We start from the raw sequence: 57671 nt of genomic DNA on the forward strand, positions 1-57671 counted from the left end.
TCAACCGTTAATTTCAAAAACATCGAAATTAACCGCGAAGCCCCTGCAGTCATATAGAAAAGCCGCTTGCGAACGTTTTCTTCTATATAGCTACACAACCCCCAAGTCGCGCAGCAAGGCCATCGCCTCACCATCAATCCCCAAAAGCTCATGCAATACTTGCGCTGTATGCTCTCCCAATAAAGGAGGTGCCCTTTTGTATTCGACTGGCGTTTCCGATAACCGAATCGGGCTGGCGACCTGCGGAACGCGACCACCCAGCGCATGCGGGATCTCTATAGCCAGCCCCCGCGCAACAACCTGTGGATCCGCGAACACCTGAGCAAGGTTATTGACCGGCCCGCACGGCACCCCGGCTGCCTCCAGCTCATCAATCCACTGGGCAGTGGTCTTGAATACCGTAGCCTGGCGAATCAGCGGAATCAGTTCGGCACGATGCGCCACACGCAGCGTGTTCGTCAGGAAGCGTGGATCAACCGCCCATTGCGGCTGCCCCGCCACCTCGGCAAATTTCCTGAACTGACTGTCATTACCTACTGTAAGGATCAGGTCGCCATCGGCAGTGGGAAAGTCCTGATACGGCACTATGTTGGGATGAGCATTTCCCAAGCGCCTGGGCGCGACGCCGGTAGTCAGGTAGTTCATGGCCTGATTGGCCAGGCAGGAAACCTGTACATCGAGCAGTGCCATATCGATGTACTGACCGATATCGCTCTGCTCACGATGAGCCAGGGCAGCGAGAATGGCAGTCGTCGAATACAGACCCGTGAGAATGTCGGTGAGCGCCACGCCGACCTTGACCGGACCAGCACCCTCCTCGCCCTCCGGCAGACCGGTAAGGCTCATCAGACCACCCAGCGCCTGAATCATGAAATCGTAGCCCGGACGCCTCGCGTAAGGCCCGCTTTGCCCGAAGCCCGTAATGGAGCAATAGATCAGCCGGGGATTGACCGCCTTCAGCGACTCGTAATCCAGACCGTAAGCTGCCAGCCCGTCAACCTTGAAGTTTTCAATCACGATGTCGGACTTCGCCGCCAGCTCGCGCACCAACCTTTGCCCTTCAGGGCGCGTAAAGTCGATCGTGACTGACTGCTTGTTACGATTGGCCGACAGATAGTAAGCAGCCTCGGTGGTGTTCTGGCCGGCCGCGTCGCGAAGAAACGGCGGGCCCCACGAGCGCGTGTCATCGCCACATCCCGGTCGCTCCACCTTTATGACGTCAGCCCCGAGGTCGGCAAGTATCTGACCGGCCCAAGGCCCGGCCAGGACTCTCGATAAATCGAGCACCCGGATATGCGAAAGCGCCCCCATGATCAGCCCTCCTTAATAGAAAGCCTGAATGCCGGTCTGCGCACGCCCCAGAATCAATGCATGCACGTCATGCGTGCCTTCGTACGTGTTCACCACCTCCAGGTTGACCAGATGCCTGGCGATGCCGAACTCGTCCGAGATGCCGTTGCCGCCCAGCATGTCGCGAGCCATGCGCGCTATATCCAGCGATTTGCCGCAGGAGTTGCGCTTCATGATCGAAGTAATCTCTACGGCAGCCGTGCCATCATCCTTCATACGCCCCAGGCGCAGACAGCCTTGCAAGGCCAGAGTGATTTCAGTCTGCATGTCCGCGAGTTTTTTCTGAATCAATTGATTGGCGGCCAATGGACGACCGAACTGCTGACGGTCGAGGGTGTATTGCCGTGCGGTGTGCCAGCAGAACTCCGCAGCGCCCAGAGCTCCCCAGGAAATGCCATAACGCGCCGAGTTGAGACAGGTGAAGGGGCCTTTCAAACCGCGCACATCGGGAAAGATGTTCTCTTCAGGCACGAACACGTTATCCATGACAATCTCGCCAGTGATCGATGCGCGCAAACCGACCTTGCCATGAATGGCCGGGGCGCTCAGGCCCGCCCAGCCTTTTTCAAGAACGAACCCGCGAATATCATCGGCATCGTCCTTGGCCCACACCACAAACACATCTGCGATCGGGCTGTTGGTGATCCACATCTTGCTGCCGCTCAGACGATAACCACCCTCCACGCTCCTGGCACGGGTAATCATCGCTCCAGGATCGGAACCATGGTTGGGCTCGGTCAGGCCGAAGCAGCCGATCCATTCGCCCGAGGCCAGTCTGGGCAGATATTTTTCTTTCTGAGCCTGCGTACCAAATTCATTGATAGGCACCATGACCAACGACGACTGCACGCTCATCATTGAGCGGTAGCCCGAATCGATGCGCTCGACTTCACGAGCGATCAATCCATAACAGACGTAGTTCAGGCCGCTACCGCCGAACTCTTCGGGGATCGTTGCCCCCAGCAGACCCACTTCGCCCATCTCGCGAAAAATAGCCGGATCGGTTTTCTCGTGACGGAACGCTTCCAGCACGCGCGGGGCCAGCTTGCTCTGGGCGAACTGCTCGGCAGTATCACGGACCATGCGCTCTTCTTCAGTAAGCTGTTGATCCAGCAGCAATGGGTCAATCCAGTTAAAGCTCGCCTTACCGCTCATACCTGTTCCTCATGTTCAGCTGAAAAATCCTGTAACGATCCTAGCTCTGGTCCAGACCCACGACAAACGAGGTTTTATCAAGTCGGCGTGATAATTTCTCACTCCGAACCAGTAAAAATCGCTATCAGACGAAAACATCAGTGAGCAGAGAGTACATGCGACGAAAAATACCCAGCACCACCGCGCTGGTAAGTTTCGAGGCCGCTGCGCGGCACGAGAGCTTTACCAAGGCCGCTCACGAGCTCTCTCTGACACAAGGTGCCGTATGCCGACAGATCGGCGGGCTGGAAGAGTTCCTCGGCGTCGAGCTGTTCCGACGTTCTCGACGGGGCGTGAAGCTCACAGAGGCCGGCCTTTCCTACAGCCGCCGTGTTGCCCTGCAACTGGACGCGGTCGAGCGCGACACGCTTTCCATCATGGCACCACAGGGTGCCAACGCAATCGAACTGGCCGTGGTGCCTACTTTCGGCACTCAATGGCTGTTGCCGCGCCTGAAGGATTTCCAGCGCAGACACCCCGATGTCACGGTTCACCTGACCAACCGTACACGCCCCTTCCTGTTCGCCGATACCGACTTTGACGCTGCTATCTATTTCGGCGACGCAGACTGGTCCGGCACCCAGTCGCACAGGCTGATGAGCGAGAACTCAATGCCCGTCTGCAGCCCATCGCTCCTAGAGGGCCAGGACAGCCTGAGTGCAAGCGCGCTGGCCGAGCGGCCACTGCTTCAACAGACCACCCGACCCTATGCATGGCGGCAATGGTTCAACGCGCAGGACATGGATGTCGCTCGCGACATGACAGGGCCTCGCTATGAGCTGTTTTCGATGCTGGCGCAGGCGGCCATGCACGATATGGGTGTAGCGCTGATCCCGCCCTTTCTTATTCAGCGCGAACTGCAGGAAAAACGCCTGGTGATTGCCAATACGCGTTCGCTGCCCGGCGGCAAGGCTTACCACCTGATGATTCCCGAGCGCAAAGTGGAGTCGGCGTCATTGAGTGCATTCCGGGACTGGCTGGTCGGGCAGGCCAGGGATTACCAGCTGCCGCAGAATCTGGACTGATCGCTATTCTCTCGTAGTGCTTATCGACAAGCACCTACAGATATAACCTTATGTCGTTTTAAGACAACTCTCTGTGCATTGCAAAAAATCAGGTTATGCCCCTATGTTTGCAGGTGATTTGACCTGATTCGCTCGATTTTTCACGAGTACAGGAGAAAAAGTTTTATCACCTGATTTTTATACGGAATATCGCCACAGCCCCCGCAGGCAAAGAGCTCTGAAGAATGACTGCGACAATAGGTCACAGTATGACTTGTAGTTCATCTATAGTTTCGTTACAGAATGTATTGAAGCCCGCCGACTTCGTCTGCAAAATGCCCCGCCCCTCCTTGAAAGGGGCGTGCTGATTGGCCATGCCAGACGCACCAGCCGTAGTGCACAGGCCTACATACGAACGATAAAAAATCGCGCAGGAGATTTGTCGTGCACATTGGTGTTCCTCTCGAAACGCAAGCGGGCGAAACCCGGGTGGCTGCCACTCCGGAAACCATCAAGAAGCTGATCAGTCAGGGTCACAGGGTGACGGTGCAAAGCGGCGCAGGCATTCATGCCAGTGTTCCGGACAGCGCTTATGAAGCTGCAGGCGCCATCATCGGCAATGCTGACGAAGTGTATGCGGGCGATCTGATCCTCAAGGTCGTCGCACCGGACGACAATGAGCTGAACCTGATCAAGAGCGGTTCGGTGGTCATCGGCATGCTCAACCCCTTCAATAACGAACTTATCGGCAAGATGGCGGCGCGTGGTGTTACTGCATTCGCCCTGGAAGCCGCACCGCGTACGTCCCGCGCGCAGAGCCTTGATGTGTTGTCTTCGCAAGCCAACATTGCAGGCTATAAAGCCGTGCTGCTTGCCGCACATCACTACCCGCGCTTCATGCCCATGCTGATGACCGCTGCCGGCACCGTGAAGGCGGCACGAGTGCTCATCCTCGGCGCAGGTGTTGCGGGTCTGCAGGCCATTGCCACCGCCAAGCGTCTGGGTGCCGTGGTAGAGGCGTCGGACGTACGTCCGGCCGTGAAGGAGCAGATCGAGTCGCTGGGTGCCAAATTCATCGATGTGCCTTACGAGACCGACGAAGAGCGCGAATGCGCCGAAGGCGTTGGCGGTTATGCACGGCCCATGCCTGCCAGCTGGATGCAACGCCAGGCTGCAGCCGTTCATGAGCGCGCCAGGCAGGCGGACATCGTCATCACCACTGCTTTGATTCCAGGCCGCAAGGCACCGGTGCTGCTCAGCGCTGAAACCGTGGCACAGATGAAGCCCGGCTCGGTGGTGATCGACCTGGCTGCCGCACAAGGCGGCAACTGCCCGCTGACCGTGGCCGATCAAGTTGTTGTCGAGCACGGCGTGACCATTGTCGGCCACACCAATCTTCCTGCCTTGGTCGCAGCCGATGCTTCTGCACTCTACGCCCGCAACCTGCTGGACTTCATGAAGCTGCTGTTCGACAAGGACGGCACATTCTCGATCAACCTCGAAGACGACATTGTCACCGCGTGCCTGATGTGCCGCGACGGGCACGTCGTGCGCAAGAACGGCTGAGGACACACCAATGGAAGAGCTGATTTCCCCCGGCATCTACAACCTGATCATTTTTGTGCTGGCAATCTATGTCGGCTACCACGTGGTCTGGAACGTCACGCCTGCGTTGCATACACCACTCATGGCAGTAACCAACGCCATCTCCGCCATCGTCATCGTTGGCGCCATGCTCGCCGCTGCGCTGACCGTAACGCCGCTGGGCAAGACGATGGGCACCCTGGCTGTCGCGCTGGCGGCGGTGAATGTGTTTGGCGGATTCCTGGTTACCCGACGGATGCTGGAGATGTTCAGGAAAAAGGCCCCCAAGGCAAAGGATGAGGCGCCGAAGTCATGAGCATGAATCTGGTAACCCTGCTGTACCTGATCGCATCGATCTGCTTTATCCAGGCACTCAAAGGCTTGTCGCACCCGACCACCTCGCGCCGCGGCAATCTGTTCGGCATGCTCGGCATGGGCCTGGCGGTCGTCACCACAATCGGCCTGGTATTCAAGCTGGCGGCGCTTTCTACCGCTGAAGGCACGCATGCGGGCATTGGTTACATTGTGGTTGGCCTGTTGGTGGGAGGGACCGCCGGGTCAATCATGGCCAAGCGTGTCGAAATGACCAAAATGCCGGAACTGGTTGCGTTCATGCACAGCATGATCGGCCTGGCAGCAGTGTTTATCGCCATCGCCGCCGTCGTCGAGCCTCAGTCACTGGGCATCGTTCGCAACCTCGGTGATGCCATTCCGGCGGGTAACCGTCTGGAGTTATTCCTTGGCGCAGCAATCGGTGCGATCACCTTCTCTGGCTCGGTGATCGCCTTCGGCAAACTGTCGGGCAAATACAAATTCCGGTTGTTTCAGGGCGCACCGGTACAGTTTGCCGGTCAGCACAAGCTCAACCTGGCACTTGGCCTGACGACGCTGTTCTTTGGCCTGACCTTCATGTTCACCGGCAGCCTCACGGCCTTTGCAATCATGCTCGCGCTGGCGTTCGTGATTGGCGTATTGCTGATCATCCCGATCGGTGGTGCCGACATGCCGGTAGTGGTCTCGATGCTTAACAGCTATTCGGGCTGGGCGGCGGCTGGTATCGGCTTTTCGCTGAACAACTCGATGCTGATCATTGCAGGCTCGCTGGTAGGCTCTTCGGGCGCGATCCTGTCTTACATCATGTGCAAGGCGATGAACCGCTCGTTCTTCAACGTGATCGGCGGCGGCTTCGGTGGCGCAACGGATTCCGCAGGGCCTGCCGGCAACAAGGAGGCCCGCCCCGTCAAGTCAGGCTCGGCAGACGATGCAACCTTCCTGCTGACCAACGCCGACACTGTGATCATCGTGCCGGGTTACGGTCTGGCCGTCGCCCGCGCGCAGCACGCGCTCAAGGAACTGACGGAAAAGCTGGTCCACCGTGGCGTTACCGTGAAGTACGCCATCCACCCGGTCGCCGGGCGCATGCCGGGGCACATGAACGTGCTGCTGGCCGAGGCCGAGGTGCCTTACGATCAAGTGTTCGAGATGGACGATATCAATTCCGAGTTCGGTCAGGCGGACGTGGTGCTGGTGCTGGGTGCCAACGACGTGGTCAACCCGGCCGCCAAGAACGATCCGAAATCCCCCATCGCCGGCATGCCGATTCTGGAGGCGTTCAAGGCCAAGACCATCATCGTCAACAAACGCTCGATGGCCAGTGGTTATGCAGGTCTGGACAACGAGCTGTTCTATCTGGATAAAACCATGATGGTGTTCGGAGATGCCAAAAAGGTGATCGAGGACATGGTGAAGGCAGTCGAAAACGCCTAGCCTGACCCTGCCTCACGAAAGCCCCGGCTCGCTTGGCGACCGGGGCTTTTTACATTTCGCGTAACAGTGTTTTACGCTGAAACCCGCCAATTAGAGCGCTCAAATGCGACCTTGGTAGCAGGACGAAGCCCGTCCGACGCTCTAGACTTGTCGCTCGCTTCTATCTACGAGACAGACCCATGTACCGTGACCGTATCCGCCTGCCCTCCCTGATGAGCAAGGTTATGAGCGCAGCCGACGCTGCCGCCCTGATTGAAGACGGCATGACCGTCGGCATGAGTGGCTTCACCCGCGCAGGCGAAGCCAAGGCCGTACCTCATGCGCTGGCCGAGCGCGCCAAAGTGACTCCACTGCAAATCAGCCTGATGACCGGAGCCAGTCTGGGCAACGATCTGGACAAGCAGCTGACCGAGTCCGGCGTACTGTCGCGGCGCATGCCCTTTCAGGTCGACAGCACGCTGCGCAAGGCGATCAACAACGGTACGGTGATGTTCATCGACCAGCACCTGTCCGACACGGTCGAACTGCTGCGCAATCGGCAGATCAAGGCTGTGGACCTGGCGGTGATCGAGTGCGTTGCGATTACCGAAGAAGGCCATCTGGTCCTCAGCACCTCCGTGGGCAACTCGGCCAGCTTCGCCATTCTGGCCAAACAGGTCATTGTCGAGATCAACCTGTCCCAGCCGCTGGAGCTGGAAGGTCTGCATGACATCTATATACCCAGCTACAGACCGACGCGCCTGCCGATTCCGGTGCTGGAGGCAGACTCGCGCATCGGCAGCCATGCAGTGAAGATCGATCCGGCGAAGATAGTCGGCATCGTTATCAGCAACCAGCCTGACTCGCCTTCCACAGTCACGCCACCTGATGCGGATACTCAAGCCATCGCCAATCATCTGGTGGATTTCTTCAAAAAGGAGGTTCGCGAAGACCGTCTGACCGACAAGCTGATGCCGCTGCAGGCGGGCATCGGCAACATCGCCAATGCCGTGATGCATGGCCTGCTGGCGTCGCCTTTCACGGACCTGACCATGTACTCCGAGGTACTGCAGGACTCGACGTTCGACCTGTTCGACGCAGGCAAACTGACCTTTGCCTCGGGCAGCTCCATGACGTTGTCGGCAGCCAAACACGCCGAGGTCTTCGCCGACTTCAATCGCTACAAATCCAGACTGGTGCTGCGCCCTCAGGAAATTTCCAATCACCCCGAGGTGATACGCCGCCTGGGTATCATCGGCATCAACACGGCGCTGGAGTTCGACCTGTACGGCAACGTCAATTCCACCCACATCTGCGGGACGCGAATGATGAACGGCATCGGCGGCTCGGGGGATTTTTCGCGCAATGCGCACCTTGCGATATTCGTCACCAAGTCGATTGCCAAAGGCGGTGCAATCTCCAGCGTTGTGCCTATGGTCAGCCATGTCGATCACACCGAACACGATGTCGACATCCTGGTGACCGAGCAGGGCCTGGCGGATCTGCGCGGCCTCGCACCTCGCGAACGCGCGCGAGTGATCATCGATAACTGCGTACACCCGGACTATCGCAACGCGTTGAACACTTATTTCAGTGCCGCCTGTGCGCTGGGTGGGCATACACCGCATATCCTTCGGGAAGCACTGAGTTGGCACATCAACCTGGAAGAAACCGGGCGCATGCTGCCGGGCTGAACAGGACAGTTGGAAGTGAACAAGACATCTTACGGGTCACTTCCAACCCCTACCTGGCTGCTTCCTGAAAAACTGTACTGCTGTACCGGTCATAAAATCGCCTTAAAACACCGGAATCACCATAATCGACCACAAAATGCACCTATATGGTGCCTACCGGTACAGTTGCCCCATTTATGAACAAAACAGTGCCCGATCACAGTTAACTGAACCCTCACAATACAAGTGAACTGTGTCTATGGAAGCTGTACGCGTACGAGGAAAATGGGCACCAGTCAAGCAACTCACTTATCCCGCCACAAGCGGAAGGAAGTCACACCATGGAACGTACAATCAGTTCCGATCTGTTCAGCGAAAGCACTGTTACCACCGCAAAAGCTTCTTTGCCTCTGCGCGTATTCGCCAACCTGATGCTCTGGCAGCGTCGCCTGTCCAGCCGCCATCAACTGGCTCGTCTGGATGCACGCCTGCTGGCTGACGCCGGTATCAGCGAATCCCAGCGTTACGAAGAGCTGAGCAAGCCGTTCTGGCGCTAAACCAGCGCTCGCTGGTCCAGGCCTGCAGGTCTCTCGCCAGCACACCGAATTGCTTCATACAAAACCCGTCTCGGGCAACCGAGACGGGTTTTGTCGTTTTCGGGTCGGACTTCATCGCTCCTGAGAGAAGCAGTACAGTTGTATATTTTTCAGGTTTATCAGATACAGTTACCAAAATCTTGCAAACCCTGCTACGCAGCATCATCACCCATCATGACAAGCGCGGTATCGGTGGGATAGTCTAGCGCTCTACCTCAGCCGTTTGGCTTCGCAGGCCGTCTGTGCCCCTTCGTCCACAATGGAACTCGATCATGTCTCTGCTACGTAACCTTGGCGCTGCCTTTCTGTTGACTGCCGCAGCAGGTGCCAACGCCTCCAGCTTCATTGTGACCACTGACGCAGTGGTCGATGCCGTCAACGCATCGACGCGTGCCACTTCCAATGTTTCTTCCTCCCTGAAAGACGACAAGATCGTGCTTGCCGCCCGCGACGACGCTGCCAGCTTCGTGGCCAGCTCCGGCGACATCCGTAGCGCTCGACTCGAAGGCGCTTTGCAGCACATCCGCCAGGTCCTGCCTGAACTGCAAGCTACCGACAGCCAGCTGGCTCAGGCCATTCTGGCCATCTGACCGCTGCGCCCCGGCTACGAGCCGGGGTAGCTCTGGCCCGCGCATTGCGCTAGCCTTGGAGCCTGTTTTGCTGGTTCGTGAAAGTCATGCGTTTAGTGCACCTTCTGTATATCGTTCCTTTTGCCAGCCTGATGTACGTCAGCCAGGTTCAAGCGTTCGATACGACCACGCAAGGTCTGGTCAAGACCGGCTATGCCACCAGCCAGGTCTCGACAGGACCGTTCGATAACAAACTGATCATGGCAGCCCGTGACGATGCTGCTGCATTCATCGCCAGCGGCGGAGAGATGCGCGGCGCACGCCTCGAGTCAGCGCTGCACGCTCTGCGTGAGACAAGCGCAAAACTTCGTGCCAGCGACCTTGAACTGGCGCAGGCAATCCTCGTCCAATAGCCACTTTCCCCCTTTTGCGTACTGGAGACGTCACTACATGCGTACCCCGCTGATTGCTGCTTCCCTTGGCCTGCTGTTGCTGGCCGATTTTGCCCAGGCTCAGACCGTTGTAGCCACGAGCAACATCATCGTTCGCGCGTTCGGCCGTACCATCGATTTCACCTCGGACACCACCACCTCGATTCGCGATTCCAAAGTTGTGCTTCAGGCCAAGGATGACGCCGCCAGTTACGTTGCCAGCGGTGGAGACATCCACGGCGCCCAGCTGGATGCAGCCTTCGACACGTTGCGTACTCGCGTGCCTGAAGCACGTGGCGCGAGCGATCAGACTCTGGCTGAAGCAATCCTCGCATTGTGAGGCGGTTTCGCGCCTGGCTGTTTGCTGGCGCGCTGTCGCTGGTCGGGACACATGCCTTTGCCAGCCTGAAGCTGGAACTGCACACCGACGGCCTTGATGCGCCCCAACAGCAAGCCAGCCAGACGCTGCTCGACGAAGCCATGCACGCGCTGCCACCCCGCTTCGTCGAGGCGCTGGACCGAACCGTCGAGGTAAGCTGGTCCGGTGACATGCCGCAAAATGCCTACGGCCAGGCTGCCGGCCCTTATCAGCTGTACCTCAACAGTCACTTGCTGGCCTCGTTGACCGACGGCTCCGCCGCAACAGCCCAGACCGGTCGTCCGCATGGCACGGTACGCCGGGAATTGCTTGCCACTGTCCTGCATGAGCTGACCCACGTCTATGACCGGGCTCGCCTGTGGTCGCCGACCGAGCGAGCGGCTATTTTTCGCTGTGCATCGCGCAACAGCTCAGTGGGCAAGATCGGCCTGCCCGACGACTGCCGGGGTCAGACCGAGCGACGCTTTACCCTCAGTGACGACCCTCGCCTGCTGGATCTGGCGGGCTGGCAGCAATATGTCGGCCGTCGCGGTGAGCGTGAGGAACATAACGGTCAGGTCGCACGCAGCCCCGATATCTACGAAACCACCAGCCCGCTGGAATTCGTAGCCGTGAACATGGAGTATTTCCTCCTCGACCCGGCCTACGCCTGCCGTCGCCCCGCACTGTATGCATATTACAAAGAGCGCTTTGGCTGGGCCCCCGCTGAACGGGATGAATGCCCGACCTACTACCCTTATCTGAACGCCGGTAGCGACTTTGGTCGGGAACCGCTGGGCAAGCTGGACCCGGAACGGGTCTATGCGGTGGATTATCTGCTGGCCGAAGCAAATCAGAACTGGGCGAGCCGCTGGGGCCACAGCATGTTACGCCTGGTGATCTGCAAACCGGGTCGCCCACGTGGCCCGGATTGCCGCCTGGACCTTGACCAGCATCTGGTCCTGTCTTATCGGGCATTCGTCGGCGATGTACAGCTGTCCAGCTGGGACGGCCTGATGGGGGCCTACCCGTCACGGCTGTTCGTCTTGCCGCTGGCGCAGGTCATTGATGAATACACCAAGACCGAACTGCGCAGCCTGGCCTCCGTGCCAATCAAATTATCCCGCCCGGAGATCGAGGGGCTGGTTCAACACGCTGCCGAGATGCATTGGAGCTACGACGGCAACTACTATTTCCTGTCGAACAACTGCGCGGTGGAAAACCTCAAGCTGCTGCGCAGCGGCACCCACAACCCCAAGCTCGTCGGTCTGGACAGCATTTTGCCCAACGGTCTGCTTGAAGTCCTGAAAGGCCGCGGGCTGGCGGACACCAGTGTGCTCGACGACCCCAGGGAAGCATTGCGTCTGGGCTACCGGTTCGACTCTTACCGCGACCGCTATCAGGCCATGTTCGAGGTCCTGAAAAAACACCTGCCTATCAAGCAGAGCACTGTCGAAGAATGGATGACATTGTCGGCCAGCGAACGCAGCCAATGGTTTGAGAAAGCCTACCTGCGCACCAGTGCTGCCATGCTGTTGCTGGAACAGGCGAGCCTGCGCCGACAATTGCTTTTGGCGCAGGACGAGGTCAAACAACGTTACCTCGGCGCACGGCAATCTAACGACGGCAGGGTCTCCAAAGCCACTGCGACGCTGCAGGAGATCCTCGCCAGTAGCGGGTTCCTCAGCCGGCCGGCCGAGCTGCTGGGTAGCGGCGGGTACGGTTTGCCACAGGCAGGTGAATGGCAGCGGCTTGAAGCAGAAAGCAGTCAGCGTCAGAAACAGCTCAAGCGCTTGACCGGTGATCTCGACAAGGAAGTGCGCGCGTTGCTGGGGCCTGAGCGCGCCCGGGAAATTGCGGCCAACGAAGCCAATCTCAAACAGATGTCCGAGCACCTTCGAGCGCTGCACAAGGCTGCAGGCGGGCTGCAACTGCCATGATCAGGCGGCTTTCTTTTTCGGTTTGAGGTATTTGACCAGGCCCTGGAACCAGATCACCAGGGCCGGGTTTCCCTTGATCTGAATGTCCTTGTCCTGAATGCCCTTCATGAAGGCCAGCTGCTTGTTTTTCGCCTGAAGGGTGGCAAAACCAAACGCGGCATCACGAAACGAGATGGCGAAGGCTGGCTCTGCAACAAGACCGCTGGCACTGCGAATGCGCTGATCGTGCACCACGAAGTGACGCGCGATCTTGCCATCTGCGGTCTGCAACTGAAATGTAAGGTCCTTGCCAGCCAACTGCTGCTGGAAGGCGGGGTTGTTTCGACTGGCACGGGCCATCAGCAGACCCAGCATCCACAATAGAAAACGAAATTTCATACACGGCCTCTGAACGCACTGGATCCGGTGATCGGGATCGGCGGAGCAGTGTAGCCGGTTATCCGCCCAAAACCTGTAGGACAAGATGGATTTCGAGGGAGATCGGTACAAAACACCTGTTGAATGCGAGGATGCTGCTCCGCGTGGAAAGCAGCATCCCGATTGCATCAACGAATGCTGTTGATGCTGCCTTTGCTGCCGGTAACCTTTACATCCACTTTCTTGAAGATGAAGTAGTCCTTGATGCTGACCTCATAACGCGGTGCCACGATCAAATCGGCACCGGAGGACTTGACTGCCTTGTAGGCCGCTGCAGCCTTGGTCGTCGACACAGGATCAGGCAACGCCAGACCCAGGCCGCCACCGCCGCTCGCGCCACCATAGGTCACGCCATCGGCGAACTGGTTATCGCCACCGAAACTCAGGAAATTGAACAACACATTGGTGGAGGACTCGCCGCTGATAGTGCCGCCTACCTTGACGTCTGCCTTCAGATCGGTTTTGACCGTGCCTTCCAGCGGTACGCTTGGCTGGCTGACGTTATAGCTCACACAGCCGCTGGTAGCCGCGATCAGAGCTGCAACAGCAGCAAACTTCCAAAGCTTTTTCATTCGAGATTTCCCAAGAGTCATTGAAGGGGTGCAGCAGGGGCGGAACTCTAAGGGAATCAGCAACGAGAAGAAGTCAGGCAAAGCTGGAGCTTGGGAAGGCAATCATACGGAAAGGAGTAGGACAATTCTCAACCGGAGCGTGACGCATCATCGGCGACAGACGACATCAACAAAAAGCGGGCATCCAGACTACCTGGTATGCCCGCCTGCGAGTTGCCCGCCTCCCGCCGAGGCGCACAACAGGGTGTCAAGGGTTGACGCTGTCTTTCAGGGCTTTCCCCGGTTTGAAGGCAACCGTGTTGCTTGCCTTGATTTTAACCGGCTCCCCGGTCTGTGGGTTCTTGCCGGTCCGGGCGCCGCGATGGCGTTGCAGGAATGTACCGAAGCCTACCAGCGTGACACTGTCCTTGCGGTGCAGTGCGCCAGTAATCTCTTCAAGGATGGCATTGAGAACGCGATTGGATTGCTCTTTGGTGAGATCCGCCTTTTCAGCAATGGCGGCTGCAACTTCTGGTTTACGCATATGAAGCCTCTTTACGGTTTTTGTTTTTATGTCCCGCGCCGCTTTTGTGAAAACGGCAACAAGGTGCCGCGACGGCTCTACGTAGCGGCAGACAAGACCGAGGATGGCATGCCGAATCGACCCGCGCCAGTGCGCGGGCGAGGTTTATTGGCAAAAATACGTGGTCTATCCGACAAAATGACGCGAATTCATGCCAATAACGCAGGTAAAACCTTGTTCAGTGCGAGCTTTTCCATAACCGCAGTGCCGGTCAGCGCATAGCCCAACAGATTGCCATCCGCGTCATGACACAGCGCCTTGATATCAGAGCCCTGCCCTTCGACACTCCAGTGGCCATCAGTCCCACGCGGTGGTGGTGAAACCACCAGCGGACACGCCGGTGTTTTTACCGTGATCGGCATGGGCCCATATTTTACGGCGGTCGGCGTTCCAGACAGCGTCTGCGCCAACGCCCGAGCGCAGCTCATCAATGGCATGACGTAGAGCAGGTTGAGGCCGTCCACTTCAGCGCAGTCGCCCAACGCGTGGATATTGGCGTGAGAGGTCTGTAGCTGGCGATCCACCAGAATGCCGCGCCCGGTCTGCAAACCGGCAGCTGCGGCCAGATCGATGCGTGGGCGCAGCCCAATGGCCGAAACCACCACGTCGCAGTCAATCACCTGCCCGTCCGACAACTGCGCTTGCAGCCCCTTATCGATGCGATTCAGGCGCGTCATCACAGGCCCCAGATGGAAACGTGCACCCAGGCTTTCAAGGCCGGACTTCACTGCCGCCGCAGCGGCTGGAGGCAGCAAGGTCGGCATGACCTGCTCGCACGGCGCAACCAGATCCACTTCGTAGCCGCCAAGGATCAGGTCGTTGGCGAATTCGCAGCCAATAAGCCCTGCACCGAGGATCAGAACCCGCTTTTTGCCCGCCGCCGCCGCCCGAAAACGGGCGTAATCCTGAAGATCGTTGATCGGGAAAATAGCATCGCCTGCGTCACCTTTCACCGGTACGCGAATGGTTTCGGCACCCCAGGCCAGCACCAGATCGCGGTAATCAACCGCCTCTTCGCCGATCCACAAGCGTTTGTGCCCGGGATCAATCCCGCTGATCCGCGTATGCGTACGGATTTCGGCCTTGAGCTGATCGGCCATGGCACCCGGTTCCGCCATGCTCAGGCCGTCGGCTTCCTTGTTTTTGCCAAACCCGGTGGACAGCATCGGTTTGGAATAGGAGCGGCCATCGTCGGCCGTGATCAATAGCAACGGCGTCTCCGCGTCCAGCTTGCGAAACTCCCGGGCGAGGTTGTAACCCGCAAGGCCGGTGCCGATGATGACGACAGGTGCGCTCATTGTTCTTCCCTATTCAGTGTGTTTTCTGCCCGTTGTTGCCAGCTTCGTCGGCGGGCAGCAATCAGGCGATTTCGATCATTTCGAAGTCCATTTTGCCCACGCCGCAATCCGGGCAGAGCCAGTCTTCCGGCACGTCCTGCCAGAGCGTGCCAGGCGCAATACCGTCATCCGGCCAACCGTCCGCTTCGTTGTAGATCAGGCCACAGACGATGCATTGCCACTTCTTCATGTTCGGTTCTCTCGTTTATCAGGCTGGATAGCATACGACGGTCGATTGCCGTCTGAACGGGCGTTGTACTGATCGGCAGGCCCGGATGCAAGCCCGATTCTATAACCTGAGGTTCTGCCGGCCATCGGTCGAGGCGTTCAATCATGCTAAGCTCGCGGCCTCGTTGGCTGCCGGAACTGGCTTACCGTGACCCAGCAATCCCCCGCATTCATTAGCCCGATCTGGCTCAGGCGCGAGCAGTTGATCGATGCGCCCGAACCGCTGTTGCTCGAGTGGTTATTCAATCAGGACTCCCTCACACGCCGACTGAACCGTTTGTCCGACGGCGGCTTCAGCGTACTCCCGCAGTTCGAAGGCTGGCAGGCGTTGCGCCGTGATGAATGTCTGGCGCTTGACCTGCCGGCGACCAGCGAAGGCTGGGTGCGTGAGGCTTACTTGCGTGGCAATGACAGCCATTGGGTGTTCGCCCGCAGTGTCGCCGCTCGCAGTGCCTTGCAGGACGGTGGTCTGAATATGGATGAGCTGGGCACTCGCTCGCTCGGTGAGTTGTTGTTCAGCGATCCCGCGTTCGTGCGCGGCCCGCTTGAAGTGTGTCATTACCCTGAGGCCTGGCTGCCTGCTGCCGATGCAGCGCGCGGACTGTGGGCACGCCGCTCGCGATTCAGCCGCGGTGCGTTGAGTGTACTGGTCGCCGAAGTTTTCCTGCCCGCGCTGTGCAATGCGATCCATGACAAGGACCACGCCTGATGTACCTGTCCCTTCTCAAATCCCTCAATCGTCTGAGCCCACGCGCCTGGGATTTCATCCAGCTGACGCGTATCGACAAGCCCATAGGCGTTTACCTGCTGTTATGGCCAACCCTGTGGGCGGTCTGGATTGCAGGCAAGGGATCGCCATCGCTGAAGACTGTGTTCATTTTTATCCTCGGCGTCTTTCTGATGCGCGCAGCAGGCTGCGTGATCAATGACTTCGCCGACCGCAAGGTGGATGGCCACGTCAAACGCACCGAGCAGCGTCCTCTGGTCAGCGGCAAAGTCAGTTCACGGGAAGCGCTGGTGCTGTTTGCGGTGCTGGTCGGACTGAGCTTTGTGCTGGTGCTGTTCACCAACGCGACAACGATCTGGCTATCGTTCGGCGGTCTGGCGCTGGCCGCCTGCTATCCGTTCATGAAGCGCTACACCTATTACCCGCAAGTGGTGCTGGGTGCCGCGTTTTCGTGGGGCATGCCGATGGCGTTCACTGCAGAAACCGGTGACCTGCCAGCGGCGGCATGGCTGCTGTATATCGCCAACCTGCTATGGACCGTGGGCTATGACACCTATTACGCCATGGTCGATCGCGACGATGACCTGAAAATCGGCGTGAAATCCACGGCGGTACTGTTCGGTGACGCTGACCGGGTGATTATTCTGACGCTGCAAGGCCTGGCGCTCGGTTGCCTGATGCTGGCCGGTGCGCGGTTTGAATTGGGTGCATGCTTCTACACTGGCCTGCTCGCCGCAGCAGGATGCTTCGTCTGGGAGTTCTGGAGCACCCGTCAGCGCGAGCGGGACGCCTGCTTCAAAGCCTTTTTGCACAACCACTGGGCCGGGCTGGCGATATTTCTCGGTATCGTCGCCGACTACGCAGTGCGCTGAAGACGGCCTCTGCCACCCGCCTTCCGATTGAAATAAATGCAGGATCGCGAGGCCCACGGGCCTGCGCGGCCTATCGGCGTGCTAGCCTCATCCCTGCCTGTCACACGACTGCAATAATTCCGTTATCTAATGCGCCCCAAGACAGTTAAATGACAAGAGGTTCGAGCATGGCTGGCAGGAGCATCCTGATCGTTGACGACGAAGCGCCTATTCGTGAAATGATCGCCGTTGCGTTGGAAATGGCTGGATACGACTGTATTGAAGCCGAAAACTCTCAGCAGGCCCACGCGATCATTGTCGACCGCAAGCCCGACCTGATTCTGCTCGACTGGATGCTGCCAGGCACATCCGGCATCGAGCTGGCCCGCCGCCTCAAGCGTGATGAGCTGACCGGGGATATCCCGATCATCATGCTGACCGCCAAAGGTGAAGAGGACAACAAGATTCAGGGACTGGAAGTCGGCGCTGACGATTACATCACCAAGCCCTTCTCGCCTCGCGAGCTGGTTGCACGCCTCAAGGCCGTGCTTCGTCGAGCGGGTCCGACTGACGGCGAAGCGCCTATCGAAGTCGGCGGTCTGCTGCTCGACCCGATCAGCCACCGCGTCACCATCGATGGCAAACCGGCTGAAATGGGCCCGACCGAATACCGTCTGCTGCAGTTTTTCATGACCCACCAGGAGCGCGCCTACACCCGTGGCCAACTGCTCGATCAGGTCTGGGGCGGCAACGTCTACGTCGAAGAGCGCACGGTGGACGTTCATATTCGCCGCCTGCGCAAGGCCTTGGGCGATGCGTATGAAAATCTGGTACAAACCGTGCGCGGCACTGGCTACCGGTTCTCTACAAAGAGCTGACAGGCGTTGCGTCGATGCAGGGCGACAGCCAGTGCAGACCAGACAAGGATTTACCCCTAATTGAATCAAAATTGGCACGGCACCCTGATACGTCACATGTTGTTGCTGGTCACCGCCTGCCTGTTGGTCGGCCTGATCAGTGGGCAGTATGGCTGGAGCCTGGCCACCGGCCTGGGCCTGTATCTGGCCTGGACCCTCAAGCAACTGTTGCGCCTGCATGACTGGCTGAGCAGCCACAAGGCTGATGAGCCTCCCCCGGACGGTTACGGACTGTGGGGCGAAGTCTTCGACAGTATCTACCACCTGCAACGCCGTGATCAGCGTGTCCGCGGTCGCCTGCAGGCCGTCATCGACCGGGTACAGGAATCCACAGCCGCCTTGCGCGATGCCGTGATCATGCTCGACAGCGAGGGCAATCTGGAGTGGTGGAACCGGGCCGCTGAAACCCTGCTGGGCCTCAAGACGCCACAGGACAGTGGCCAGCCTGTGACCAATCTGGTGCGACATCCGCGCTTCAAGGAGTACTTTGCACTGGGCGACTACAGCGAGCCGCTGGAGATCCCCTCGCCGACCAGCGACCGCGTACGCATCCAGCTGCTGATTACCCGCTACGGCAACAATGAGCACCTGATGCTGGTGCGCGACGTGACGCGCATCCATCAGCTGGAACAGATGCGCAAAGACTTCGTCGCCAACGTATCTCATGAGCTGCGGACGCCGTTGACGGTGATCTTCGGCTATCTGGAAACCCTGCTCGACAACGTGGACGAGGTCAATCCGCGCTGGGTGCGGGCATTGCAGCAGATGCATCAGCAAGGCGGGCGCATGCAGACGCTGCTCAACGACCTGTTGCTGCTGGCCAAGCTTGAAGCGACTGATTACCCCTCCGACAATCATCCGGTAATGGTCAATACCTTGCTCAAGACCATCACCGCCGATGCCAACGCATTGTCGGGCAGCAAAAATCAGCAGATCCACCTCAGCCTGGAAAGCGATATGCGCCTCAAGGGCAGCGAAAGCGAATTGCGCAGCGCGTTTTCCAACCTGATCTTCAATGCCGTCAAATACACCCCGGCAGAGGGTGTGATCCGTATTCGCTGGTGGGCCGACGAACGGGGCGCACACCTGAGCGTGCAGGACTCGGGGATCGGCATCGAGACCAAACACCTGCCGCGCCTGACAGAACGGTTCTATCGGGTGGACACCAGCCGCGCATCGAATACCGGTGGCACGGGGCTGGGCCTGGCCATCGTCAAACATGTGCTGCTGCGCCATCGCGGCCATCTTGAAATCAACAGTGTTCCGGGCAAGGGCAGTGTTTTTACCTGTCACTTTGCCAGCGGCCAGTTGTCCAAACCCGCGAGCGACGATTCAGACTACTAGGCAATCATGCTTCGAGCCGCTACATTGCCGGGTTCATAGCGTCCTCTGCGGCGTGACATTATTCTCTTTCTGTTAATACGGACCCTGCAAAACCCCATCATGGACCCTTCCCCTAGTTTTAACCTGTCTTCACTCTTTGCCGATTTCGGCATGATTCTTTTTGCTTTGTTCCTGGTCCTGCTCAACGGCTTTTTCGTTGCGGCAGAGTTCGCCATGGTCAAGCTGCGCTCGACCAAGGTTGAAGCCATCGCCGACAAGAACGGCTGGCGCGGGCACATTCTGCGCAAGGTCCACGGCCAGCTGGATGCCTACCTGTCGGCCTGCCAGCTAGGGATCACCCTCGCCTCTCTGGGCCTGGGCTGGGTCGGCGAACCGGCATTTGCGCATCTGCTGGAGCCGTTGCTCGCGGCAATCGGCGTCGATACTCCGGAGCTGATCAAAGGCATATCGTTCTTTACTGCATTCTTCATCATTTCCTATCTGCACATCGTCATCGGCGAGCTGGCCCCAAAATCATGGGCGATCCGCAAACCGGAACTGCTGTCGCTGTGGACAGCGGCGCCGTTGTACTTCTTCTATTGGTTGATGTACCCGGCGATTTACCTGCTCAATGCCAGCGCCAACGCCATTTTGCGTATCGCTGGCCAGGGCGAACCCGGCCCGCACCACGAACACAGCTACAGCCGCGATGAGCTGAAGCTGATTCTGCACTCCAGCCGTGGCCAGGACCCGAGCGATCAGGGGATGCGCGTGCTGGCGTCTGCTGTCGAGATGGGCGAGCTGGAAGTGGTCGACTGGGCCAACTCCCGCGAAGACATGGTTTCGCTGGATTTCAATGCGCCGCTCAAGGAAATCCTCGCCTTGTTCCGCCGCCACAAATTCAGCCGTTACCCGCTGTATGACGCTGAGCGTGGCGAGTTTGTCGGCCTGTTGCACATCAAGGACCTGTTGCTGGAGCTGGCGGCGCTGGACCACATCCCGGAGTCGTTCAACCTGGCTGAACTGACCCGGCCGCTGGAGCGCGTTTCCCGGCACATGCCGCTGTCGCAGTTGCTGGAGCAGTTCCGCAAGGGTGGCGCACATTTCGCCGTGGTCGAAGAGGCCGACGGCAAGATCGTTGGCTATCTGACCATGGAAGATGTGCTGGAAGTGCTGGTGGGCGACATCCAGGACGAACATCGCAAGGTAGAGCGCGGCATTCTTGCGTATCAGCCGGGCAAGCTGCTGGTGCGCGGCGATACGCCCTTGTTCAAGATCGAGCGCCTGCTGGGCATCGATCTGGATCATATCGAAGCCGAGACACTGGCCGGCCTGATCTACGACACGCTCAAGCGCGTACCGGAAGAAGAAGAGCAAATGGAAGTCGAAGGCCTACGCATCATCATCAAGAAGATGAAAGGCCCGAAGATCGTCCTGGCCAAGGTGCTGAAGCTGGATTGACCCGATCAGCGCCGCCTGTTCAAAACCGGACGCAGAGCGTGGAGCCATGAATGGCCCCTGCTCAATTCCCGCCAACGGCGAAATTGGGCAGGCTCTGCACCGGTCTGGCGAACTCGTAGGGTATCGAGACCAGCTCGTTACCCGAATTGCGTTGCACGACAAAGTGCAGATGCGGGCCGGTGCTGTTGCCGGTGTTGCCCGAGCGCGCCAGCGGAGTGCCGACGCTGACCCGCTGACCTTCCCTGACACTCACCGAACCGCGCATCAGGTGCAGATAGACGCCCATCGTGCCGTCTTCATGCAGAATGCGCACAAAGTTGCCTGACGCATTCGAACCCCGGCCTGACTGGCTGTTTTCGATCTTGACCACCGTGCCGCCTCGCGCTGCGATGATCGGCGTGCCTTCAGGCATGGCAATGTCCATGGCGTAACGCCCCTTCACGCCGAAATGGCTGTATTTGCCATTCGGTCCCTGAGTCAGACGAAACGGACCGCCAATCCAGGGCAACGGGTATTTATAAGCCTGCACCGAGCCTCGTGGATCGCCCAGGGTTGAAGTCAGCACCGAAGCGTAGTTCATCGGCTTGCTGGCGACCTTGGGGCTCAAGACCACCACGCGCTCGTTACTGCGCGCAGGGATCGTGCGGCGCAATGTTGCTGACGAGCCAGAGACACCCAGCACGTTGGTCACACTGGACAGCCTGAGTTCGACCTCGACCGGGGCGTACAGGTCATTGCGCACATACAGGCTGTGTACGCCCTTCTCGCGCCTGACACTCAAGTGCACCTGGCCGTCGATACGCTCGACCATCCGGTCCCGAAATACCATCACCGACGCGCCCGGCGTAGGGCGGTCCGAGAAGGACACCACGCCATCAGCATCGGTGAATTTATAGATCGTGACCGCCCCGGCCGACTGTACAGTCAACATCAGGGCACACAGGATAAGCAGGCGTTCAAGCATCAGGGACGTTCGGACTCAAGGGCACTGGGTGCCAAGCCTAGCAGCCTTGCAGGCAGAAGAGGACTCAACGGTATCAATCGGACATGCATAAGGCGTCAAGGAAGGCACGCCAGAATGCGCGATACGCGGTGTTTTGGAACACCGCGCCGGGCTGTGGGCAGCGGATCGTGGAGCGAGGATGTCACGCGGAGCGTCGGCAACGATCCGCGCGCGGATCAGGCACCCGGAATGAAGTGTTTCTGGGCCGTGCCACGCGCGATCAGACGGGACAGATAGTCGAGCTTTTGTGCATCCTGATCGACAAAGCGGAAAGTCACTTGCAGCCATTCGCTGTCAGGCTTCTGCTCGAACGCAGCAACGGAGTGCAGGTAACCGTTCAGGCGTGCAATCTCGTTGCTCTCGCCTTGCTCAAGATCCAGAACCGCGCTGTCGAGTACCTGCGGCAGATTTTCGCTGACGCGTATGACCAGTGTCGCGTCCTTCAGCGTCAGGGCCTTGATCACACAGGACTGAATACCGTTGGGCAGACGCAATTGCCCCTGGCCACGACCGGAAGGCTCGGCCGATCTGGCAGCCGCTGGCGGGGCTTTGGTGAGGCCGGCAGGCGCAGCGGCTGGCGCGGCGCGAACCACCTCGGCCTTGCCACCGGTCAACGCACTGAGGGAGTCATTGAGCGGCGAGTTCATGCGCGCAGGGGCCGTGGACATGACGGCATCAAGCTTGCCGACTTTCGCCAGCGCCTTCTTGACCTTGGTCAGCAACTGCTCGTTGGTGAACGGCTTGCCGACAAAATCGGTCACGCCGGCCTGAATAGCCTGCACAACGTTTTCCTTGTCACCGCGGCTGGTCACCATGATGAACGGGACGGTTCTCAGGTAATTGTCTTGCTCGCGGCACCATGTCAACAGCTCGAGGCCGGACATTTCCGGCATTTCCCAGTCGCACAGAATCAGATCGAATGATTCTTTGCCCAGCAACGTCTGAGCCTTGCGACCATTGACTGCGTCCTCGGTATGAATCCCGGGAAAATAATTGCGCAGCCCTTTCTTGACCAAGTCGCGAATGAAAGTCGCGTCATCCACCACCAATACACTGACCTTACTCATCGACGCTCCTGCGGGCGTGTTCACCTGGAGGCGAACTGCGTTATGCCAACACGCCCTTTGTTTCGGCAAGCATAGCGTTGACCGGTGGCCAACTGCCATATTGATTGACTGCGCCGCGACATTTAATCCGCAGGCGACGGGAATACTCGTCTGCGCAACGAAAAACGCCCGGCACATGCCGGGCGTTTTTCTCGCAGGCAATCTTACTTATCGTCAGCGTCGTCCGGAACATTAGCGGTTTCGCTAGATATACCCTGCACTTCTTCCTTCATGCGCTTGAGACCCATGTGCCGTACGTCCGTACCGCGCACCAGGTAGATCACCAGCTCGGAAATGTTGCGTGCGTGGTCGCCGATGCGCTCCAGAGAGCGCAGCACCCATATGACGTCCAGCACTCGGGAGATCGAGCGTGGATCTTCCATCATGTAGGTCGCCAGCTCGCGCAGGGCGGTCTTGTACTCGCGGTCGATGGTCTTGTCGTACTGCGCAACCGACAAGGCCAGTTCGGCGTCGAAGCGCGCGAACGAGTCCAGGGCATCGCGCACCATGTTGCGCACCTGATCGCCGATATGACGTACCTCGACGTAACCGCGCGGTGCCTCACCTTCCTCGCAGAGCTTGATGGCGCGGCGGGCAATCTTGGTGGCTTCATCACCAATGCGCTCCAGGTCGATTACCGACTTGGAAATACTGATGATCAGACGCAGATCGGACGCCGCAGGCTGACGACGAGCCAGAATGCGCAAACATTCTTCGTCGATGCTGCGCTCCATCTGATTGATCCGGTCGTCGACCTCGCGAACACGCTGGGCAAGACCGGAGTCGGCCTCGATCAGTGCCGTGACCGAATCGTTCACCTGTTTCTCGACCAGGCCACCCATTTCGAGCAAATGGCTGCGAACGTCTTCGAGTTCAGCGTTGAACTGTTGGGAAATGTGATGCGTATGGCTGTCTTTGTGGATCATGCTGGGTGTCCTTGGAACGTCCGGTTAATTGCGAAAACGCAGCGGTGGTTCAGGTCTGACGAAGCACGTCCTAGCCGTAACGACCGGTGATGTAGTCTTCTGTCTGTTTTTTTGCCGGGTTGGTGAACAACGTATCCGTATCACCGAACTCGACGAGTTTGCCCATGTACATAAACGCGGTGTAATCCGACACCCGAGCCGCCTGCTGCATGTTGTGCGTAACGATCACAATGGTGTATTTGGATTTCAGTTCGTAGATCAGTTCTTCGACTTTAAGGGTCGAAATCGGATCAAGTGCCGAACAGGGTTCGTCGAGCAGCAGGACCTCCGGCTCCACGGCGATTGTTCGGGCAATGACCAGACGCTGTTGCTGCCCCCCGGATAAACCCAACGCCGACTCATGCAGCCGATCCTTGACTTCATCCCAGAGCGCAGCGGCTTTCAACGCCCACTCGACGGCTTCATCGAGTACGCGCTTCTTGTTGATCCCCTGAATGCGCAGCCCGTAGACCACGTTTTCATAAATCGTCTTGGGGAACGGGTTCGGTTTCTGAAACACCATACCGACGCGCCGACGCAACTCTGCGACTTCCTCGCCCTTGGTATAGATGTTGTGACCGTACAGGTTGATCGCGCCTTCAACGCGGCAACCATCGACCAGGTCGTTCATCCGATTGAAACAGCGCAACAACGTTGACTTGCCGCACCCGGACGGCCCGATGAACGAGGTCACCTTCTGCTTCGGAATGTTCAGGGCGATATCGAACAGCGCCTGTTTGTCGCCATAGAACAGGTTCAGACCCGGCACTTCGATGGCCACGGCCTCGTCAGCCAGATCCAGGCTTTGCTTGTGACGCCTCAGGGCCGACATGTTCATGCCATTGGTCGGGCTTTCATGCTGCATGGATTGCTCCTGTGCGAACGATTCGCTTCATCGAACTGCCGCGTTTGCCAAAGGGCGAATTCGGGATCAATTGTCGAGCGCCTTGTATTTTTCCCGCAGATGGTTACGGATGCTCACTGCCGACAGGTTGAGCAAGGCGATAACCAGCACCAGCAACAGCGCGGTGGCGTAGACCAGCGGGCGCGCGGCCTCGACATTGGGGCTCTGAAAGCCCACGTCGTAAATGTGGAACCCCAGGTGCATGATCTTCTGATCGAGATGCAGATAAGGATAGTTACCGTCCAGCGGCAGCGACGGGGCCAGTTTGACGACACCCACCAGCATCAATGGCGCAACTTCACCGGCAGCGCGGGCCACAGCCAGGATCAGACCGGTCATCATCGCCGGACTGGCCATCGGCAGGATGATCTTCCACAGCGTCTCGGCCTTGGTCGCCCCCAATGCCAGCGAGCCGTCACGCAGGGTCAACGGAATGCGCGCCAGGCCTTCCTCCGTTGCCACGATCACTACCGGAACGGCGAGCAGCGCCAGCGTCAGCGATGCCCACAACAGGCCGGGCGTGCCGAATGTCGGGGCTGGCAGCGCTTCAGGAAAGAACAGCCGATCCACCGAACCGCCAAGCACATAGACGAAAAAGCCCAGCCCGAAGACGCCATACACAATCGCAGGCACACCGGCGAGGTTGTTCACGGCAATGCGGATGAGCCGGGTGACCGGCCCCTGACGCGCGTATTCACGCAGGTAAACCGCCGCCAGCACGCCGAACGGCGTTACGATCACCGCCATGATCAGGGTCATCATCACCGTGCCGAAAATCGCCGGGAAAATACCGCCTTCCGTGTTGGCTTCGCGTGGATCGGCGCTGAGAAATTCCCACAACTTCTGGAAGTAGAAACCCAGCTTGGTGAGCATGCTCATCGCGTTGGGCTGATAAGCACGCACCACCTTGCCCAGACTGAGTTCGATCTCTTTACCGTTGGCATCGCGTGCCGTCAGGCTGTCTCGGTCAAAGGCCTGATGCAGCCCGTCAAGACGCGCTTCGATGACCTTGTAGCGTGCGTCCAGCTCGGCGCGTTCTGCCGCCATGTCAGCTTGCGCTGCTGCGTCGAGCCGGCCATTGAGTTCCAGCTTGCGGGCCTGCAGGCGCAGACGCTCAATGCCGTGATTGATGGCACCGATGTCTTTCTTTTCCAGGGTATAAAGCTCGTCAGCCAGCTTTTCGACGCGTTGGATGCGTTCTTGCAGGATCGGCCAGGCAGCCTCGCCTTCGGCAACGATCCGGCCGCCTTCCTTGACGTTGACCAGATAGCCATAAAAGTTACCCCACTCCCGACGCTCCAGCGTCATCAGCTCGGCAGGACGGCTCTGCGCGGTCAGCCAATCGCCCACGACCCAGGTGAAATCGCTGGGATTGAGATCGCGGTTGCCGACCTTGAACAGCTCACGGGTCATGAACTCCGGTCCTTGATCAGGCACCGGCAGACCTGCGCTTTTCAGGCGCGCACGCGGCACCTGTTCCTGCTCGACCCGCTCACCGACCAGAACACCCGATTCCTGATTGGGCACCGCGTAATGCGCAGATACCAGATCGGCAGGCCAGAAATGCCCCAGGCCACGCACGGCGATCACCGCCAACAGGCCGATGGTCATGATCACAGCGATGGATACGGCACCCGCACTCATCCAGACGCCGGGGGCACCGCTTTTGAACCAGTTCTTGAGGGAGTTCCGCTTCACCAACGCCTACCTTCCTTACAACGCCGAGTATTGCTTGCGAAGACGCTGACGAATCAGCTCCGCAAGGGTGTTCATCACAAAGGTGAACATCAACAGCACCAACGCCGCCAGAAACAGCACCCTGTAATGGCTGCCGCCCACTTCCGACTCGGGCATTTCCACCGCGACGTTGGCCGCCAGCGTGCGCATGCCTTCAAACAGGTTCATGTCCATGATTGGCGTGTTACCGGTCGCCATCAGCACAATCATGGTTTCCCCCACCGCGCGGCCCATGCCAATCATCAAGGCGGAGAAAATGCCGGGGCTGGCAGTCAGAATCACCACCCGCGTCAAGGTCTGCCACGGTGTCGCGCCCAGAGCCAGAGAGCCCAGCGTCAGGCTGCGCGGTACGCTGAACACCGCGTCTTCGGCAATCGAGTAAATGTTGGGGATCACCGCAAAACCCATAGCGATGCCGACCACCAGCGCGTTGCGCTGATCATAGGTAATACCCAGTCGGTCGCGGATCCACGTACTCATGTCGCCACCGAAGAACCAGCTCTCCAGATGCGGGCTCATGCTCAGCGAAAACCAGCCCACCAACAGCACGACGGGGATCAGGATTGCGCCTTCCCAGCCATCGGGCACGCGCAGGCGAAGCGAATCAGGCAGACGCGTCCAGAAAAAGCCCGCCAGCAAAATGCCGATCGGCGTGAGCAGCAACAGACTGAAGATGCCGGGAAGATGACCTTCAAGGTAAGGTGCCAGAAACAGTCCGGCAAAGAAGCCGAGAATCACCGTCGGCATCGCCTCCATCAACTCGATCACCGGCTTGACCTTGCGGCGCATGCCAGGTGCCATGAAGTAGGCGGTATAGATCGCGGCAGCCACGGCCAGCGGCGCTGCCAGCAACATGGCGTAGAAAGCAGCTTTCAACGTGCCGTAGGTCAACGGTGCCAGGCTCAGCTTGGGCTCGAAGTCCGAGTTGGACGCCGTAGACTGCCAGACGTACTTGGGCTCATCGTAGTTTTCGTACCAGACCTTGCCCCACAGCGAACTCCAGGAGACTTCCGGGTGCGGGTTGTCCAGCGTCAGCGGCAGCAGTTTGCCACCGCTTTCGATCAGAATCCGGTTGGCGCGCGGTGATAACGCCAGGATGCCTGGACCATCGGCAACCTTGTCGATCAGCAACGTACGGTGCGCGGTACTGTGGAAGACACCCAGCCTGCCCGAGGTGTCCAGGGCAATGAAGCCCTTGCGACGCTGTTCAGCCTTGATCTGCTCGATGGGCGCGCTGCCCAGCCTGAAATCGCGGATGCGCATCAGGCGCTGCTCGCCGTCAGTGTCCCGGGCCATGAACCACTGCGACATGCTGCCCTTGGAGTTGCCGATGATCAGCGAAATACCGCCGACCAACTGGGCGCTTGCCGTGATCTCGGCGTTACCGTCTTCCAGCAATTTGTAGCGGCCATTGAGGCTGCGATCGCGCAGGCTGAACACATCTGCCTGCGCGCGGCCATTGATGACATACAGCCATTGCTGGCGCGGGTCGATGTAGATCGCCTTGACGGCAGCCGACATCTGCGGCAAATCGATGCGCGTCTGCTCGCGCGTCATCTCGCCGGTCATCATGTTTTCTTTCTGCTCAAGCGAGATGACGTGCAACTGAGTGCCGGTAGAGCCTGCCAGCTTGAGGCTTTCGCCATCGGCACTGACGGTCACATGCTCGACGGCGCGACCGGCTTCATCCAGCACCAGAGGTGCTTCGCCATAGGGCCAGGCCACGCTCGGGGTGATGGTTTTCTGGTCGTTCGGGTAGGTCGTCAGGTACGAGTGCCTGAACACCAGCACCTGACCGTTGGACAGGCCCAGGGCTATCAAGGGAGCGCCCGGCTGATCCTTGCCGATGGACGCAACGGAGACGCCTGCGGGCAGCGGCAAGGTAATCCGGTGCAGCTCTGCGCCATCCTTGATGTTGAAAAAGATTACTTCGCCCTTGTCGGAAATACGCATTCCGATCTGGTTCTGCTCCTCGATTGCAATCATCAGCGGCGTACCCGCTTCCTGCATCCAGGCGGTATTCAGCGCAGGTTCGGACGTCAGGCTTGCGCCTTTGAAGAGGGGCGCAACGACATAGGCCAGGTAGAAAAAGATCAGCGTGATGGCAGCCAGTACGGCGAGGCCGCCAATGGCCACGTACCAGTGCGTGAGACGATCCTTGAACGCACGGACACGACGCTTTCGCACCATCGCAGGCGTATTGAAATCAATGCGCGCGGGAGGCGAATCCTGGTCCATCGTAGATTTGAACAGCTCATTCATGCGCACACACCGTAGACGCCTTGTATGACAGAAACATTACAGCAAGGTGACGCAAGAAAGCCCGCTGCCCACGAAACCGGCAGCGGACTGTTCAATTTGTAGGCAGGCCAGTCCATTAAGCCTCGCTTGCAAGCTATGCGTGATTACTTTACCGCTGCACCGCTCGCGCCTTGCAGGCCGAGATCGGCCAGTGTCTTTTCCACCACACGGGCAGGCAGCGGAATATAACCGTCTTTCATCACCACTTCCTGGCCCTGCCTGGACAGCACCAGTTTCACGAACTCGGCTTCCAGCGGCGCCAAAGGCTGATTAGGTGCCTTGTTCACATAGACATAAAGAAAGCGCGACAGCGGGTAACTGCCGTTAAGGGTGTTGGCTTCGCTGTCTTCGACAAACTCGCCGCCCTCCTTCTTCGCCAGCGGGACCGTCCGCACATTGGACGTCTTGTAGCCAATGCCCGAGTAGCCGATACCGTTGAGCGAATTGCTGATGGCGCTGACCACCGAGGCCGAGCCGGGCTGTTCGTTGACGTTGGCCTTGAAGTCGCCTTTGCACAGCGCTTCTTCCTTGAAGTAACCGTACGTACCCGACACCGAGTTGCGGCCGAACAACTGGATCGGCTTGCCTGCCAGATCGCCGCTCACCCCGACATCACCCCAGGTCTTCGCATCCGCCTTGGCACCGCAAAGTCGGGTCGCAGAGAAGATTGCGTCGACTTGCTGCAGGGTCAGACCCTTGATCGGATTGTCCTTATGGACAAAAACAGCCAATGCATCCACAGCGACCGGGATAGCCGTTGGCTTGTAGCCGTGCTTCTGCTCGAAGGCCGATAGTTCGCCATCCTTCATCCTGCGGCTCATGGGTCCCAGATTGGCAGTGCCCTCGGTCAGCGCAGGTGGCGCTGTGGAAGAGCCGGCCGCTTGAATCTGGATATTCACGCTGGGGTATTCTTTCTTGTACGCCTCGGCCCATAAGGTCATGAGATTTGCCAGGGTATCGGAACCGACACTGGAGAGATTGCCCGACACGCCGGAGGTTCTGGTGTAGGCCTTGATGGCAGGATCGACGGCCGCTACCGCATTGGCTGCCGTCACTGCGGCGGTCATCAATGTCAGTGCAGCCATCAAACGCTTGAGTGTCATCCTTGCGCTCCTGGCAGGGTATGTAGGTGTTCACAAGCCTTCGCGGCCAGTCTTGTGACTACTCTATGAATTGATTATGACAATAAGATGAAAAGGCTATCGCCCTGCGCAGGGAGATAGCCTTTCGCTTTAACGGATGCCTTGAACGATTTCCCGTCGGGCGATGTTCAACGCTTTCTGGTCAGCAAAAACACGCCGATTGCCATGCCCAGGCCGCAGAGAATCGCGACGTACCAGGCCGGGCCCATCGGACTGCTCTTGAGCATGAACGTCACCACCATCGGCGTCAGCCCGCCGAAAATGGCGTACGCCAGGTTGTAGGAGAACGACAGTCCCGAGAAGCGCACCACCGGCGGGAACGCCTTGACCATGACATAGGGAACGGCACCGATAGTACCGACGAACAGCCCGGTCACGGCATACAGCGGGAACAGCATCTCCGGGTGGCTGCCGAGGACGTGGTAGAACGTCCAGGAACTGACCAGCAAACCTGCGCTGCCCAACAGGAACACCCAGCCTGCGCCGAAACGATCGGCCAGAGTACCCGACGCGATGCAACCCAGACTGAGAAACACGATAGCCAGGCTATTGGCCTTCAGCGCCGTGGCTGCCGGGAAGCCATAGATGGTCTGCAGGATGGTCGGGGTCATCAGGATCACGACAATGATGCCGGCCGACAACAACCAGGTCATCAGCATCGACAGCGCAACCGCACCACGATGATCACGCAATACCGCCTTAAGCGGCACCTCTTCGGCCAGCGCCTTGCGCTGTTGCAGCTCGGCGAACACAGGCGTTTCGTGCAGCAGGCGGCGCAGATAGACCGACATCAGACCAAACACGCCACCCAGCAGGAAAGGAATCCGCCATGCGTAATCGGACACTTCGACCGGGGTATAAATGCTGTTGATTGCCGTGGCGACCAGCGAGCCCAGCAGGATGCCTGCTGTCAGCCCGGCAGTCAGGGTGCCGCAGGCATACCCGACACGACGTGCAGGCACATGTTCGGACACGAATACCCAGGCACCCGGCACCTCGCCGCCAATGGCTGCACCCTGAATGACGCGCATCAGCAGCAGCAGAATCGGCGCCCACAGCCCGATCTGAGCGTAGGTCGGCAACAAACCCATGATCAGGGTCGGCACCGCCATCATGAAAATGCTCAGCGTGAACATTTTCTTGCGCCCCAGCAAATCGCCGAAGTGCGCCATGATAATGCCGCCCAGGGGTCTCGCCAGATAACCGGCGGCGAAAATACCAAATGTCTGCATCATGCGCAGCCAGTCAGGCATGTCCACCGGGAAAAACAGCTTGCCGACTACCGCCGCGAAAAACACGAAGATGATGAAGTCGTAAAACTCCAGCGCACCACCCAGGGCAGAAAGCGAAAGGGTTTTGTAATCGCTGCGAGTCAAAGGCCGCGCAGGCTGCGTGGAACTTGAAGGGACAGATGACATGACAAGGCTTCTCTTTACTTGTTCTTTAAAAAGGGGCAAGTGACTGCAACGCTGGCTGCTGCGGGGTGCCGTGCATAAGCGATTGTCGGGAGCAACGGTGCAGGTAGGCACCAAAATTGCGTGTACAGGCAGTCTTGTCACCTGTAGAGGTCCAGCAAGATAGCAAATTGTTTCAAAAAACACATGACAAGAACTGCCACGGGCACAAAATGAAGACCGGGCGGTCGTTCTATGACGCAACGCCCGATATACTCGCAAGCCGTCAGCAGCCGTGGGAAGTTGTGCGAAAACGTCTGAATCAGCGGGTTTCGCAGAGTTTCCCTATGGGCCACGCCAGTGCAGAACACATAATGTTCATGCTAATGGTCTTGAATGGCACCTGTTAACCGCTGCATACAATAATGAGAGTCATGGGTCAGAGGCACCCTAGGCATGATCGAGCTCGAACAAGAAGATCCAACCCCGCAAGGCGACCTTGCACTGCAAATTACCGCCCTTCCCCGCGAAACCAATGGCTTTGGCGACATCTTCGGCGGCTGGCTGGTGTCCCAGATGGACCTGGCAGGTACAGCGATGGCCAGTAAAGTGGCGGGTGGCCGGGTGGCGACCGTGGCGATTGATCGCATGGCGTTTCTGGTCCCGGTGGCTGTCGGCGAGCAGCTGTCCTTTTACACTCGCACCCTGGAAGTCGGACGTACCTCGATCAAGATGATGGTCGAAGTGTGGAGCGATGACCCGGTCACCAGCGAATGGCGCAAGGTCACAGAGGCCGCATTCGTATTCGTGGCCATTGATTCCAGCGGCCGGACACGCTCGGTTCCTGCGCGGCGGTAAATTGTCGCTCGGTCATGGATTGGCTGCACGGGTAAACTCACCGAGCGTGAAGCGGTCTATTTTCGTCACGGTCATTGAGTGAGAACTTTGCATGCCAACATCCCCGGTTGAACCTACCGTTGAATCCGTCCAGTACGATGAACTGAACTGCTGGCGTATCCGCCACGGCGAAGCAGAGCTGTTGGTCGCACAACAGGGCGCACACATCCTCAGTTATCAAGTGGCCGGACAGCAGCCACTGGTGTGGCTGAATGAAGAAGCCGTTTTCAAGCAGGGCAAACCCATTCGTGCAGGCATGCCCATCTGCTGGCCGTGGTTCGGCAACCTGGAACGCAACCCTCAAAGCGTGCAGGCAATGCGCGACAGCAGCGAGCCGGCCAAGGCCCACGGTGAGGTTCGGGCGCTGGACTGGCAATTGCTGGGCATCGGTGAAGACGGCGACGCACTGCTGGTGGAGTTCGTCCTTCCAGAGGCGGAAGGCCATTTACCAGGCTGGCCACACAACGTTGCCCTGAAACTGAGCATCCGCCTGGACCACGCCCTGAACGTCAGCCTGGTCAGCTATAACGGCGGCACAGAACCGGTGACCATCAGCCAGGCACTGCACACCTATTTCGCCATCAGCGATGTGCGCCAGATCAGCATCGAAGGGCTGGACGGCCTGCGCTATATCGAAACCCTGGAAAACTGGGAAGAACGCGAACAAAGCGGCGACCTGACGTTCGCGGGCGAAACCGACCGCATTTACAAGAACACACCGGGTGTACTCAGCATCGTTGACCCAGAATGGCAACGACGCATCCACATCCGCAGCACAGGCTCCAGGTCGGCCATCCTGTGGAACCCGTGGATCGAGAAAACCGGCAAATTCACCGATATGGCAGCGGACGGCTGGCAGCGCATGGTCTGCGTCGAAACCGCCAACGTGCTCGACGACGTGGTGACGCTGGCACCCGATCAGATGCATGTTCTGGGTGTGAGTATCTGGAGCGAAGGGCTCTGATTCAAATTCGATCAGAGATCAAAGGTCCGATTCCACCACCACACGGACCTTTGATGCATCCATCGCGTAGGCCGCGTCAGCCAGATCGTTACTGACCTTCTCGATTTTCAGGGTGCCTTCTACCCACAGGGGTGTGTAGATATCATCCAGTTTCAGGCCTTTCGGGTAACGCACCAGCACCAACTGGTTGGGTGGCGGCGGCGGAACATGGATGCAGGCACCTGGATAAGGCACGATGAAAAACAGCGTGCTATGGCCCTTGGCATCGGTTTCGAGAGGCACCGGGTAACCGCCAAGCCGAATGGTCTTGCCATTCATCGCGGGGACGGTTTTGGTCGAGTACATGACCGCTGGCAAACCCTTGCTTTGTTTCAACCCGCCCTTGCTGTCGAACGTGCCCATCGCTTCCGGAGAGTTATGATCAATCTCGGGCATGGCTTCGAGGGCTTTTTGATCGGACTTGGGCATCAGCTCGAGCCAGTCGGTTTCCGGCAACTGAGCGTGTGCAACGCCGGAAAGCCCGGATAACAGCAGAAGAGTCATCAACAGAAAGCGACGCATGGTAGAACTCGGCAAAGGGGTGGAAAGTTGCCGAGCATTCTAGCCCTCTGCGCACTGTAAAACAGAGGGCTGACGCATTAGCGTTATTTCTTTTTGATCATGCCGTAGATAACCAGCAGGATGATTGCACCGACCAGCGCGCCGAGGAAACCTGCGCCTTCGCCAGCCTGATAGATACCCAGCGCCTGACCGCCATAAGTGGCCGCGAGCGAACCGGCGATACCCAGCACGATGGTCATGATCCAGCCCATGCTGTCGTCGCCCGGCTTCAGAAAGCGAGCCAGCAGACCAACGATCAGGCCGATAAAGATGGTTCCAATGATACCCATGCCATTTCCCTCTGTATTAAGTGAATACGCCCGGGCTAATAGCAGCCCCGGCCTACGCTATCTGAGAACGGCGGTCGGGAATGGTTCCGGCGCAATGGCAAGTTTGGATCGAGGTGGAAAATTCTTCATGAATGGCAATTCTCGTTTCCCACGCCCCAGCGTGGCAACGCAATGCCCGACGCTGCGCGCCGTAACGGGACGAAGCGTACTGAATGGCATGCCAGCGCAGGGCACTGGCACCAGACTCAAACCTGTGATCAACCCTTGATCAGCGCTTCAACCAGTTTCACCTGACGGTCCAGCGTGGCACGGTCGGCGCTGCGCAGAGTGGCATGACCCACTTTACGTCCGGCCTTGAACGCCTTGCCGTAATGGTGCAGGTGGCAATCTTCGACGGCGACGACCTTGTCCACTGCCGGCACTTCACCGATGAAGTTGAGCATGGCGCTCTCGCCGACCTTGGCTGTGGAGCCCAGCGGCAGACCGGCAACCGCTCGCAGGTGGTTTTCGAACTGACTGCATTCGGCCCCTTCGGTAGTCCAGTGACCGGAGTTGTGCACGCGCGGCGCAATCTCGTTGGCTTTCAGAACTCCATCGACCTCAAAGAACTCGAATGCCAGCACACCCACGTAATCAAGTTGCTTCAGGACGCGCCCGGCGTAGTCTTCGGCCAGTGTCTGCAAAGGATGATCGGTGCTGGCGATGGACAGGCGCAGAATGCCGCTGTCATGTGTGTTGTGCACCAGCGGGTAGAACCGGGTCTCGCCATCACGCGCGCGAACGGCGATCAACGACACTTCGCCGGTGAACGGCACGAAGCCCTCCAGCAGGCAGGGCACGCTGCCCAGCTCGGCGAATGTATCGACGACATCGGCCGCCGAACGCAGAACCTTCTGGCCCTTGCCGTCATAACCCAGGGTGCGGGTTTTCAGGACGGCTGGCAGACCGATGCTGGCAACGGCAGCATCCAGGTCGGCCTGCGACTGGATATCGGCGAATGCCGGCGTCGGAATGCCCAGATCCTTGAACATGCTTTTTTCAAACCAGCGGTCACGCGCAACGCGCAACGCCTCGGCGCTCGGATAGACCGGTACGAACTGCGACAGAAACGCCACGGTCTCGGCCGGAACGCTTTCAAACTCGAAGGTCACCAGATCGACTTCGTCTGCCAACTGACGCAGATGATCCAGATCGCCGTAATCGGCACGCAGGTGCTCGCCAAGTGCAGCGGCACAGGCATCCGGCGCGGGATCGAGAAAGGCGAAGTTCATGCCCAGCGGCGTACCTGCCAATGCCAACATACGGCCCAGCTGGCCGCCACCGATTACACCGATCTTCATGGAAAAACCTCAGGCGTGGCGCGGGTCTGGATTGTCCAGGACGCTGTCTGTCTGCTCAGCACGGAATTTCTTCAGCGCTGCGTGGAATTGAGGGTGTTTTGCCCCGAGGATACTGGCTGAAAGCAGCGCTGCGTTGATCGCCCCTGCCTTGCCGATAGCCAGGGTCGCCACCGGAATGCCGGCAGGCATCTGCACGATCGACAGCAGGGAGTCGACACCCGACAGCATCGACGACTGCACCGGAACGCCCAGCACAGGCAGGTGTGTCTTGGCAGCGCACATACCCGGCAAGTGAGCGGCACCACCGGCACCGGCGATGATCACTTCAATGCCACGGCCCTCGGCTTCGTCGGCGTACTGGAACAGCAGGTCCGGCGTGCGGTGAGCTGACACTACCTTGACTTCATAAGGGATGCCGAGCTTTTCCAGCATGTCGGCAGTGTGGCTAAGGGTGGACCAATCGGACTTGGAGCCCATGATCACGCCAACCAGTGCGCTCATCGTCGTGCCTCTCATCGGGCGCCCGCAGGCGCGTCTGAAAACAACAAGCCACGCGGGGGAACCGGCGTGGCTTGTTGTACGAATAATGACCGATTTAACCGGCCAAAGGCCGCGCAGTATACCGCAAAGCTTCAGGATGGCAGCCCCCTTGGATGATCAACCGTTCAAGGTTTTTACGAGCTCGGGGAAGCCCGTCACTCTTCCTGCACTTTGGTACAGGTAACGGCTACATCGACAGCTGCCAATCCTGATTTAACCGACGCCGCAATTTCTATTAATTGTAGCCATGACCTGCTTCCGGTCGTGCCCCCCCTATTCACTGCTCACGGACGAGTAAATATGTTCAAGACAATCGCAAGATCCCTGCTGTTGATCGCCACATTCACACTGTGCCAGGCCGCTTTGGCCGATCAATCGAAACGACCGCTGTTTTTCTTCCTGTTCATTCACGATGACGTCAAGGAAACCAGCGACGCGCGCCTGGCCCAGGACTACTTTGCCTGGCTCATCAAGGACCTGGAAAGCTTCACGGGTCGTCGCGTCCATTTACAGTTCGCTCGCAACATTCCTGACGTGACGGACTTTCAGTACAAGAACGAAAACACGGACCAGACCTATGGCGCATGGAGGAGTGAAATCAAACAGTATCTGACGGAGCAAAACCTGCCGATCAATGGCACCAGCAAATACCTGTTGGTGACCCAAAGCAGGATGAATTCAACCACGGCTGGTTTCGCCACCATCGGTGGGAATACCGGCATAGCCTCGCTGGAAACGTTTACCGCACCTGCACATGAGCTTGGCCATATGCTCGGCGGTACTCACGAACTCGCAGAGGTCATTTACAAAGGTGGCTGGTGGTGCGAAACCAATCTGGTAGCGACCCGCCAATCCGTACGTGCCAACTGCTACTTCTACAGCGACAAAAACAAGCAAAAAATCGTCGCAAACCTGAGTGAGTACCCCTGAATGAAGCGCGGCCGCTTGCCACAAGCGGCCCGCCTTACAATGACTCTGGTGGTGCCGCGCTTTCAAGCTTGCGCCATAACAGACGCACATTGGCCTTGCGCACCAATGCGCAACGGTATAGACGAATCTCCAGCGGAACGTGCCATTGCGGCCCGCCACACACCACCAATTCACCGCGCGCCAGTTCGGCGCGCACACTCAGCTGCGGTACCCAGGCTATCCCCAAGCCTTCCAGCGCCATGCTTTTCAGACTGTCTGCCATGGCCGTCTCGTAGACCGTCGTGAAGCGCAGATTGCGCTGACGCAGCAGCAGATTCACCGAACGTCCCAGAAAAGCCCCGGCGCTATAGGCAAGCAACGGCACACTGCCCTCGCCTTCCATATCAAACAACGGCTGCCCATCGGCATCGGCAGCGCAGACCGGCAACATCTCGGTATGCCCCAGATGCAGGGAGGGAAATATTTCGGCATCCATCTGCAGCGCTGCATCAGGGTCGTAGAACGCTAGCATCAGATCACAGCCACCTTCACGCAACGCATGTACCGCATCGCCGACATTGGTGGCCACCAGCCGGGTCGCAATGTTCAGCCCTTCGTTGCGCAACTGGGCGATCCAGCGCGGAAAAAATCCCAGCGCCAGGGAGTGTGCCGCGGCAACCTGCATCACCTCGCCCTGCCCACCTTCCAGATGATGCAGATGGCGCACCACTTCGCCCAGTTGCTCGACCACCGTACGCGCGGTGACGAGAAACAGCTGCCCCGCCGCCGTCAGCTCGATGGGCGTGCGCGAGCGATTGACCAGGGTCAGCCCCAATGCCGACTCGAGACTGCGGATACGCCGGCTGAACGCGGGCTGAGTCACGAAACGACGCTCGGCCGCCTGAGAAAAGCTGCGAGTGGCCGCCAGGGCGCTGAAATCCTCCAGCCATTTGCTTTCCAGATTCATCAGGTCCTCCCGGACAATGGATGGCTGCTTCGACGGGCAACTGCGCAGCCCTGCAAGCACCCGGTTTGAAGCGACCCAGGTGGGACGACCGGCAACGCGGCGCGGATACATGACCGGACGGCTCCATTTGAGAGGAGCGGAGAACCGTCGGGGTGCGACATTTTGCCCCCTTTACGCACTGAACGGAATCCGGGTCACACCCTGATTATGCCGTTATTGCATAGGCCAGCGTTTAACAGCATTGGTCAAGCCGAGGCGGCAAGCCCACTATTCGTGGCGTTCCGGCATTGTCCGTGCCTTTTTGAGACTTTTTTTATCATGTCCTCGCCTGCATCATCGCGCATCGAAAAAGACCTTCTTGGTGTTCTCGAAATACCTGCCAACGCTTATTACGGCATCCAGACCCTGCGAGCGGTGAACAATTTTCACCTCTCCGGCGTGCCGCTTTCGCACTACCCTAAACTGGTTGTGGCCCTGGCCATGGTCAAGCAGGCGGCAGCTGATGCAAACCACCAGCTCGGACACCTCAACGATACCAAGCATGCGGCCATCAGCGAGGCCTGCGCCCGCTTGATCCGCGGCGACTTCCACGATCAGTTCGTGGTCGACATGATTCAGGGCGGCGCCGGCACGTCCACTAACATGAATGCCAACGAAGTCATCGCCAACATCGCTCTGGAAACCATGGGTTTCGAGAAAGGTGAATACAAACACCTGCATCCCAACAACGATGTAAACATGGCGCAGTCGACCAACGACGCCTACCCGACCGCGATCCGTCTGGGCCTGCTGCTGGGTCATGACGCCCTGCTTGCCAGCCTCTCCAGCCTGATCCAGTCGTTCGCCGCCAAGGGTGAAGAATTCAACCATGTTCTGAAAATGGGCCGCACTCAGTTGCAGGACGCCGTTCCAATGACTCTGGGTCAGGAATTCCGCGCCTTTGCCACCACCCTGACAGAAGACCTCAACCGCCTGCGCAGCCTGGCACCGGAGTTGTTGACCGAAGTGAACCTGGGCGGAACGGCCATTGGCACCGGCATCAACGCCGACCCAGGCTATCAGAAGCTTGCCGTCGACCGTCTGGCGCTGATCAGCGGCCAGCCGCTGGTGCCGGCAGCGGACCTGATCGAAGCGACCTCGGACATGGGCGCATTCGTACTGTTCTCGGGCATGCTCAAGCGTACGGCGGTCAAGCTGTCGAAAATCTGCAACGACTTGCGCCTGCTGTCCAGCGGCCCGCGCACCGGGATCAACGAAATCAATCTGCCGGCGCGCCAGCCAGGCAGCTCGATCATGCCCGGCAAGGTCAACCCGGTGATCCCGGAAGCCGTCAACCAGGTCGCCTTCGAGATCATCGGCAACGATCTGTCGCTGACCATGGCTGCCGAAGGCGGGCAATTGCAGCTCAACGTGATGGAGCCATTGATCGCCTACAAGATCTTCGACTCGATCCGCCTGCTGCAGCGCGCCATGGACATGCTGCGCGAGCACTGCATCGTCGGCATCACGGCCAACGAACAACGCTGCCGCGAGCTGGTCGAGCATTCGATTGGCCTGGTCACCGCACTCAACCCTTACATCGGTTACGAAAACTCCACCCGTATCGCCCGCATCGCGCTGGAAACCGGCCGCGGTGTGCTTGAACTGGTGCGTGAGGAAGGTCTGCTCGACGATGCCATGCTCGACGACATCCTGCGCCCGGAAAACATGATCGCTCCCCGTCTGGCCCCCTTGAAGGCCTGACAGGAGTGACCTGCGCAACCTGCTCACCAGATTGAGGGCCTAGACACCCCTCAATTTTTTGAGGGTCTGGGAGTGATTCTCCAGACCCTTTTTTTTGCCTGCAGCAAAGGGCTCCGACACTGGACCCAGAGCCTCCGGCACCTCACTTCGGCGGAGTAATCCGAGGAAGTATTCATTCATCGTCGCGAATGAAGAATCAGCCGTCCAAGAAAGCGACTACAGACGTAAAAACTTTGCACCGGTATAGTGCGCCCCCTCAAAAGTAGCGAGGAATAACAAAAATGCTGGAAATGATTAACGACTTTCTCTCCGGTAAGGTACTGATCGTACTTATCGTTGGCCTGGGTAGTTACTTCACGATCCGCTCGCGTTTCGTTCAGTTTCGACACTTTTTCCACATGTTCTCGGTTTTTCGCGACAGCTTGCGCAGCAGCGCGGGTCAGTTGAGTTCGTTTCAGGCACTGATGCTCAGCCTTGCGGGCCGCGTCGGTGCCGGCAACATCGCAGGCGTCGGCATCGCCGTAACGCTCGGCGGTCCGGGTGCCGTTTTCTGGATGTGGGTAACCGCACTGGTCGGCATGTCCAGCAGCTTCATCGAGTGCTCCCTTGCTCAACTCTATAAGCGCAAGGATTCCGAAGGTCAGTTCCGCGGCGGTCCGGCGTTCTATATCCAGCACGGTCTGGGCAAGCGCTGGCTGGGCATGGTCATGGCCGTACTGCTGCTGGTGACCTTCGGTTTTGCCTTCAACGGCCTGCAATCCCATGCCGTGACCGACTCGCTGAAAAGCGCGTTCAACATCGACACCAGAACCACCGGTATCTGTCTGGTGGTGCTGCTGGGCCTGGCCTTCGTCGGCGGCATCAAGCGCATTGCGGCGATTTCCGACCTGCTGGTTCCTGTCAAGACCCTGATTTACATCGCGGTCACCATCTATGTCATCGTCCTGCAGATCGACCACGTTCCCGGCATGCTGATGACCATCGTCAGAAGCGCCTTCGGTCTTGATTCGGTATTCGGCGGCCTGATCGGCAGCGCTATCGTGATGGGCGTCAAGCGTGGTGTCTTCGCCAACGAAGCCGGCCTGGGCAGTGCGCCCAACGTTGCTGCCGTGGCACATGTCGAGCACCCGGTGGCACAAGGCGTGGTTCAGGCGTTCAGCGTGTTCCTCGATACCTTCGTGATCTGCACCTGCACCGCCTTGCTGATCCTGCTGTCCGGCATCTACGACATCGGCTACGACGGCAACGGTATCGTGCTGGCGCAGAACTCGCTGGCTGCAGTGGTCGGTGACTGGGGCAGAATCTTCATCAGCGTGGCGCTGGCGCTGTTTGTCTTCACCTCGATTCTCTACAACTACTACCTGGGCGAAAACAGCCTGCGGTTCCTGTTTGGCGAAAAGATCCAGACCATCATCATCTACCGTATCGCGGTACTGGTCCTGATCATGTGGGGTGCCGTCGTCGACCTCAAGGATGTATTGGCATTCGCCGACATCACCATGACCATGCTGGCATTCGTCAACCTGATCGCCCTCGCAATGCTGTTCAAAGTCGTCAAGCGCATTTTGAACGACTACGATGCGCAGCGTCGGGCAGGCATCAAGACACCGGTGTTCGATTCCAGCCAGTTCCCTGATCTGGATCTGGACCGCAACGCATGGCCAGCCAATCCGACCCGTCAGTCGACACAGGATGCCGAAGCGGCAGCCAGACCCGTACCAGAAGCACGATAACCACTGCGACACTACGCCGGAGAAGAGCCATGACTCATGACGCACAACAACCCGCACAACGCGTGATGGTTCTTTACACCGGCGGCACCATTGGCATGCAGGCCAGCGCCAACGGTCTGGCACCGGCTTCGGGTTTCGAGGCACGAATGGCCGGACAGCTGGCCGAGCACCCGGAGCTGCTGGTACCACAGTGGCACTTTCGCGAGATGTCGCCACTGATCGACAGCGCCAACATGACCCCGTCCTACTGGCTGCGCCTGCGCGACGCGGTGATCGAAGCGGTTGAGGTCGACGGCTGCGATGCGGTGCTGGTCCTGCATGGCACTGACACCCTGGCCTACAGCGCAGCGGCGATGCGCTTCCAATTGTTGGGTTTCAGCGCGCCGGTGCTGTTCACCGGCTCGATGCTGCCTGCGGGCGTGCAGGACAGCGATGCCTGGGAAAACGTCAACGGTGCCCTGCTCGCTCTGGGTTCAGGCCTGGTTTCGGGCGTCCAGTTGTATTTCCACGGGCAACTGATGACGCCTGTTCGCTGCGCGAAAATTCGCAGCTTCGGTCGTCAACCGTTTGCACCATTGCAACGCTCACGTGGTGGTCACGCCGTGGTTTCGCTGCCTGACGCACTCGATTACCGTCAGGCGAAGACGCTGGCAGAGGTTGCAGTATTACCCCTGTTTCCCGGCATCGGCGCTGCTCAGCTCGACGGTCTGATCAACAGCGGCATTCAGGGGCTGGTAATCGAATGCTTCGGCAACGGCACTGGCCCCAGTGACGATCCGCAGTTCCTGGCCAGTCTGGAAAACGCGCGGGCGCTTGGTATCTGCGTGGTTGCGATCACCCAGTGTCACGAGGGCGGTGTCGAGCTGGACGTCTACGAGGCGGGCAGCCGTCTGCGTGCTGCAGGCGTGCTTTCCGGTGGCGGCATGACCCGCGAAGCAGCGCTTGGCAAACTGCATGCGCTGCTGGGTGCAAACCTGACGACCGAGGAAGTGCGACGGCTGGTCGAGCTGGATCTGTGTGGTGAGCTGCGTTAGGCAGCTGCAACTCCCGCGTTATCCGAGGCGCTCGGCACACGCTGAACGCCTCACCCTCCTTACGAAGCCTTGCATTCTTCCTGTGCGCCCCTGAGCATCGAATCCAGATTGCGTTCGATGTTTTCGCACAATGCCGTCATCTGAATCTCATGCTCGCTGGCACGGAACGGGCTCTGCAAGTCAGTGCCGATCTTTTCGATGGCCAACAGCATGAAGCCCACTACGGTCGAAGCCAGCGGCGTGAACCAGCCCAGGGTTTCCACCAGACCGATCGGGACGATCAGACAGAACAGCGTGATGAACAAGCGCGGAAAGGCGACGTACGGATAAGGCAGCGGCGTGTTGGCAATACGCTCCATACCGCCCTGGCAATTGGAGATATCCACCATGGTCGACTCCAGGCGCGCCAGACGAATGCTGTCCAGCCGGCCCGACTGATACTCCTTGGCCAACAGCGCTGCCGAAGTGTTGAGCAGGTCGTTGGGGAAATTATTGGTGTCGTGGCGGCGCTCGAATTCCTCGCGGGGAATCAGCATCTGAATCTCGTCGCCACATTTGGCACCCTTCAGGTGCGCAGACAGACACTTCACATAGGCGACATGGCGACGCAACAGCGTGGCCTTGACCGGGTTGATCCCGTCGTCATCCTCAACCAGAGTCAGCACCTGACGAGCGAAGCTGCGCGAGCTGTTGACCAGTGCGCCCCACAGCGTGCGGGCCTCCCACCAGCGGTTGTAGGCACTGGAATTACGAAAGCTGGTGAGAACTACAAGCGCCGAGCCCAGCAGGGTCAGCGGCATGGAAGGCAATGTGATCTTGCGCTCCAGATACAGCATGAAGTCAACCGTGACAATCACGTCCCAGATCAACAACCAGAAAAGCGACCAACCTACGTAACCGATGGTCTTGCCGAGAAAACGGATTTTCGAAATGATCGTTTGCTGCAAAGGAACTACCCCATCGAAAATTAAGCGAATCGCAGGCGGACAGCTGCTGCATGGCCTTTGAATGCCAATCCGGCAGATGGTTCGCAAACGGCCCGCTTAATCTCGGGGTTTCAACCTGGTTCAGCAGCCAGTCAGCGCCACCTGCGGACGTTCACCGGCGAAGAAAATCGGCCGCAGACGCACACCGGCCACGTTTCCGGTGTAAGCGGCGATCAGCCACAACCAGCCGTGCAGGCTGCCGGAAGCGATACCGCTGAAGTACGCACCGATGTTGCAGCCATAGGCCAGACGCGAGCCGTAGCCCAGCAACAACCCGCCAATCACCGCAGCAACCAGCGAACGTGCGGGAATGTCCAGACTGGGCGCAAAACGTCCCGCCAGCCCTGCTGCCAGCAGGGCACCGAGCATGATGCCGATGTCCATCACACTGGTGATGTCCTCCCATACAGGCGCTGCCAGCGCCTTGGCGTTTGCAGCGCTCTGCCAGAACACCCAACTGCCGACGTCCACGCCCAGCCCGCTGGCGACCTTCGCCCCCCATAGCGCAAATGCCGACGTGATGCCCCATGGGCGGCCCGCCAATGCCAGCGTCGCGTAATTGAGAAGCGCCAGCGCGACAGCGCCCCAGACCAGAATCCACGGCCCGCGCAAGACACGGCTCAGACCGCGACGGTCAGTGCTCTGCGGCGCTTCAAGCTGACCGTGGCGACGCTTTTCGAGCTTCACGGTCACCAGGGCGATCAAGGCGAACAGCGCAAGGTTCATGAGCAGCGCAGGCACCACGCCGAAGGTGTTGACTACGGAAACAGCCGGAAACGAAGGCAGGGCGAACCACCAGTCGACATGATGGGTGGCAATCAGTGAACCGAGGATGAAAAACAGCAGCGTTACCAGCATTCGCGCATTGCCGCCACCTGCGGTGAACAATGTGCCCGACGCGCAGCCACCACCCAGTTGCATGCCGATACCGAAGATGAACGCACCCACCACGACCGAAATTCCGACCGGCGCGACCAGCCCGGTAACCGGCTGTCCAAACAGCGTGCCTGCACCCAGCGCAGGAAAAAACAGCACCACGGCAACCGCCAGCATCACCATCTGCGCCCGCAGACCCGCACCACGTCGTTCACGGATGAACACCCGCCACGCCGAGGTGAAACCGAATGCCGCGTGATACAGCGTTACGCCCAGCGCTGCGCCGACGATCCACAGCATGACCTGGCGGGTGCCGACACTCAGCAGCAGAAACTGGGCGCCCATCAGCAGCAGGAACAGCGCAGCCAGCGGCGCGCCGAACTTGCGTCCGGGTGTTGCAACAAGAGAGTTATTCATGGGTATCTCAAGAACAGGTAACAGAAAGTGCAGATTATACGCCTGCCAACGGGACTACTCGGACCAGGCCTCGCGCAGCCTGTTCAATGCATCGGCAATCTCGATCTCGGGCACTGCTGCAAAACCCAGAACCAGCCCGGCGCGGTTATCCACAGGCTCACGGGTGTCAGGCAACCAGTAATCACTCAAGGCATTCATCTCGACACCGACGCTGTCGGCTTTGGCAATCAGCGCCCGTTCACGCGCGACGCTGTCTACCTTCACCATGACATGCAGCCCTGCCACCACTCTGGGCATTGCAGCGCATCCGGGAATATCCACGGGCCAGTTGTCCAGCAGCGCATTGCGACGACTCAGCGCCGCGCGCCGCATACGACGGATGTGTCGCTGGAAATGCCCCTGCGCGATGAATTGCGCCATGACCGCCTGCACGCCAATCTCGGTATGGCGCATGTCTATTGCCTTGCGCTGGCTGAACGGTCGCACCAGTTGCCGAGGCAGCACCAGATACCCGAGGCGTAGCGCCGGAAAGGCGATTTTGCCGAAGGTCCCGACGTAGAGCACTCGACCGCCCTGGTCGAGCGCAGCCAAGGGGGCCAATGGCGAACCGCTGTACCGGTACTCACCGTCGTAATCGTCTTCGACAATCCAGCCCTGATGTCTCTCGGCCCAGGCCAGCAATTCCAGCCGCCGTGCCAGGCTCATGACCACGCCAGTCGGGTATTGGTGCGAAGGTGTCACGTACGCCAGCCTGCACTCTGCATGCTCCAGGTCAGCGCATCGCATGCCTTCGTTATCCACAGCCACACCGTGCAGATGCGCACCCGCCAGCGCAAATGCATGACCTGCCGCCCGGTAGCCAGGGTTTTCCACGGCAACGCCCTCACCCGGCGTCAAAAGCAACTGTGCACAAAGGCTGATCGCATGCTGAGCGCCACTGGTGATCACAATTTGCTCAGCTGTGCAGTGCAGCCCACGTGATGAACGAAGATAAACAGCGATCAATTCGTGCAACCGCGAATCTCCCGCCGCAGCCCCATAACCGAGCTGAGCGAGGTCTGGCTTGCGCCAGAAAGCCGCATACAGCTTGCCCCACAAGGCAAAAGGAAAAAGATCGAACGCCGGAACCCCTACTCGAAAGGCCCGTGGCGGTCCCGTTGGCGGCTCGGGCAGGTGATGCTTTTCAAGCAGTGCGGATGTCGGATTGTGGATAACTTCAGCGGATGAACCCGGTGTCATTTCAGCCGCGATTGTGGATAAACCTGTGCGTAACCTTGTGGATACGTCTGTGGACAAGTTGGTGGATAGTTTTTCTCCACTTGCATGCCGGGTTGGCGAGTTGTTTGCCGAGAGCCGGGCGACATAAGTGCCGTCACCCGTGCGCCCCTCTGTGAAACCTTCAGCGTAAAGCTGGTCGTAGGCGCGCATCACACTGTTGCGGGAAATGCCCAATGACTTTGCCAGATCACGACTGGCCGGCAGGCGCGTGCCACCACTCAAGCGCCCATCGAGCACCCGCTGGCGCAAAATCTCATAAAGCTGCTTGCTCAAGCCCTGATTCGGGTCGAGCACGATACCGGTAAGCGTGGACGGGAACGCTACGGGAACGACAGGCATGAATTGGACCTATGAAATCTGTCAAAAATGGATCTTACATAAGGCCAATACCTTGCCTACGATCAGCTCATCAGCCAAGGAAAATCTCCATGTACATACCTGCTGCCTTCAAGGAAAACGACACGTTCAGCCTGCACGAACAGATCGATCAAACGCGCCTGGCAATTCTTGTCACTGATGGCGATGACGGTTTACAGGCGACCCACCTGCCGCTGTTGTTGCGCCGCGACGAGGGACCGTATGGCACGCTTTACGGGCACTTGGCCAAGGCCAATCCGCAGTGGCTGCAGTTGAACTCAGGCGCTGAAGCGCTGGTGGTTTTCCCGGGCGCGGATGCCTACGTGAGCCCGTCCTTCTATCCTGGCAAGGCAGAACACGGCAAGGTTGTCCCAACCTGGAATTACCTGGCCGTGCATGCCTATGGGCACGCTGAGGTATTTACCGATGCAGCGCAACTGCACCAACTGCTGGCTGATCTGACCCATCGCCATGAATCCAGCCGTATACAGCCCTGGTCCATCGACGATGCGCCCGCGGACTATATTGCAAAAATGCTCGGGGCAATTGCAGGGTTTGCCCTTCCCGTACAGCGGCTGCAAGGCAAACGCAAACTCAGCCAGAACCGCAGCGCTTCAGACATGGCCGGTGTACGCGACGGCCTCGCAGCAAGCGCAGATGCACATGACCAGCAAGTCGCTCGCTTGATGAGCTGATGGAGAACCTCATGACCGATGTCCGTATTCGCCCCGTTACCGTCGACGACCATTATGCCTGGCGGCCTCTGTGGCAGGCCTATCTGCGCTTCTACAATACTGAGCTGGCCGAAGGGGTCAGTGATGTCACCTGGCAACGGCTGGTGGACTCGAACGAACCCACCCACTCGGCGCTGGCCTGGCTGGACGGCGAGGCGGTCGGCATGGTGAATTTCATCTATCACCGCTCCAACTGGAGCATCAACAATGCGTGCTACCTGCAGGATCTGATCGTTGCACCCGAGCAACGCGGAACAGGCATCGGCAGGCAACTGATCGAGTTCGTCTACGCCACCGCCAAAGCAGACGGTTGCGACAAGGTGCACTGGCTGACCCAGGAAACCAACACCACGGCCATTCAGTTATACGAGCGAATGGCCGAGCGACCCGGCCTCATACAATTTCGTAAAGCACTCTGAACCAGGAAGTGACTGATGCCCGACACTCTGCTGGACTGGCAAGCTGCTGCATTGCCTGCAACCGACACACTGACAGGCCGCTTTATTCGCCTGGAAAAACTCGACGCCGCACGTCACGCCGACGATCTGTGGGTTGCATTTCAAGGCCCGAATGCCGACCCCGAACTGTGGAATTACCTGCCTTACGGGCCCTTCACCGAGCGGAGCACCTTCAATGCCTGGCTAGCCGGGCATGAGGCAGCCTCCGACCCCTGGTTTTACACGGTCGTCGATCAGCAGACCGATAAAGCCGAAGGCGTCATCAGCCTGATGTCGATCGTCGCTGCACACGGACGGATCGAAATAGGGCATGTCACCTTCAGCTCAGCGATGCAACGTACACCCAAAGGCACCGAGGCCATTTACCTGCTGGCCAGAGAGTCTTTCGCACGGGGCTACCGCCGCCTGGAATGGAAGTGCAACGCCAACAACGCCCGCTCCAAACGTGCGGCCGAACGATTCGGCTTCAGCTACGAAGGCACCTTTCGCCAGCACATGGTCGTCAAAGGCCAGAGCCGGGACACAGCGTGGTATTCGATACTCGACAGTGAATGGCCCGAACGGCAAATGGCCTTTGAACGCTGGCTGGCTGTGGATAACTTTACTGACGGCCGACAGATCAAGGGGCTTGAGGCGTTTCGGTGACCTGAGGACGCAGAGCGTCCAGAATTGCATTTCCACGCCGGAGCGTGCGTAACGATAGTTGTGAACAGCGGCCCCACCTGCACGGAATAAAAAAAGGGAAGCCACGAGTGCTTCCCTGAGGTAAACCTTTGGAGGATGCGCTGGTATCAGCTCACCCTTCGATCTCGACCAATACCTCGCCAGGGTTGACACGGTCCCCCTTGGCAACGTGAATCGCCACGACCTTGCCTGCCACCGATGCCTGAACTTCGGTCTCCATCTTCATGGCTTCAGTGATCAATACCGCCTGCCCGGCCTTGACCATATCGCCCTCCTTGACCAGCACATCGACGATGTTGCCAGGCATGGTGGTGCTGACGTGGCCCGGTGCGTGGGCTTGCTTGCGTTTGCTGGCACCACCGCCGACGAATTCGTTCAGCGGTTCGAAAACCACCTCTTCAGGCATGCCGTCGATGGACAGGTAGAAATGGCGCTTGCCCTCCGCCTTGACGCCCACGCCAGTGATGTCGACCCGATAGGTTTCGCCGTGCACATCAATAACGAACTCCGTCGGCACGCCCTCACCACCCGCCCTTGCCACGCTTCCAGCTTCAGGAATCGGCAACAGCACTTCCGGCATCAGGGTCCCGGCGGCCCGCTCTTCAAGAAACTTTCGGCCGATGTCCGGGAACATGGCGAAGGTCAGCACGTCCTCTTCGGAGTTGGCCAGTGCGCCGATATCGGCACGCAATTTGGTCATCTCCGGTCTGAGCAGATCGGCCGGACGAACGTCGATCAACTCTTCATTGCCGATGGCCTGACGGCGCAGCTTTTCGTCCACCTGCCCAGGAGCCTTGCCATAGCCGCCTTGCAAATAAAGCTTCACTTCATTGGTGATGGTCTTGTAACGCTCCCCGGCCAGCACGTTGAAGAACGCTTGAGTACCGACAATCTGTGAGGTCGGCGTTACCAGCGGTGGATAGCCGAGGTCTTTGCGCACCCGCGGAATTTCAGCCAGCACTTCGCTCATGCGATTGAGTGCGCCCTGCTCCTTGAGCTGATTGGCGAGGTTGGAAATCATCCCGCCTGGCACCTGGTTGACCTGCACCCGTGTATCGACCGCCGTGAATTCGCTCTCGAACTGGTGGTATTTCTTACGCACTGCGTAGAAGTACAGACCGATTTCCTGCAGCAGCTCCAGGTCCAGCCCCGTGTCGAACTCGCTGCCCTTGAGCGCAGCAACCATCGACTCGGTGCCCGGATGGCTGGTGCCCCAGGCGAAGCTGGAAATCGCCGTATCGATGTGGTCAGCGCCGCTTTCAATGGCCTTGAGCTGGCACATGGCAGCCAGGCCTGCGGTGTCGTGAGAATGAATGAACACCGGCAACGACTGCTCGGCCTTCAATGCCTTGACCAGTTCACCCGTGGCATAGGGCGTCAACAGACCTGCCATGTCCTTGATGGCCACCGAATCGCAGCCCATCGCTTCCATCTGTCGGGCCTGCGCCACGAATGCGTCGATGGTATGAACCGGGCTGGTGGTGTAAGCGATGGTGCCCTGAGCATGCTTGCCCGCTGCTTTCACGGCCTCAATCGCAACACGCAGGTTACGTACGTCGTTCATGGCATCAAAAATACGGAACACGTCAATGCCGTTGACCGCCGCCTTGGCCACGAATGCCTTGACCACGTCATCGCTGTAATGCCGGTAACCCAGCAGATTCTGGCCACGCAGGAGCATTTGCAGACGGGTATTGGGCAAAGCCGCTCGCAACTGTCGCAAGCGCTCCCACGGATCTTCCTTCAGAAAGCGTACGCAGGCATCGAACGTGGCACCGCCCCAGACTTCCAGCGACCAGTAACCGACCTTGTCGAGCTTGTCGCAGATCGGCAGCATGTCCTCGGTACGCATGCGGGTCGCCAGCAACGATTGATGGGCGTCACGCAGGATGGTGTCGGTTACGAAAATCTTCTTGGGCATTTCACTGTTCCTTACAGACCGGCGTGTGCGGCAATGGCGGCGGCGATGGCCAGCGCCAGTTCTTCGGGTTTGCGCTTGATCGAGTAATTGGTCAGCTCGGGGTGGCTCTCGACAAAGCTTGTGTTGAACTCACCGCTGCGAAACTCCGGATTGCGCAGGATTTCCTGGTAATAGGCTGCAGTGATCTTCACTCCTTGCAGCCGCATGTCATCCAGCGCACGCAGACCGCGATCCATCGCCTCTTCCCAGGTCAGCGCCCAGACGATCAGCTTCAGGCACATCGAGTCGTAGAACGGCGGAATGGTGTAGCCGGTATAAATCGCCGTATCGGTGCGAACACCTGGCCCGCCGGGTGCGTAATAACGAGTGATCTTGCCGAAGCTGGGCAGAAAGTTGTTCTTCGGGTCCTCGGCGTTGATCCGAAATTGCAGGGCAAAACCGCGATGGATGATGTCTTCCTGCTTGACCGACAACGGCAGACCGGACGCGATACGGATCTGCTCGCGAACAATATCAATCCCGGTGATTTCTTCGGTAATGGTGTGCTCGACCTGCACCCGAGTGTTCATTTCCATGAAGTACACCTCACCCTCGGCGAGCAGAAACTCCACGGTGCCTGCGTTCTCGTAACCGACGGCCTTGGCCGCACGCACCGACAGATCACCGATATAGGCGCGCTGCTCGGGAGTCAGTTGCGGGCTGGGAGCGATTTCGATGAGCTTCTGGTTACGCCGCTGAATCGAGCAGTCGCGCTCGAACAAGTGCACCACGTTGCCGAAACTGTCGCCCAGAATCTGCGCTTCAATGTGCTTGGGATTGACGATGCATTTTTCGAGAAAGACTTCCGCCGAACCAAAGGCCTTGGTCGCTTCGGAAATCACCCGCGGGAAGGCCTGTTCGAGTTCTTCGCGACTGTTGCAGCGACGAATACCGCGGCCACCGCCGCCGGAAGTGGCCTTGAGCATGACCGGATAGCCGATGCGCTCGCCTTCGGCCAGCGCCTCGTCGATGTCCGCCACGTTGCCTTCGGTGCCGGGCGTCACCGGCACACCGGCCTTGATCATGCTGCGACGGGCCTCGGTCTTGTCACCCATGCGGCGAATCACCTCCGCTGACGGACCAATGAACCTGACCCCTCGTTCTGCACAGATATCAGCCAGCTCAGCGTTCTCAGAGAGAAAGCCGTAGCCGGGGTGCAGCGCATCACAACCGGTCTCAACCGCCAGATTCACCAGTTTGCGCGGGTTCAGGTAACCCGCCAGCGGCTCGGCACCGATGCTATAGGCCTCGTCAGCGCGTTTGACATGCAATGCATGCCGATCAGCATCGGAAAAGATCGCAACCGAGCGAATGCCCATCTCGGCGCAGGCGCGCACGATGCGAACGGCAATCTCCCCGCGGTTAGCGATCAGAATTTTTGTTATCACTGGCGTTTCCCTCGACCCGTTTATGTAACAGGGCATGTGACTGAATGTCGCAGGAACACCCTATGCCGAATCAAGGATTAACAAAAATGAGTAAAAGTTGGGTAGTGCATAAGTAAAAGCTTATAGTTGAGTCTTGCCCGTCATCCGGAAATATCTATAGATGCGTAAGTCATTGATGCGCATGACATTGCGCCAGCTGCGCATTTTCAACGAAGTGTGTGATCTACGCTCATACAGCCGGGCGGCTGAAGAGATGTCGCTGACACAGCCCGCTGTCAGTCTGCAGATTCGCCAGCTCGAAGAGCTGATCGGTCAGCCTCTGTTCGAATACGTCGGTAAAAAACTCTACCTGACCGAGGCGGCTCAAGCGCTGCAACTGGCCAGCCGGGATATTTTCGGGCGTCTGGAAAGTCTGGACATGCAGCTTTCGGATATGCAGGGCTCATTGCAAGGCCAGTTGAAACTGGCAATCGAGTCAAGCTGCAAGTATTTCGTTCCTCACCTGTTCGCCGCTTTCAAACGCCAGCATCCGGAAGTCAGCCTGAGCCTGATGGTAGTCAATCGTGCACAGATCATAAGGCGATTGTCGGATAACCGTGATGATCTTGTAGTGATGTCGGCAGTGCCACTGGATATGGGCCTGGAGTTTTTGCCGTTCCTCAATAACCCGATTGTCGCCGTGGCACCGCCCGATCACCCGCTCAGCAGCCATACGGCACTGAACCTGAAAGACCTTGAGCCATGGCCACTGCTTACTCGCGAAGCCGGTTCGGGCACACGGAGGGCCTGCGAGGAGTACTTCAAAGAGAAGCGCGTGCACTTCACTCAGACACTGGAGGTGTCCTCCAGCGAGGCGCAACGTGAATGTGTGGTTGCCGGGCTGGGCCTGGCGATACTGACGCGGCATGCGGTCTGTCAGGAACTCGCCACCGGCGCTCTCGTGGAGCTGCCCGTGGCGGAGCTGCCGCTGTATCGAAGCTGGTGCGTGGCTCAGGCCAGAGACAAACGGCTCTCACCGGTGGCACATGCCTTTCTTGCGTTCATCCGCACCGAGCGCACGCAGATCACCCAGCTTGTCGAGCGTTTCGACGGTCGACCGCGGGCAACTTGATGGTCTGCCATACGGCGTTGTCCATGCCATCCATGTAGTCACACAACTCCTGATTGAGCTGACGCGCTTCACTGTAGCTTTCGATAGCCCGACGAAACTCCATGCGACGCTGGTCTTCCTGCTGACGGCGGGTTTTCACGGTGCTGGTAGGTAAATCATCGTAGTGCCGAGCCATATCCTGTCTCCCAATACGTTTTGTGGGAGCACCAGCATGAAGCCCTGGAGTGACAGTCAGGCGGCGGACACATGACAGCTTGGTTAAATTTTGAAACGTGATAGACAGCCCGGACATGCAAAAAATATATATTTACCGCATTCCGGTACCCCGAACCTTAGAAACTGGCCCTGCAGGACGCAACTTACTCATTAATCAAGTTATAGCAAGGAGCTAAACAATGACTATCGAAAACAAAAACTGGCAGGCACGTGATGACAGGATGCCAGGCGTCAACACCTTGAAAGTTTCCGGCATCGTGACCGCCCCTCAGGCAAACGCGGTTCCGGTACTGGTCAAGAGCGCCAAACCAGCCGCTTTCAGCCACCTGAGTCTGGATCTGACGTTTGAAGCCCAAGGCATCGGTGCCCAGGTGCTTACCGAGAAAGAAGTTGTCTATACCCAGCCAAGTGGTGCCGATATCACGGCTGTCAGTGTTTACTACAAAGGCGAGCTGCTGGCGTCCATCAATGCAGTAGAAGTGACGCATTGATCAACGCAAAATAGCACCTCTAACACAGGCTCCCGCCAATGACCTCAGGTCATTGGCGGGAGTTTTTACATCGTTTGCGAATTGAAAACGATGTCAATCTTCATGAGCCTTGATCGATTTCGGCGACAGGCGCAAGCCGCGCAGACTGCGTTTGACACTCTTGAGATGGTTGACCAGACCAGGGCCGCGGGCCATCGCAACCCCCATCGCCAGCACGTCAATCACGACCAGGTGTGCGATGCGGGACGTCAGCGGCGTATAGATTTCGGTATCTTCGTGCACGTCGATAGCCAGATTGACCGAAGACAGCTCGGCCAGCGGCGTCTGACTCGGACACAGGGTAATCAGCGTCGCGCCGCTCTCACGGACCAGATTGGCGGTGATCAGCAAATCCTTCGAACGGCCCGACTGGGAAATGCACACGGCCACATCGGTCGGTTTTAGCGTGACGGCTGACATCGCCTGCATGTGCGGATCGGAATATGCTGCAGCGGTCAGCAGCAAGCGAAAGAATTTGTGCTGTGCGTCGGCCGCCACTGCGCCGGACGCGCCAAACCCGTAGAACTCGACCCGGTTTGCCCCGGCCATTGCCGTGACTGCCAGCTGCAACGCATGGGGATCGAGGTTTTCGCGCACTTCCATGAGCGTGTGCAGCGTGGTGTCGAAAATCTTCAGGCTGTAGTCGGCGACCGAATCATCTTCGTGAATCGCAAACTGGCCGAAACTTGCGCCCGCCGCGAGGCTTTGCGCCAGCTTGAGCTTGAGGTCCTGAAACCCGCTGCAGCCAATGGCGCGGCAGAAACGCACGATGGTCGGCTCGCTGATACCGACGCTGTGCGCCAGATCCGCCATGGAACTGTGCATCACGGCCGCAGGGTCAAGCAGCACATGATCGGCTACCTTGAGCTCCGATTTGCGCAGCAAATTACGTGACTGGGCGATGTGTTGCAGCAGATTCAAGGGGCAGACTCGGCAAAAGGAAGATGGGCTGGGTTGTAGCTTTCTTGTAGTTATACTACATGACCTGCCAGCCGCCCAGTTAAACGAAGCTGGAACGTACCGTGCGGGCGTTATCGGCGGCAATTGTGGGAATAATCCTACATTAGGCCAAATCGCCTGTCAGACTCTGACTGCTCGCAAGTAACGGTAGTCCGAACGCAATCGCTCCCGGTGGCAGGCGACGACCGGTCGTCAGCGCTCGACCATTTTTATGGCCGGACGCAAAGCATGGTTTGCCCGGCATGACGCAGCACCCTAGAATGCGCGGATGCGCGATGATCTCTCTCTGCTTCTGAATTCCCTCAACGATGCCCAACGTCAGGCCGTAGCCGCCTCACTGGGTCGTCAGTTGGTCCTGGCTGGTGCTGGCTCCGGCAAAACCCGTGTGCTGGTGCATCGCATCGCATGGCTGATGCAGGTCGAGCAAGCCTCCCCGCATTCGGTCCTGTCGGTGACGTTCACCAACAAGGCTGCCGCCGAAATGCGTCACCGCATCGAGCAGCTCATGGGCATCAGCCCCGCAGGCATGTGGGTCGGCACCTTCCACGGCCTGGCCCACCGCCTGCTGCGGGCGCACTGGCAGGAAGCCGGACTGGTGCAGACCTTCCAGATTCTCGACAGCGACGACCAGCAACGCCTGGTGAAGCGCGTAATGCGCGAGCTGGGTCTGGACGAGCAACGCTGGCCTGCACGTCAGGCCCAGTGGTTCATCAATGGCCAGAAAGACGAAGGCCTGCGCCCGAAACATATTCAGGCCAGCGGCGACCTGTTCCTGACCACCATGAAAAGCGTTTACGAAGCCTACGAAGTCGCCTGCCAGCGGGCTGGCGTCATCGACTTCTCCGAACTGCTGCTGCGCGCACTCGATCTGTGGCGCGATCATCCAGGTTTGCTGGCGCATTATCAGCGGCGCTTCCGTCATGTGTTGGTGGACGAGTTCCAGGACACCAACGCCGTGCAATACGCATGGCTGCGCCTGCTCGCCCAAGGTGGCGATAGCCTGATGGTGGTCGGCGACGACGATCAGTCCATCTATGGCTGGCGTGGCGCGAAGATCGAGAATATTCATCAGTATTCCTCCGACTTCCCGGACACCGAAGTCATCCGTCTGGAGCAGAATTACCGCTCTACAGCGAGCATCCTCAAAGCCGCCAACGGTTTGATCGTCAATAACAGCGGTCGCCTGGGCAAGGAATTGTGGACCGATGTCGGCGATGGCGAGCTGATCAACCTGTATGCCGCGTTCAATGAACACGATGAAGCGCGCTATGTGGTCGAAACCATCGAAAGCGCACTGAAAACCGGAATCTCGCGCAACGATATCGCCATCCTTTACCGCTCCAACGCCCAGTCCCGGGTGCTGGAAGAAGCCCTGCTGCGCGAGCGTATTCCGTACCGCATCTATGGCGGACAGCGCTTCTTCGAACGCGCCGAAATCAAGAACGCCATGGCCTACATGCGCCTGCTGGAAGGCCGTGGCAACGATGCGGCACTGGAGCGGGTGATCAACGTTCCGGCGCGCGGCATCGGTGAAAAAACCGTTGAAGCGATTCGCGAACATGCCCGCCATGCCGACGTATCCATGTGGGAAGCCATGCGCCTGCTGGTCGCCAACAAGGGCCTCACTGGCCGCGCTGCCACGGCTTTGGGCGGGTTTATCGAGCTGATCGAAAACCTAGCGGCCAAGGTCATGGAGATGCCGCTGCACCTGATGACGCAGACGGTGATCGAGCAGTCCGGGCTGATCACCTACCACGAGCAGGAAAAAGGCGAGAAAGGCCAGGCTCGGGTAGAAAACCTTGAAGAACTGGTCAGCGCCGCACGTGCTTTCGAAAATCACGAGAGCGACGAGGAACTGACGCCGCTGGCAGCGTTCCTGGGGCATGCCTCGCTGGAGGCTGGCGACACCCAGGCGCAAGAACATGAAGACAGCATTCAACTGATGACCCTGCACAGCGCCAAGGGGCTGGAGTTTCCGCACGTCTTCCTGGTCGGCATGGAAGAAGGGCTGTTCCCGCACAAGATGAGTCTCGAGGAACCGGGACGGCTGGAAGAGGAGCGGCGACTGGCCTATGTCGGCATCACTCGCGCCATGAAACAGCTGGTGATGACCTACGCAGAAACGCGCCGCCTGTACGGGAGCGAAACCTACAACAAGGTCTCGCGTTTCGTCCGCGAGATCCCGCCCGCGCTGATCCAGGAAGTCCGCCTTTCCAACAGCGTCAACCGTCCGTTTGGCGGCACCCCGAAGTTCAACAGCAGCAGCCTGTTCAACGGCACCGGCATTCCGGAAACCGAGTTCACCATGGGCCAGCGCGTCCAGCATGCGGTATTTGGCGAAGGCGTGATCCTCAACTTCGAGGGCGCTGGCGCTCAGGCGCGGGTGCAGGTCAACTTCTCCGAAGGCAGCAAGTGGCTGATGATGGGCTACGCGAAGCTGGTACCGTTGTAGGGTTTCGAGGTCGGGAAGCGGCGCTCGGACCACAACTGCTCTCGTCCCAGCGCCCAGCTTCATGCACAAGTCCGCTCTTGATTGTGGCCGGGGCCCTAATTAAAAGCGGACTTGTGTATAACCTTTCCGCGTGCAATTAGTCACAAGCCCTACGAAGCGCGTAGAAAAGTCCTACGCTGTTTATGTAAAAGTCCGAAACACTAACGCGCTGGTCATGAGGCCATACGCTGTGCAACATGGCGCGCGTGCAATCACAAAACGGGAATACCCTTATGCAACGTTTTCTAAGCATCGCGATGGCGCTGTGCATCGGGCTCACCATGAGCCTGGATGTGAACGCCGCGCGCTTCGGTGGCGGCAAGAGCATGGGCTCAGCGCCTACGCATCAGGCTCGCCAGACCGCGCCTTCCTCCCCCGCGGCTGCGCCTAACGCCGGTCGCCCTGCACCTGCCGCAAGCGGTGCGTCGCGCTGGCTGGGCCCATTGGCCGGTATCGCTGCCGGTGGTCTGCTCGCGTCGATGTTCATGGGTGACGGCTTCAACGGCCTGCAACTGTTCGACATTCTGATCATGGGCCTCATCGCCTTTCTGATCTTCCGCTTCATTGCACGCCGTCGTCAGCAGCAACAGCCAAAAATGGCCGCTGCCGGTGCACCGTACCAGCGTGAAAGCAGCCAGCCTGCGCAGAATCCGATCTTCGGCAGTTCTTCGTCAGCCTCCGCGGCACCGGTGATCAATGCGCCGGCCTGGTTCAATGAGGAGCGTTTTCTGGAAGCGGCTCGCGGGCATTTCCAGTCGCTGCAGCAGCATTGGGACGCCAACGAGATGGACAAGATTGCCGAGTTCGTCATCCCGC

The 57671-nt window shown here is 58.8% G+C and carries 55 protein-coding genes (1 of these 55 running past the window's edge); 28 read left to right on the forward strand and 27 right to left on the reverse strand.

Translation table 11 applies throughout. From position 1 onward, the window contains the following. Positions 1–90 precede the first annotated feature (90 nt). Together ALO80_RS21035 and ALO80_RS21040 are read right to left on the reverse strand one after the other, a co-directional pair. Positions 91–1314, reverse strand: coding sequence for a CaiB/BaiF CoA transferase family protein (locus ALO80_RS21035; RefSeq protein WP_174518966.1), 1224 nt, complete (start codon positions 1312–1314; stop codon positions 91–93). A gap of 9 nt (positions 1315–1323) precedes the next feature. Beyond that, positions 1324–2505 carry an acyl-CoA dehydrogenase gene (locus tag ALO80_RS21040; protein ID WP_055010389.1) on the reverse strand — a complete coding sequence of 394 codons (1182 nt, stop codon included), beginning with the start codon at positions 2503–2505 and terminating at the stop codon, positions 1324–1326. Positions 2506–2660: 155 nt separating this feature from the next. On the opposite strand from ALO80_RS21040, the gene ALO80_RS21045 reads away from it, so the two are divergent. The 10 genes from ALO80_RS21045 (at position 2661) to ALO80_RS21090 (ending at position 12445) form a co-directional block, all read left to right on the forward strand. Then, positions 2661–3569, forward strand: coding sequence for a LysR family transcriptional regulator (locus ALO80_RS21045; protein WP_055010390.1), 909 nt, complete (start codon positions 2661–2663; stop codon positions 3567–3569). A 423-nt stretch (positions 3570–3992) separates the two neighbouring features. Then, positions 3993–5114: a Re/Si-specific NAD(P)(+) transhydrogenase subunit alpha gene (locus tag ALO80_RS21050; protein WP_055010391.1), complete on the forward strand. Its 1122-nt coding sequence runs from the start codon at positions 3993–3995 to the stop codon at positions 5112–5114. A gap of 10 nt (positions 5115–5124) precedes the next feature. Beyond that, positions 5125–5448, forward strand: coding sequence for an NAD(P) transhydrogenase subunit alpha (locus ALO80_RS21055; RefSeq protein WP_054984944.1), 324 nt, complete (start codon positions 5125–5127; stop codon positions 5446–5448). Continuing rightward, a complete protein-coding gene (locus tag ALO80_RS21060; protein ID WP_055010392.1) occupies positions 5445–6899 on the forward strand; it encodes an NAD(P)(+) transhydrogenase (Re/Si-specific) subunit beta in 1455 nt (484 codons plus the stop codon). Before ALO80_RS21055 ends, ALO80_RS21060 begins: the two co-directional genes overlap by 4 nt. A gap of 179 nt (positions 6900–7078) precedes the next feature. Beyond that, positions 7079–8572 carry an acetyl-CoA hydrolase/transferase family protein gene (locus ALO80_RS21065; protein ID WP_054984942.1) on the forward strand — a complete coding sequence of 498 codons (1494 nt, stop codon included), beginning with the start codon at positions 7079–7081 and terminating at the stop codon, positions 8570–8572. A 320-nt stretch (positions 8573–8892) separates the two neighbouring features. Next, complete coding sequence (locus tag ALO80_RS21070) at positions 8893–9108, forward strand: DUF1127 domain-containing protein (protein WP_002555870.1); 216 nt, start codon at positions 8893–8895, stop codon at positions 9106–9108. 311 nt (positions 9109–9419) lie between these two features. Next, positions 9420–9737: a DUF2388 domain-containing protein gene (locus ALO80_RS21075; protein ID WP_054984941.1), complete on the forward strand. Its 318-nt coding sequence runs from the start codon at positions 9420–9422 to the stop codon at positions 9735–9737. 86 nt (positions 9738–9823) lie between these two features. Beyond that, positions 9824–10129 carry a DUF2388 domain-containing protein gene (locus ALO80_RS21080; protein WP_055010393.1) on the forward strand — a complete coding sequence of 102 codons (306 nt, stop codon included), beginning with the start codon at positions 9824–9826 and terminating at the stop codon, positions 10127–10129. A 37-nt stretch (positions 10130–10166) separates the two neighbouring features. Then, positions 10167–10487, forward strand: a complete 321-nt coding sequence (locus tag ALO80_RS21085) for a DUF2388 domain-containing protein (RefSeq protein WP_002555873.1) — start codon at positions 10167–10169, stop codon at positions 10485–10487. After that, the gene (locus ALO80_RS21090) at positions 10484–12445 is read left to right on the forward strand and encodes a DUF7844 domain-containing protein (protein ID WP_055010394.1); all 1962 of its coding nucleotides are present in this window, start codon (positions 10484–10486) and stop codon (positions 12443–12445) included. Before ALO80_RS21085 ends, ALO80_RS21090 begins: the two co-directional genes overlap by 4 nt. Here the strand turns inward: ALO80_RS21090 and ALO80_RS21095 are convergent, their stop codons facing one another. The 5 genes from ALO80_RS21095 to ALO80_RS21115 form a co-directional block, all read right to left on the reverse strand. Beyond that, positions 12446–12823 (reverse strand): SCP2 sterol-binding domain-containing protein, encoded by a 378-nt coding sequence (locus tag ALO80_RS21095; protein WP_054984938.1) that lies wholly within the window; start codon positions 12821–12823, stop codon positions 12446–12448. It abuts the gene before it with no gap. 167 nt (positions 12824–12990) lie between these two features. Continuing rightward, a complete protein-coding gene (locus tag ALO80_RS21100; RefSeq protein ID WP_054984937.1) occupies positions 12991–13434 on the reverse strand; it encodes a hypothetical protein in 444 nt (147 codons plus the stop codon). A 247-nt stretch (positions 13435–13681) separates the two neighbouring features. After that, positions 13682–13957, reverse strand: a complete 276-nt coding sequence (locus ALO80_RS21105; protein ID WP_002555877.1) for an HU family DNA-binding protein — start codon at positions 13955–13957, stop codon at positions 13682–13684. 188 nt (positions 13958–14145) lie between these two features. After that, positions 14146–15294 (reverse strand): NAD(P)/FAD-dependent oxidoreductase, encoded by a 1149-nt coding sequence (locus ALO80_RS21110; RefSeq protein ID WP_055010395.1) that lies wholly within the window; start codon positions 15292–15294, stop codon positions 14146–14148. A gap of 61 nt (positions 15295–15355) precedes the next feature. Then, complete coding sequence (locus ALO80_RS21115; protein WP_054986759.1) at positions 15356–15523, reverse strand: rubredoxin; 168 nt, start codon at positions 15521–15523, stop codon at positions 15356–15358. Positions 15524–15709: 186 nt separating this feature from the next. Between ALO80_RS21115 and ALO80_RS21120 the strand changes: the two genes are divergently transcribed. From ALO80_RS21120 to ALO80_RS21140, 5 genes are all read left to right on the forward strand, one after another. Further along, complete coding sequence (locus ALO80_RS21120) at positions 15710–16270, forward strand: chorismate--pyruvate lyase family protein (RefSeq protein ID WP_054986760.1); 561 nt, start codon at positions 15710–15712, stop codon at positions 16268–16270. After that, positions 16270–17160 (forward strand): 4-hydroxybenzoate octaprenyltransferase, encoded by an 891-nt coding sequence (ubiA, locus tag ALO80_RS21125; protein ID WP_055010396.1) that lies wholly within the window; start codon positions 16270–16272, stop codon positions 17158–17160. Before ALO80_RS21120 ends, ubiA begins: the two co-directional genes overlap by 1 nt. Before the next feature lie 167 nt (positions 17161–17327). Beyond that, entirely contained in the window at positions 17328–18017 is a 690-nt protein-coding gene (gene phoB / locus ALO80_RS21130) for a phosphate regulon transcriptional regulator PhoB (protein ID WP_002555882.1), read from the forward strand. A 60-nt stretch (positions 18018–18077) separates the two neighbouring features. Then, the gene (phoR, locus tag ALO80_RS21135; RefSeq protein ID WP_055010397.1) at positions 18078–19400 is read left to right on the forward strand and encodes a phosphate regulon sensor histidine kinase PhoR; all 1323 of its coding nucleotides are present in this window, start codon (positions 18078–18080) and stop codon (positions 19398–19400) included. Positions 19401–19499: 99 nt separating this feature from the next. Further along, complete coding sequence (locus ALO80_RS21140) at positions 19500–20840, forward strand: hemolysin family protein (protein WP_054986763.1); 1341 nt, start codon at positions 19500–19502, stop codon at positions 20838–20840. Positions 20841–20901: 61 nt separating this feature from the next. On the opposite strand, the gene ALO80_RS21145 is transcribed toward ALO80_RS21140, so the two are convergent. The 8 genes from ALO80_RS21145 to ALO80_RS21180 all read right to left on the reverse strand — a co-directional run bounded on the left by ALO80_RS21145 (position 20902) and on the right by ALO80_RS21180 (position 31416). Then, entirely contained in the window at positions 20902–21804 is a 903-nt protein-coding gene (locus ALO80_RS21145) for a peptidoglycan DD-metalloendopeptidase family protein (protein ID WP_055010398.1), read from the reverse strand. A 215-nt stretch (positions 21805–22019) separates the two neighbouring features. Continuing rightward, a complete protein-coding gene (locus ALO80_RS21150; protein WP_054986521.1) occupies positions 22020–22910 on the reverse strand; it encodes a response regulator in 891 nt (296 codons plus the stop codon). A gap of 203 nt (positions 22911–23113) precedes the next feature. Next, positions 23114–23875 carry a phosphate signaling complex protein PhoU gene (phoU, locus tag ALO80_RS21155; protein ID WP_055006653.1) on the reverse strand — a complete coding sequence of 254 codons (762 nt, stop codon included), beginning with the start codon at positions 23873–23875 and terminating at the stop codon, positions 23114–23116. Between the two features lie 70 nt (positions 23876–23945). Next, positions 23946–24779, reverse strand: a complete 834-nt coding sequence (pstB, locus tag ALO80_RS21160; protein WP_054986519.1) for a phosphate ABC transporter ATP-binding protein PstB — start codon at positions 24777–24779, stop codon at positions 23946–23948. A gap of 66 nt (positions 24780–24845) precedes the next feature. Continuing rightward, positions 24846–26462, reverse strand: coding sequence for a phosphate ABC transporter permease PstA (pstA, locus tag ALO80_RS21165; protein WP_174518967.1), 1617 nt, complete (start codon positions 26460–26462; stop codon positions 24846–24848). Positions 26463–26531: 69 nt separating this feature from the next. Continuing rightward, a complete protein-coding gene (locus ALO80_RS21170; protein WP_055010399.1) occupies positions 26532–28817 on the reverse strand; it encodes an ABC transporter permease subunit in 2286 nt (761 codons plus the stop codon). A gap of 143 nt (positions 28818–28960) precedes the next feature. Then, the gene (locus ALO80_RS21175) at positions 28961–29959 is read right to left on the reverse strand and encodes a phosphate ABC transporter substrate-binding protein PstS family protein (RefSeq protein ID WP_055006650.1); all 999 of its coding nucleotides are present in this window, start codon (positions 29957–29959) and stop codon (positions 28961–28963) included. A gap of 167 nt (positions 29960–30126) precedes the next feature. Beyond that, complete coding sequence (locus ALO80_RS21180) at positions 30127–31416, reverse strand: MFS transporter (protein ID WP_054986516.1); 1290 nt, start codon at positions 31414–31416, stop codon at positions 30127–30129. A 432-nt stretch (positions 31417–31848) separates the two neighbouring features. Here ALO80_RS21180 and ALO80_RS21185 point away from each other — a divergent pair, with 432 nt between their 5' ends. Then, complete coding sequence (locus ALO80_RS21185) at positions 31849–32250, forward strand: acyl-CoA thioesterase (protein ID WP_003378389.1); 402 nt, start codon at positions 31849–31851, stop codon at positions 32248–32250. Between the two features lie 91 nt (positions 32251–32341). Further along, positions 32342–33253: a D-hexose-6-phosphate mutarotase gene (locus ALO80_RS21190; RefSeq protein ID WP_055010400.1), complete on the forward strand. Its 912-nt coding sequence runs from the start codon at positions 32342–32344 to the stop codon at positions 33251–33253. Positions 33254–33271: 18 nt separating this feature from the next. Here ALO80_RS21190 and ALO80_RS21195 read toward each other — a convergent pair whose 3' ends face one another. From ALO80_RS21195 to purE, 4 genes are all read right to left on the reverse strand, one after another. Beyond that, positions 33272–33814, reverse strand: a complete 543-nt coding sequence (locus ALO80_RS21195; protein WP_055010401.1) for a DUF3299 domain-containing protein — start codon at positions 33812–33814, stop codon at positions 33272–33274. Positions 33815–33897: 83 nt separating this feature from the next. After that, a complete protein-coding gene (locus ALO80_RS21200) occupies positions 33898–34143 on the reverse strand; it encodes a GlsB/YeaQ/YmgE family stress response membrane protein (RefSeq protein ID WP_002555896.1) in 246 nt (81 codons plus the stop codon). 257 nt (positions 34144–34400) lie between these two features. After that, complete coding sequence (locus ALO80_RS21205; protein WP_055010402.1) at positions 34401–35483, reverse strand: 5-(carboxyamino)imidazole ribonucleotide synthase; 1083 nt, start codon at positions 35481–35483, stop codon at positions 34401–34403. 9 nt (positions 35484–35492) lie between these two features. Then, positions 35493–35984, reverse strand: coding sequence for a 5-(carboxyamino)imidazole ribonucleotide mutase (purE, locus tag ALO80_RS21210; protein WP_002555898.1), 492 nt, complete (start codon positions 35982–35984; stop codon positions 35493–35495). A 339-nt stretch (positions 35985–36323) separates the two neighbouring features. Here purE and ALO80_RS21215 point away from each other — a divergent pair, with 339 nt between their 5' ends. Next, positions 36324–36953 (forward strand): zinc metalloprotease, encoded by a 630-nt coding sequence (locus ALO80_RS21215; protein WP_055010403.1) that lies wholly within the window; start codon positions 36324–36326, stop codon positions 36951–36953. Between the two features lie 34 nt (positions 36954–36987). Here the strand turns inward: ALO80_RS21215 and ALO80_RS21220 are convergent, their stop codons facing one another. After that, on the reverse strand, positions 36988–37899 hold the full coding sequence (locus ALO80_RS21220) for a LysR substrate-binding domain-containing protein (protein WP_005739654.1): 912 nt from the start codon (positions 37897–37899) through the stop codon (positions 36988–36990). 318 nt (positions 37900–38217) lie between these two features. Here ALO80_RS21220 and aspA point away from each other — a divergent pair, with 318 nt between their 5' ends. The 3 genes from aspA to ALO80_RS21235 all read left to right on the forward strand — a co-directional run bounded on the left by aspA (position 38218) and on the right by ALO80_RS21235 (position 42409). Further along, positions 38218–39642, forward strand: coding sequence for an aspartate ammonia-lyase (aspA, locus tag ALO80_RS21225; RefSeq protein WP_055010404.1), 1425 nt, complete (start codon positions 38218–38220; stop codon positions 39640–39642). A 281-nt stretch (positions 39643–39923) separates the two neighbouring features. Further along, a complete protein-coding gene (locus ALO80_RS21230) occupies positions 39924–41375 on the forward strand; it encodes an alanine/glycine:cation symporter family protein (RefSeq protein ID WP_055010405.1) in 1452 nt (483 codons plus the stop codon). A gap of 29 nt (positions 41376–41404) precedes the next feature. Next, the gene (locus ALO80_RS21235; RefSeq protein WP_055010406.1) at positions 41405–42409 is read left to right on the forward strand and encodes an asparaginase; all 1005 of its coding nucleotides are present in this window, start codon (positions 41405–41407) and stop codon (positions 42407–42409) included. Positions 42410–42468: 59 nt separating this feature from the next. Here ALO80_RS21235 and ALO80_RS21240 read toward each other — a convergent pair whose 3' ends face one another. The 3 genes from ALO80_RS21240 to pdxR form a co-directional block, all read right to left on the reverse strand. Continuing rightward, complete coding sequence (locus ALO80_RS21240) at positions 42469–43356, reverse strand: bestrophin family protein (RefSeq protein WP_055010407.1); 888 nt, start codon at positions 43354–43356, stop codon at positions 42469–42471. Between the two features lie 120 nt (positions 43357–43476). Beyond that, entirely contained in the window at positions 43477–44688 is a 1212-nt protein-coding gene (locus ALO80_RS21245) for a YeeE/YedE family protein (protein ID WP_055010408.1), read from the reverse strand. Between the two features lie 54 nt (positions 44689–44742). Next, positions 44743–46305: a MocR-like pyridoxine biosynthesis transcription factor PdxR gene (gene pdxR, locus ALO80_RS21250; RefSeq protein WP_055010409.1), complete on the reverse strand. Its 1563-nt coding sequence runs from the start codon at positions 46303–46305 to the stop codon at positions 44743–44745. Between the two features lie 89 nt (positions 46306–46394). Between pdxR and ALO80_RS21255 the strand changes: the two genes are divergently transcribed. From ALO80_RS21255 to ALO80_RS21265, 3 genes are read left to right on the forward strand one after another with little or no spacing between them, the layout of a single operon-like run. Further along, positions 46395–47018 carry an FMN-binding negative transcriptional regulator gene (locus ALO80_RS21255; protein ID WP_055010410.1) on the forward strand — a complete coding sequence of 208 codons (624 nt, stop codon included), beginning with the start codon at positions 46395–46397 and terminating at the stop codon, positions 47016–47018. A gap of 11 nt (positions 47019–47029) precedes the next feature. Further along, positions 47030–47476 (forward strand): GNAT family N-acetyltransferase, encoded by a 447-nt coding sequence (locus ALO80_RS21260; RefSeq protein WP_054986522.1) that lies wholly within the window; start codon positions 47030–47032, stop codon positions 47474–47476. Positions 47477–47491: 15 nt separating this feature from the next. Continuing rightward, positions 47492–48160, forward strand: coding sequence for a GNAT family N-acetyltransferase (locus ALO80_RS21265; protein WP_055010411.1), 669 nt, complete (start codon positions 47492–47494; stop codon positions 48158–48160). 151 nt (positions 48161–48311) lie between these two features. On the opposite strand, the gene oadA is transcribed toward ALO80_RS21265, so the two are convergent. Both oadA and ALO80_RS21275 read right to left on the reverse strand, forming a co-directional pair. Continuing rightward, the gene (gene oadA / locus ALO80_RS21270; RefSeq protein WP_054986503.1) at positions 48312–50120 is read right to left on the reverse strand and encodes a sodium-extruding oxaloacetate decarboxylase subunit alpha; all 1809 of its coding nucleotides are present in this window, start codon (positions 50118–50120) and stop codon (positions 48312–48314) included. Between the two features lie 11 nt (positions 50121–50131). Then, positions 50132–51547, reverse strand: coding sequence for an acetyl-CoA carboxylase biotin carboxylase subunit (locus ALO80_RS21275; protein WP_055010412.1), 1416 nt, complete (start codon positions 51545–51547; stop codon positions 50132–50134). Positions 51548–51707: 160 nt separating this feature from the next. Here ALO80_RS21275 and ALO80_RS21280 point away from each other — a divergent pair, with 160 nt between their 5' ends. Continuing rightward, a complete protein-coding gene (locus tag ALO80_RS21280) occupies positions 51708–52658 on the forward strand; it encodes a LysR family transcriptional regulator (protein WP_055010413.1) in 951 nt (316 codons plus the stop codon). Here the strand turns inward: ALO80_RS21280 and ALO80_RS29940 are convergent. Next, positions 52612–52797, reverse strand: a complete 186-nt coding sequence (locus ALO80_RS29940; protein ID WP_003316061.1) for a PA3496 family putative envelope integrity protein — start codon at positions 52795–52797, stop codon at positions 52612–52614. The genes ALO80_RS21280 and ALO80_RS29940 overlap by 47 nt on opposite strands. A 256-nt stretch (positions 52798–53053) precedes the next feature. Between ALO80_RS29940 and ALO80_RS21285 the strand changes: the two genes are divergently transcribed. Beyond that, positions 53054–53365 carry a hypothetical protein gene (locus tag ALO80_RS21285; RefSeq protein ID WP_055010414.1) on the forward strand — a complete coding sequence of 104 codons (312 nt, stop codon included), beginning with the start codon at positions 53054–53056 and terminating at the stop codon, positions 53363–53365. A 93-nt stretch (positions 53366–53458) separates the two neighbouring features. On the opposite strand, the gene hexR is transcribed toward ALO80_RS21285, so the two are convergent. After that, positions 53459–54325, reverse strand: a complete 867-nt coding sequence (gene hexR, locus ALO80_RS21290) for a transcriptional regulator HexR (RefSeq protein WP_055010415.1) — start codon at positions 54323–54325, stop codon at positions 53459–53461. A gap of 307 nt (positions 54326–54632) precedes the next feature. Between hexR and uvrD the strand changes: the two genes are divergently transcribed. Both uvrD and ALO80_RS21300 read left to right on the forward strand, forming a co-directional pair. After that, positions 54633–56816, forward strand: a complete 2184-nt coding sequence (gene uvrD, locus ALO80_RS21295) for a DNA helicase II (protein ID WP_054986499.1) — start codon at positions 54633–54635, stop codon at positions 56814–56816. A 272-nt stretch (positions 56817–57088) separates the two neighbouring features. Continuing rightward, on the forward strand, positions 57089–57671 hold the 5' portion of the coding sequence (locus ALO80_RS21300) for a Tim44 domain-containing protein (protein ID WP_055010416.1). Its footprint extends 257 nt past the window's final position; 583 of the gene's 840 nt are visible here — the first part of the coding sequence; it begins with the start codon at positions 57089–57091; its stop codon lies off the right edge, out of view.

It is taken from the genome of Pseudomonas caricapapayae, assembly GCF_001400735.1.
Classification (GTDB): Bacteria; Pseudomonadota; Gammaproteobacteria; order Pseudomonadales; family Pseudomonadaceae; genus Aquipseudomonas; species Aquipseudomonas caricapapayae.

Coding starts and splice junctions, on each gene's coding strand:
- ALO80_RS21215 (WP_055010403.1), top strand. CDS start 36,324: ATGTTCAAGACAATCGCAAGATCCCTGCTGTTGATCGCCACATTCACA.
- ALO80_RS21235 (WP_055010406.1), top strand. CDS start 41,405: ATGACTCATGACGCACAACAACCCGCACAACGCGTGATGGTTCTTTAC.
- ALO80_RS21220 (WP_005739654.1), bottom strand. CDS start 37,899: ATGAATCTGGAAAGCAAATGGCTGGAGGATTTCAGCGCCCTGGCGGCC.
- oadA (WP_054986503.1), bottom strand. CDS start 50,120: ATGCCCAAGAAGATTTTCGTAACCGACACCATCCTGCGTGACGCCCAT.
- phoU (WP_055006653.1), bottom strand. CDS start 23,875: ATGATCCACAAAGACAGCCATACGCATCACATTTCCCAACAGTTCAAC.
- ALO80_RS21185 (WP_003378389.1), top strand. CDS start 31,849: ATGATCGAGCTCGAACAAGAAGATCCAACCCCGCAAGGCGACCTTGCA.
- ALO80_RS21190 (WP_055010400.1), top strand. CDS start 32,342: ATGCCAACATCCCCGGTTGAACCTACCGTTGAATCCGTCCAGTACGAT.
- ALO80_RS21245 (WP_055010408.1), bottom strand. CDS start 44,688: ATGAATAACTCTCTTGTTGCAACACCCGGACGCAAGTTCGGCGCGCCG.
- ALO80_RS21205 (WP_055010402.1), bottom strand. CDS start 35,483: ATGAAGATCGGTGTAATCGGTGGCGGCCAGCTGGGCCGTATGTTGGCA.
- ALO80_RS21255 (WP_055010410.1), top strand. CDS start 46,395: ATGTACATACCTGCTGCCTTCAAGGAAAACGACACGTTCAGCCTGCAC.
- ALO80_RS21280 (WP_055010413.1), top strand. CDS start 51,708: ATGCGTAAGTCATTGATGCGCATGACATTGCGCCAGCTGCGCATTTTC.
- ALO80_RS21150 (WP_054986521.1), bottom strand. CDS start 22,910: ATGAGTAAGGTCAGTGTATTGGTGGTGGATGACGCGACTTTCATTCGC.
- ALO80_RS21170 (WP_055010399.1), bottom strand. CDS start 28,817: ATGAATGAGCTGTTCAAATCTACGATGGACCAGGATTCGCCTCCCGCG.
- ubiA (WP_055010396.1), top strand. CDS start 16,270: ATGTACCTGTCCCTTCTCAAATCCCTCAATCGTCTGAGCCCACGCGCC.
- ALO80_RS21110 (WP_055010395.1), bottom strand. CDS start 15,294: ATGAGCGCACCTGTCGTCATCATCGGCACCGGCCTTGCGGGTTACAAC.
- ALO80_RS21105 (WP_002555877.1), bottom strand. CDS start 13,957: ATGCGTAAACCAGAAGTTGCAGCCGCCATTGCTGAAAAGGCGGATCTC.
- ALO80_RS21180 (WP_054986516.1), bottom strand. CDS start 31,416: ATGTCATCTGTCCCTTCAAGTTCCACGCAGCCTGCGCGGCCTTTGACT.
- pdxR (WP_055010409.1), bottom strand. CDS start 46,305: ATGCCTGTCGTTCCCGTAGCGTTCCCGTCCACGCTTACCGGTATCGTG.
- ALO80_RS21200 (WP_002555896.1), bottom strand. CDS start 34,143: ATGGGTATCATTGGAACCATCTTTATCGGCCTGATCGTTGGTCTGCTG.
- ALO80_RS21055 (WP_054984944.1), top strand. CDS start 5,125: ATGGAAGAGCTGATTTCCCCCGGCATCTACAACCTGATCATTTTTGTG.
- ALO80_RS21095 (WP_054984938.1), bottom strand. CDS start 12,823: ATGAAATTTCGTTTTCTATTGTGGATGCTGGGTCTGCTGATGGCCCGT.
- ALO80_RS21100 (WP_054984937.1), bottom strand. CDS start 13,434: ATGAAAAAGCTTTGGAAGTTTGCTGCTGTTGCAGCTCTGATCGCGGCT.
- pstB (WP_054986519.1), bottom strand. CDS start 24,779: ATGCAGCATGAAAGCCCGACCAATGGCATGAACATGTCGGCCCTGAGG.
- ALO80_RS21265 (WP_055010411.1), top strand. CDS start 47,492: ATGCCCGACACTCTGCTGGACTGGCAAGCTGCTGCATTGCCTGCAACC.
- ALO80_RS21080 (WP_055010393.1), top strand. CDS start 9,824: ATGCGTTTAGTGCACCTTCTGTATATCGTTCCTTTTGCCAGCCTGATG.
- uvrD (WP_054986499.1), top strand. CDS start 54,633: ATGCGCGATGATCTCTCTCTGCTTCTGAATTCCCTCAACGATGCCCAA.
- ALO80_RS21140 (WP_054986763.1), top strand. CDS start 19,500: ATGGACCCTTCCCCTAGTTTTAACCTGTCTTCACTCTTTGCCGATTTC.
- ALO80_RS21115 (WP_054986759.1), bottom strand. CDS start 15,523: ATGAAGAAGTGGCAATGCATCGTCTGTGGCCTGATCTACAACGAAGCG.
- pstA (WP_174518967.1), bottom strand. CDS start 26,462: ATGAGTGCGGGTGCCGTATCCATCGCTGTGATCATGACCATCGGCCTG.
- ALO80_RS21195 (WP_055010401.1), bottom strand. CDS start 33,814: ATGCGTCGCTTTCTGTTGATGACTCTTCTGCTGTTATCCGGGCTTTCC.
- ALO80_RS21070 (WP_002555870.1), top strand. CDS start 8,893: ATGGAACGTACAATCAGTTCCGATCTGTTCAGCGAAAGCACTGTTACC.
- ALO80_RS21175 (WP_055006650.1), bottom strand. CDS start 29,959: ATGACACTCAAGCGTTTGATGGCTGCACTGACATTGATGACCGCCGCA.
- ALO80_RS21085 (WP_002555873.1), top strand. CDS start 10,167: ATGCGTACCCCGCTGATTGCTGCTTCCCTTGGCCTGCTGTTGCTGGCC.
- phoB (WP_002555882.1), top strand. CDS start 17,328: ATGGCTGGCAGGAGCATCCTGATCGTTGACGACGAAGCGCCTATTCGT.
- ALO80_RS21285 (WP_055010414.1), top strand. CDS start 53,054: ATGACTATCGAAAACAAAAACTGGCAGGCACGTGATGACAGGATGCCA.
- ALO80_RS21060 (WP_055010392.1), top strand. CDS start 5,445: ATGAGCATGAATCTGGTAACCCTGCTGTACCTGATCGCATCGATCTGC.
- ALO80_RS21045 (WP_055010390.1), top strand. CDS start 2,661: ATGCGACGAAAAATACCCAGCACCACCGCGCTGGTAAGTTTCGAGGCC.
- purE (WP_002555898.1), bottom strand. CDS start 35,984: ATGAGCGCACTGGTTGGCGTGATCATGGGCTCCAAGTCCGATTGGTCC.
- ALO80_RS21065 (WP_054984942.1), top strand. CDS start 7,079: ATGTACCGTGACCGTATCCGCCTGCCCTCCCTGATGAGCAAGGTTATG.
- ALO80_RS21075 (WP_054984941.1), top strand. CDS start 9,420: ATGTCTCTGCTACGTAACCTTGGCGCTGCCTTTCTGTTGACTGCCGCA.
- aspA (WP_055010404.1), top strand. CDS start 38,218: ATGTCCTCGCCTGCATCATCGCGCATCGAAAAAGACCTTCTTGGTGTT.
- ALO80_RS21260 (WP_054986522.1), top strand. CDS start 47,030: ATGACCGATGTCCGTATTCGCCCCGTTACCGTCGACGACCATTATGCC.
- ALO80_RS21040 (WP_055010389.1), bottom strand. CDS start 2,505: ATGAGCGGTAAGGCGAGCTTTAACTGGATTGACCCATTGCTGCTGGAT.
- ALO80_RS21230 (WP_055010405.1), top strand. CDS start 39,924: ATGCTGGAAATGATTAACGACTTTCTCTCCGGTAAGGTACTGATCGTA.
- ALO80_RS21145 (WP_055010398.1), bottom strand. CDS start 21,804: ATGCTTGAACGCCTGCTTATCCTGTGTGCCCTGATGTTGACTGTACAG.